The sequence below is a fragment of the Rhodococcus sp. P1Y genome (genome assembly GCF_003641205.1).
GTDB lineage: Bacteria > Actinomycetota > Actinomycetes > Mycobacteriales > Mycobacteriaceae > Rhodococcoides.
The window spans coordinates 5,073,701-5,131,371 of record NZ_CP032762.1 but is presented as its reverse complement, the minus strand read 5'-3'; the positions used below and the strand labels follow the sequence as shown (position 1 = coordinate 5,131,371).

42 protein-coding genes and 1 pseudogene (1 of these 43 cut by a window edge) are annotated in these 57,671 nt (G+C 63.7%); 24 read left to right on the top strand and 19 right to left on the bottom strand.

The annotated features are described in order from the left end of the window. Both D8W71_RS23590 and D8W71_RS23585 read right to left on the bottom strand, forming a co-directional pair. On the bottom strand, positions 1-1,115 hold the 5' portion of the coding sequence (locus tag D8W71_RS23590) for a molybdopterin-dependent oxidoreductase (RefSeq protein WP_121117088.1). Its footprint begins 367 nt before the window's first position; only the first 1,115 of its 1,482 coding nucleotides appear in the window; the start codon lies at positions 1,113-1,115; its stop codon lies beyond the left edge, outside the window. Positions 1,116-1,212: 97 nt separating this feature from the next. Continuing rightward, positions 1,213-2,514, bottom strand: a complete 1,302-nt coding sequence (locus D8W71_RS23585; protein ID WP_121117086.1) for a D-arabinono-1,4-lactone oxidase — start codon at positions 2,512-2,514, stop codon at positions 1,213-1,215. Positions 2,515-2,682: 168 nt separating this feature from the next. On the opposite strand from D8W71_RS23585, the gene D8W71_RS23580 reads away from it, so the two are divergent. Next, positions 2,683-3,873 carry an amino acid deaminase/aldolase gene (locus D8W71_RS23580; protein WP_442971992.1) on the top strand — a complete coding sequence of 397 codons (1,191 nt, stop codon included), beginning with the start codon at positions 2,683-2,685 and terminating at the stop codon, positions 3,871-3,873. Here the strand turns inward: D8W71_RS23580 and D8W71_RS23575 are convergent. After that, positions 3,843-7,268, bottom strand: a complete 3,426-nt coding sequence (locus D8W71_RS23575) for a TM0106 family RecB-like putative nuclease (RefSeq protein ID WP_121117084.1) — start codon at positions 7,266-7,268, stop codon at positions 3,843-3,845. The two genes, D8W71_RS23580 and D8W71_RS23575, sit on opposite strands and share 31 nt — an antisense overlap. A 56-nt stretch (positions 7,269-7,324) precedes the next feature. Between D8W71_RS23575 and D8W71_RS23570 the strand changes: the two genes are divergently transcribed. Beyond that, complete coding sequence (locus D8W71_RS23570) at positions 7,325-7,939, top strand: alpha/beta hydrolase (RefSeq protein WP_121117082.1); 615 nt, start codon at positions 7,325-7,327, stop codon at positions 7,937-7,939. Positions 7,940-8,039: 100 nt separating this feature from the next. Here D8W71_RS23570 and D8W71_RS23565 read toward each other — a convergent pair whose 3' ends face one another. Beyond that, positions 8,040-9,827, bottom strand: a complete 1,788-nt coding sequence (locus tag D8W71_RS23565; RefSeq protein WP_201265172.1) for an AMP-dependent synthetase/ligase — start codon at positions 9,825-9,827, stop codon at positions 8,040-8,042. Positions 9,828-10,157: 330 nt separating this feature from the next. Between D8W71_RS23565 and D8W71_RS23560 the strand changes: the two are divergent. The 5 genes and pseudogenes from D8W71_RS23560 to D8W71_RS23540 all read left to right on the top strand — a co-directional run bounded on the left by D8W71_RS23560 (position 10,158) and on the right by D8W71_RS23540 (position 17,281). Beyond that, positions 10,158-11,941 (top strand): annotated as a pseudogene (locus D8W71_RS23560) (DEAD/DEAH box helicase). A 144-nt stretch (positions 11,942-12,085) separates the two neighbouring features. Continuing rightward, positions 12,086-13,591 (top strand): carboxylesterase/lipase family protein, encoded by a 1,506-nt coding sequence (locus D8W71_RS23555; RefSeq protein WP_121117078.1) that lies wholly within the window; start codon positions 12,086-12,088, stop codon positions 13,589-13,591. A gap of 134 nt (positions 13,592-13,725) precedes the next feature. Further along, a complete protein-coding gene (locus D8W71_RS23550) occupies positions 13,726-14,220 on the top strand; it encodes a 2Fe-2S iron-sulfur cluster-binding protein (protein WP_121117076.1) in 495 nt (164 codons plus the stop codon). After that, entirely contained in the window at positions 14,217-15,212 is a 996-nt protein-coding gene (locus D8W71_RS23545; RefSeq protein WP_121117074.1) for an FAD binding domain-containing protein, read from the top strand. The genes D8W71_RS23550 and D8W71_RS23545 overlap by 4 nt, the downstream gene beginning before the upstream one ends. Then, positions 15,209-17,281 (top strand): xanthine dehydrogenase family protein molybdopterin-binding subunit, encoded by a 2,073-nt coding sequence (locus tag D8W71_RS23540; protein WP_121117072.1) that lies wholly within the window; start codon positions 15,209-15,211, stop codon positions 17,279-17,281. Before D8W71_RS23545 ends, D8W71_RS23540 begins: the two co-directional genes overlap by 4 nt. An 82-nt stretch (positions 17,282-17,363) precedes the next feature. Here D8W71_RS23540 and D8W71_RS23535 read toward each other — a convergent pair whose 3' ends face one another. From D8W71_RS23535 to D8W71_RS23520, 4 genes are read right to left on the bottom strand one after another with little or no spacing between them, the layout of a single operon-like run. Continuing rightward, positions 17,364-18,110 (bottom strand): amino acid ABC transporter ATP-binding protein, encoded by a 747-nt coding sequence (locus D8W71_RS23535; protein WP_121117070.1) that lies wholly within the window; start codon positions 18,108-18,110, stop codon positions 17,364-17,366. Beyond that, positions 18,107-19,612: an ABC transporter permease subunit gene (locus tag D8W71_RS23530; protein WP_121117068.1), complete on the bottom strand. Its 1,506-nt coding sequence runs from the start codon at positions 19,610-19,612 to the stop codon at positions 18,107-18,109. Before D8W71_RS23530 ends, D8W71_RS23535 begins: the two co-directional genes overlap by 4 nt. A gap of 30 nt (positions 19,613-19,642) precedes the next feature. After that, positions 19,643-20,125 carry a RidA family protein gene (locus tag D8W71_RS23525; protein ID WP_121117065.1) on the bottom strand — a complete coding sequence of 161 codons (483 nt, stop codon included), beginning with the start codon at positions 20,123-20,125 and terminating at the stop codon, positions 19,643-19,645. Position 20,126: 1 nt separating this feature from the next. After that, positions 20,127-20,693, bottom strand: coding sequence for a histidine phosphatase family protein (locus D8W71_RS23520; protein WP_121117063.1), 567 nt, complete (start codon positions 20,691-20,693; stop codon positions 20,127-20,129). Positions 20,694-20,786: 93 nt separating this feature from the next. On the opposite strand from D8W71_RS23520, the gene D8W71_RS23515 reads away from it, so the two are divergent. Together D8W71_RS23515 and D8W71_RS23510 are read left to right on the top strand one after the other, a co-directional pair. Then, positions 20,787-21,962, top strand: a complete 1,176-nt coding sequence (locus tag D8W71_RS23515) for an acyl-CoA dehydrogenase family protein (protein ID WP_121117061.1) — start codon at positions 20,787-20,789, stop codon at positions 21,960-21,962. 10 nt (positions 21,963-21,972) lie between these two features. Continuing rightward, entirely contained in the window at positions 21,973-23,070 is a 1,098-nt protein-coding gene (locus D8W71_RS23510; protein WP_121117059.1) for an acyl-CoA dehydrogenase family protein, read from the top strand. Positions 23,071-23,144: 74 nt separating this feature from the next. On the opposite strand, the gene D8W71_RS23505 is transcribed toward D8W71_RS23510, so the two are convergent. After that, positions 23,145-23,939, bottom strand: a complete 795-nt coding sequence (locus tag D8W71_RS23505) for an alpha/beta fold hydrolase (RefSeq protein WP_121117057.1) — start codon at positions 23,937-23,939, stop codon at positions 23,145-23,147. A 177-nt stretch (positions 23,940-24,116) separates the two neighbouring features. Between D8W71_RS23505 and D8W71_RS23500 the strand changes: the two genes are divergently transcribed. Continuing rightward, on the top strand, positions 24,117-25,022 hold the full coding sequence (locus D8W71_RS23500; RefSeq protein ID WP_121117055.1) for a phosphodiesterase: 906 nt from the start codon (positions 24,117-24,119) through the stop codon (positions 25,020-25,022). On the opposite strand, the gene D8W71_RS23495 is transcribed toward D8W71_RS23500, so the two are convergent. After that, the gene (locus D8W71_RS23495; protein ID WP_121117053.1) at positions 25,005-25,871 is read right to left on the bottom strand and encodes an alpha/beta fold hydrolase; all 867 of its coding nucleotides are present in this window, start codon (positions 25,869-25,871) and stop codon (positions 25,005-25,007) included. The two genes, D8W71_RS23500 and D8W71_RS23495, sit on opposite strands and share 18 nt — an antisense overlap. Before the next feature lie 50 nt (positions 25,872-25,921). Between D8W71_RS23495 and D8W71_RS23490 the strand changes: the two genes are divergently transcribed. Next, on the top strand, positions 25,922-26,299 hold the full coding sequence (locus D8W71_RS23490; protein WP_121117051.1) for a MerR family transcriptional regulator: 378 nt from the start codon (positions 25,922-25,924) through the stop codon (positions 26,297-26,299). Here the strand turns inward: D8W71_RS23490 and D8W71_RS23485 are convergent. From D8W71_RS23485 to D8W71_RS23470, 4 genes are all read right to left on the bottom strand, one after another. Then, positions 26,296-27,789, bottom strand: coding sequence for a stealth family protein (locus D8W71_RS23485; protein WP_442972064.1), 1,494 nt, complete (start codon positions 27,787-27,789; stop codon positions 26,296-26,298). The two genes, D8W71_RS23490 and D8W71_RS23485, sit on opposite strands and share 4 nt — an antisense overlap. Positions 27,790-27,941: 152 nt before the next feature. Further along, positions 27,942-28,286 (bottom strand): VanZ family protein, encoded by a 345-nt coding sequence (locus D8W71_RS23480; protein ID WP_121117049.1) that lies wholly within the window; start codon positions 28,284-28,286, stop codon positions 27,942-27,944. 17 nt (positions 28,287-28,303) lie between these two features. Then, positions 28,304-28,918 carry a class I SAM-dependent methyltransferase gene (locus D8W71_RS23475; protein ID WP_121117047.1) on the bottom strand — a complete coding sequence of 205 codons (615 nt, stop codon included), beginning with the start codon at positions 28,916-28,918 and terminating at the stop codon, positions 28,304-28,306. Positions 28,919-29,054: 136 nt separating this feature from the next. Next, positions 29,055-30,068 carry an NADPH:quinone reductase gene (locus D8W71_RS23470; RefSeq protein WP_121117045.1) on the bottom strand — a complete coding sequence of 338 codons (1,014 nt, stop codon included), beginning with the start codon at positions 30,066-30,068 and terminating at the stop codon, positions 29,055-29,057. Between the two features lie 130 nt (positions 30,069-30,198). Here D8W71_RS23470 and D8W71_RS23465 point away from each other — a divergent pair, with 130 nt between their 5' ends. After that, positions 30,199-30,705, top strand: coding sequence for a mycothiol transferase (locus tag D8W71_RS23465; protein WP_121117043.1), 507 nt, complete (start codon positions 30,199-30,201; stop codon positions 30,703-30,705). Positions 30,706-30,750: 45 nt separating this feature from the next. On the opposite strand, the gene D8W71_RS23460 is transcribed toward D8W71_RS23465, so the two are convergent. Next, entirely contained in the window at positions 30,751-31,245 is a 495-nt protein-coding gene (locus tag D8W71_RS23460; RefSeq protein ID WP_121117041.1) for an SRPBCC family protein, read from the bottom strand. A 6-nt stretch (positions 31,246-31,251) separates the two neighbouring features. Beyond that, the gene (locus D8W71_RS23455; protein ID WP_121117039.1) at positions 31,252-32,067 is read right to left on the bottom strand and encodes an SDR family NAD(P)-dependent oxidoreductase; all 816 of its coding nucleotides are present in this window, start codon (positions 32,065-32,067) and stop codon (positions 31,252-31,254) included. A gap of 97 nt (positions 32,068-32,164) precedes the next feature. On the opposite strand from D8W71_RS23455, the gene D8W71_RS23450 reads away from it, so the two are divergent. Next, positions 32,165-33,181, top strand: a complete 1,017-nt coding sequence (locus tag D8W71_RS23450) for an iron-siderophore ABC transporter substrate-binding protein (protein WP_121117037.1) — start codon at positions 32,165-32,167, stop codon at positions 33,179-33,181. Here D8W71_RS23450 and D8W71_RS23445 read toward each other — a convergent pair. Next, on the bottom strand, positions 33,178-33,666 hold the full coding sequence (locus tag D8W71_RS23445; RefSeq protein ID WP_121117035.1) for a GbsR/MarR family transcriptional regulator: 489 nt from the start codon (positions 33,664-33,666) through the stop codon (positions 33,178-33,180). The two genes, D8W71_RS23450 and D8W71_RS23445, sit on opposite strands and share 4 nt — an antisense overlap. A 36-nt stretch (positions 33,667-33,702) precedes the next feature. Further along, a complete protein-coding gene (locus tag D8W71_RS23440; protein ID WP_121117033.1) occupies positions 33,703-35,181 on the bottom strand; it encodes a cryptochrome/photolyase family protein in 1,479 nt (492 codons plus the stop codon). 95 nt (positions 35,182-35,276) lie between these two features. Here D8W71_RS23440 and D8W71_RS23435 point away from each other — a divergent pair, with 95 nt between their 5' ends. The 9 genes from D8W71_RS23435 to D8W71_RS23395 all read left to right on the top strand — a co-directional run bounded on the left by D8W71_RS23435 (position 35,277) and on the right by D8W71_RS23395 (position 45,113). Beyond that, complete coding sequence (locus D8W71_RS23435) at positions 35,277-36,179, top strand: ParA family protein (protein ID WP_121117030.1); 903 nt, start codon at positions 35,277-35,279, stop codon at positions 36,177-36,179. Between the two features lie 130 nt (positions 36,180-36,309). Further along, positions 36,310-37,983 carry an alkaline phosphatase D family protein gene (locus D8W71_RS23430; protein ID WP_121117028.1) on the top strand — a complete coding sequence of 558 codons (1,674 nt, stop codon included), beginning with the start codon at positions 36,310-36,312 and terminating at the stop codon, positions 37,981-37,983. Between the two features lie 45 nt (positions 37,984-38,028). Next, positions 38,029-38,871 (top strand): oxygen-dependent tRNA uridine(34) hydroxylase TrhO, encoded by an 843-nt coding sequence (trhO, locus tag D8W71_RS23425; RefSeq protein WP_121117026.1) that lies wholly within the window; start codon positions 38,029-38,031, stop codon positions 38,869-38,871. After that, on the top strand, positions 38,855-39,781 hold the full coding sequence (locus D8W71_RS23420) for a pseudouridine synthase (RefSeq protein WP_442971991.1): 927 nt from the start codon (positions 38,855-38,857) through the stop codon (positions 39,779-39,781). Before trhO ends, D8W71_RS23420 begins: the two co-directional genes overlap by 17 nt. A 60-nt stretch (positions 39,782-39,841) precedes the next feature. Continuing rightward, positions 39,842-40,237, top strand: a complete 396-nt coding sequence (locus D8W71_RS23415; RefSeq protein WP_121119822.1) for a hypothetical protein — start codon at positions 39,842-39,844, stop codon at positions 40,235-40,237. Next, complete coding sequence (locus tag D8W71_RS23410) at positions 40,230-41,720, top strand: sensor histidine kinase (RefSeq protein ID WP_121117022.1); 1,491 nt, start codon at positions 40,230-40,232, stop codon at positions 41,718-41,720. The genes D8W71_RS23415 and D8W71_RS23410 overlap by 8 nt, the downstream gene beginning before the upstream one ends. Continuing rightward, positions 41,717-42,376 (top strand): response regulator transcription factor, encoded by a 660-nt coding sequence (locus D8W71_RS23405; RefSeq protein ID WP_121117020.1) that lies wholly within the window; start codon positions 41,717-41,719, stop codon positions 42,374-42,376. Before D8W71_RS23410 ends, D8W71_RS23405 begins: the two co-directional genes overlap by 4 nt. Then, positions 42,373-43,872: an SLC13 family permease gene (locus tag D8W71_RS23400; protein WP_121117018.1), complete on the top strand. Its 1,500-nt coding sequence runs from the start codon at positions 42,373-42,375 to the stop codon at positions 43,870-43,872. Before D8W71_RS23405 ends, D8W71_RS23400 begins: the two co-directional genes overlap by 4 nt. Before the next feature lie 20 nt (positions 43,873-43,892). After that, the gene (locus tag D8W71_RS23395) at positions 43,893-45,113 is read left to right on the top strand and encodes a glycerate kinase family protein (protein WP_121119820.1); all 1,221 of its coding nucleotides are present in this window, start codon (positions 43,893-43,895) and stop codon (positions 45,111-45,113) included. Positions 45,114-45,478: 365 nt separating this feature from the next. On the opposite strand, the gene D8W71_RS23390 is transcribed toward D8W71_RS23395, so the two are convergent. Further along, positions 45,479-50,941: an ATP-binding protein gene (locus D8W71_RS23390; protein WP_121117016.1), complete on the bottom strand. Its 5,463-nt coding sequence runs from the start codon at positions 50,939-50,941 to the stop codon at positions 45,479-45,481. A gap of 694 nt (positions 50,942-51,635) precedes the next feature. On the opposite strand from D8W71_RS23390, the gene D8W71_RS23385 reads away from it, so the two are divergent. Together D8W71_RS23385 and D8W71_RS23380 are read left to right on the top strand one after the other, a co-directional pair. Beyond that, positions 51,636-56,300 (top strand): AAA domain-containing protein, encoded by a 4,665-nt coding sequence (locus D8W71_RS23385; RefSeq protein ID WP_121119818.1) that lies wholly within the window; start codon positions 51,636-51,638, stop codon positions 56,298-56,300. A gap of 122 nt (positions 56,301-56,422) precedes the next feature. Beyond that, complete coding sequence (locus D8W71_RS23380) at positions 56,423-57,619, top strand: metallophosphoesterase (protein WP_121117014.1); 1,197 nt, start codon at positions 56,423-56,425, stop codon at positions 57,617-57,619. Positions 57,620-57,671: the final 52 nt, after the last annotated feature.

Here is a 57,671-nt window from a genome sequence, read left to right as displayed (position 1 = left end):
CAGTACGCGGTGACCTTGTCGAAACGGGTGACCTCGAGATCGGTCACCCACTTGGTCGCCGACACGTAGCCGTAGAGACCGGGGACGACGAGCCGTGCGGGATAGCCGTGTTCGATGGGGAGAGGTTGGCCGTTCATGCCGACGGCGAGCAACGCATCCCGGCCGTCGAGCAGCACGTCGAGCGGTGTCCCCGCGGTGAACGCGTCGTGGCTGGACGACAGCACCATATCGGCGCCGTCCTGGACCCCTGCTTCCTCGAGCAAGTCCTTCAGCGGATAACCGATCCACGTCGCGTTGCCGACGAGATCACCACCGACGATGTTCGACACACAGGTGAGCGTCACGGTCCGTTCGACGGCTTGTCTGGACGCCAGATCCTCGAAGGTGATCTCGAGTTCCTTCTCGACCATTCCGTGGATGCGAAGTGACCAGGTGTCCGACTGAACCTGCGGCAGCACGAGAGCCGTGTCGATTCGGTAGAAGTCCTCGTTGGGCGTGATGTACGAGGCGAGTCCGTCGATGCGCAGATCCGCGCCCGCCGGAATCGGAGGCTGCGGCGTCGGCGTCGGCAGTCTGAAACCGAGTCGGTTGGCCGTGACGTCGCGTGCTTGGGAGATCAACCGTCCAGCAGTTCCGGCGGCAACTGCGACGACGCCCGCGGCGACGGCGAGGCCGAGGAAATTTCGGCGGGTCATGCCCTCGGTTGCGGGTTCCTGGGTACGGATCAATGCATGCAGCACCACGATTCCAACGGCCACGCCGACGATCGTCGGCAGCGCAGCGAGTGGGGTGGCGGTCGATCGGGTGACGGCGGCGAGGACGCCGACGGCTCCCAGGACACCGAACAGAATCGCGCCGAGGGGACGGCGAAGCAGGCCAGCACCCGCGGCGATCAGTGCGATCACGAGCGCCATCCCGACGAACAGTGCCGCCTTGTCGCTGGTCCCGAACGTGTCGATCGCCCATTCGCGGACCGCCTCGGGGGTGCCGTCGACGACGGCGGATCCGACGGCGTAGAACGGCGACGAGTTCGAACCGAACGGGACAGCGACGAGTTCTCCGACGCCGAGGATCACTCCGGCTGCGAGGATCCCGGAAAGGGCGCGTTTGAACATCACTCCAAGATAGGCGCACGTCCAAAGTAGTGGCTCGAAGAAGTGCCCCGGGGGGCACTCAGCCGTGCCACTGCTGACGGGCCCGGGACCGAAAACCTTATGTCAGCACGGTGGTCAGGTAGTCGTTCTCGAACTTCCGTTCAGGATCGAGAGCGTCTCGAACATCACAGAAGTCGCCGAAATGCTCGTACGTTTCGGCGAACTCCGTGGACGTCAGGGAATGCAGTTTGCCCCAGTGCGGCCGCCCGCCGACGCTACGGGCGATGGCTTCCACGGCGTCGAAGTACTCCCGGTGGTCGCGTCGGTGGTATTGGTGCACAGCGATATAGGCGCTTGCGCGCCCGTAGGCGGTCGAGAGCCAGATGTCGTCGGCCGCCGCGAAACGAACTTCGACGGGGAAGGCAACCGCGAAACCCGAGGGCTCGAGCCAGCGTTCCACCTCGCGCAGTACGTACGTGATGGACTCGGCCGGGACCGCGTATTCCATCTCCCGGAACTTCACGGAGCGCGAGGACGCGAACACGCGGTAGCTACGATCGGTGAACTCGCGCGCCGACAGTGCACGTGCCGAGAATGCGTTGACCCGCGGAATGGCACGAGGAAATTTGGTGACCGCACGGTTCACCACCTCGAACGCGGTGTTGGACAGCAGCTCGTCGTCGACGTATGCGCGCACACGACCCAGCGGGGCAAGTGGACTGTCCGCCGGCAGCCGAGTGTTGGTCTTCGTCAGGACGCGATCGGTGTGCGGAAACCAGTAGAACTCGAAATGGTCGACGGACTCCACCGTCTCCGCCGCCGAGTCAAGCGTCTCGCTCAACGTCGCCGGAGCCTCGAGCGCGTGCAGCGCGAACGCAGGGACGCAGAGCAGGCTCACCCGAGTGATCACGCCCAGCGCGCCGAGCCCGACGCGAGCGGAGTCGAAGATCCTGGGTTCGTTCTCTCGCGAACACGTCACGACCGAGCCGTCGGCAGTCACGATCTCGAGTGCATGAACCTGCGCTGCAATTCCGCCGAAACGAGCGCCCGTGCCGTGAGTTCCGGTGGAGATCGCCCCCGCGATCGACTGTTCGTCGATGTCGCCGAGGTTGGTCATCGCGAGTCCGAGATCCCACAGCGCCGCAGTCAGCTCACGCAGGCGTGTACCGGCCAATACCGTGACCACCGCGGACCCGTCGGGAGCGGATACCACCGACTCGATGCCGTGGAGATGATCGAGGCTCACCTGGATCCCGTCGGTTACGGCGATCGAGGTGAACGAATGGCCCGCACCGACGCACTTGAGCCGCGCAGCACGCGTCACCAGGTCACGAAGCTCGTCGATGGATCGAGGTGCGGATCTCGCCTGTGGATACGCGATCTGATTTCCCGCCCAGTTGGTCCACCGAGTCCCTGTCATCGGTCAACTATGAATGTGGGCCGCAGATACGGTCAATTTTTCGGGCGCAGGAACTCCCGTCGATGCCGCTTCGACGGGAAAGCCGTCGAGATCTGAAGGATGCGGCGTCAGATGATTGACTTGGACTTCCAGCCCCGACTGACGAAGCCCGAAGGAAGTATCTCTGACGTGACTGCTCTGAGCCGCATCTCGGCTGCAACCGCGCACCTGGAACCGCCCTTCCTCGCTGTCGATGCCGACACTCTCATGAAGAATTCCGCAGATCTCGTGCGTCGAGGTGGCGGGCTGCCCGTGCGAGTGGCCAGCAAATCCGTGCGCGCGCGAGGAGTGCTCGAGCGGGTCCTCGGTGCCGATCTCAGTGCCGCCCACGGGTTTCGTGGGATCATGGCATACTCCCCGCACGAAGCGATCTGGCTTGCCGGCCTCGGCTGCGAGGACGTTCTGATGGGCTATCCGACGGTCGATCGCGCTGCACTCGCCACTATCACCCAGGACCGCGTCCTGTCGGGCCGCATCACCCTTATGGTCGATGACCCCGCTCAACTCGATCGAATCCGTAACGCGTCCGGTTCCGATCGGGTTAGACCGCGAATCTGCATCGACGTCGACGCCTCCCTGCGTCTCGGGCCTCTGCACGTCGGCGTCCGCCGGTCACCCTTGCGGGACCCGGCACAGGTCGCGCACCTTGCGCGTACGGCGAAGGACCGAGGATTCCGCGTGGTGGGTCTGATGTTCTACGAGGCCCAGATCGCCGGTGTTCCGGACTCCGGCTTCGCCGTCGAACTGATGAAGAAGTTGTCGGCGCGGGACTTGAAGGACAGGCGAGGTGCCGTGATCGACGCGGTCACCGACGCGGTCGGGCCACTCGAATTGGTGAACAGCGGCGGAACCGGCTCGCTCGAAATCAGCTCTGCGGACAAGAAAGTCACCGAACTGACGGCAGGGTCGGGGTTGTTCACACCGAGCCTGTTCGACAGATACAAGGCCTTCGATGCCGACCCGGCGCTGTACTTCGCGCTCCCGGTGGTGCGAACGCCGACGGCGGGGATTGCCACCGTCTTCGGAGGCGGGTACATCGCGTCGGGTCCGACCTCGAAGTCGAGAGCGCCGTCGCCCGTAGCGATGTCGAGTGCCGTGCGGGGCGTCGTGCAAGGAGGCCTGAAGCTACTGCGCAACGAAGGTGCCGGGGAAGTTCAAACGCCCGTCGTCGCCGATGCTGCGATAGGAGATCGCATCTGGTTCCGGCACGCGAAGGCGGGGGAGATCTGCGAGCGATTCGACACCCTGCACATCGTCGAGGTGGACGGCAGTGTCACGCCGGTACCCACCTACCGGGGCGAGGGCAAGGCTTTCGGCTGACCGATCGACATGAAGGCTCCCAGCATTTCCAGACCGTCCGGAGTCGACGGAAGGTACTGCGTCAGCGTGGCCGACTGCACGATAATTGCGGCCCACTGTCCACGAGAGAGCGCCACATTCAGGCGGTTTCGCGACAAGAGGAAGCTCGCGCCGCGAGGCGAGTCGCCGAGATTGGACGTCGTCATCGACAGTATTGCCACCGGCGCCTGCCGGCCCTGGAACTTGTCGACCGTGCCGACGAGTACGTCGCCGAGGCCCGCACCGTCCAGCGTGTCGCGAATCAGGTGTACCTGCGAGTTGTAGGGGGCGACGACGATGAAGTCGCTCGGCCCGAGAGCTCGGGTGCCGCCGTGTGTGTCGGGGTCGGTCCACGGTAGTCCGAGAATCTTCTGAATCTGCCGACATACCTCTTCGGCTTCTTCGGGTGACTCGGTCGTGTTGTCGTGATGTTCGACGCTCACCGTGTGCACGCCAGGCTGCATACCGTCGAGAGAGCGTGCAAGAGTGGCTTTTTCGTTCGAGAACAGTTTGCCCTCGTACGACAGCGTCGACACCGGCGCGCACAGTGCCGGATGCATACGCCACGTGCGGCTGAGGAAATATCCGCGGTCAGCCGGGAGTGCGCCGTGCCCCGCTGCCAGCCACCCCAACGCCGACCCGTCGACAGGTTCCGGGTGTGTGCCTTGGCTGACCTGTGGCAGCTGTTGTGGGTCGCCGAGAAGCATCAGGTTTCGAGCCGAGCCTGCGACCGCGATGGTGTTGGCCAGCGAGAATTGACCGGCTTCGTCGATGACCAGAAGGTCGAGAGAGCCGGGTACGACGCGCGTCTCGTGCGAAAAATCCCACGCCGTGCCGCCGATAACGCAACCGGCAGTCGCGTCGGCGACGAATCCCGGGTAGTCGGAGTCCGAGATTTCGGTGATGGCTGTGGTGGGCTGGCTCAGCTTCTTCTTGGCGACGAGTTCGACGGGTACGCCCGCGTGTGTGATCCCTTCGAGCAGATTCTCGACGACCGAATGCGACTGAGCCACAACCCCGATGCGCCACCCGTGATTCTGGATCAAGCGGGTGATGACCGCCGCGGCCGTGTAGGTCTTGCCGGTCCCGGGAGGACCCTGTACTGCGAGATACGAGTTGTCGAGGTCGAGTAGGGCGGAGGTGATTGCGCCGATGTAGTCGTCACCGGATACCGATGGAAGCGGTGTGCCTGAGCGGGTTCTCGGTACCGACCGAGAAGTGAGGTCGGCCACTGCGGTGCGCGGCAACTTCGGAAGCGTCGTCGACACCTCTTCGCATGCACGGACGATCGCGGCCTCCATGGCCTTGGTGGCGATTGGGCTCGCGGGCACAACCGCCATGGGTAGTTGCTCGTACTGCGCGGCGCCCGCCGGGAGCTTCTCCTCGATCACGACGTAGTCGTCACCGACGTCGACGACATCGCCCTTCGAGCTGGCCCGGTAACTCGGGTGCGGTTGGTCGAGGCCGTCCGGCGCAGGCACGTCGTAGAGCAGTGCAACGGACTTGTCGACGCCACCTGTTCCGGTCAAGCGGATGCGTCGGCGTAGCAACTTCTGCCGTGGTGTTGTCTTCGCCCACGCGCTCTCGGCGATCCCGCTGTCGACCTTCAGGACGTCCGCGGCGTCGGGCCACTCATCGACCGGGCTCTGAAGTCGGTCGAAGTGCGCCCACCAGAACGGCTTTCGCTCACGGCGATGGTAGCCGATGGATCCGGCGTAGAGGGCGACCGCGAACTGTGTATCGGTTCGTCCGGACGTCGGTCCGAGTCCGACGGTGTCGCGTAGGGATTCTTCGAGTTCGGTGACCTGCTCTGCGTTCTCGGGGTCGAAATCCGCAGGTGGGCGAGGTGCGATTCCTGCGTCCGATGCCCGCTCCAGCAGCCAGTTACGTAGCTCGATCGTCGATTCGCAGTCGTAACGGTTGTATTCGGCAATCTCCGTAAGCAGAGCATCGGCTTCGTCGGTACGACCCTCGTCGCGCAGATCGCACCAATTGGCGTACTCGGCAATAGAGGCCGCTGCGTTGGTGACGCCGCCGTCGCGGGCCGACGGCATGTACAAGGGCTCCAGCTTCTTGATGCTGTAGGAGCGCTCGCCGATTCGAAGAGAGCCTCGGACAACGGGATACAGGTCGACGAGGACATTGTGGCGCAGCAGGTCGTCGACGATCTCCTCGCCGATTCCGTAGCGGCCCGCGAGTCGCAACAATGCCGTCTTCTCGTAGGCGGCGTAGTGATAGACGTGCATGCCGGGGAATTCACGGCGCCGCGCGGTCACGTAATTCAAGAACGCATCCAGTGCTTCCCGTTCCTGGGCGCGATCGTGCGCCCAGAACGGCCGAAATGTCCCGTCGGTTTCGAGGACCCCGAAGAGGTATTCGAGTCCCCACTCCGACGACGCCGGCTCGGCCCACAACGGGTCGCCTTCGAAGTCGAAGAAGATGTCGCCGACATTTGGCTCGGGGATGGACCCGAGGGCTTCGGCGTCGAAGATCTCGTACTCTGTTCTTCCGCTGTTTCTTTGGGCGACTTGAAGGGTCGCCTGCGATCGCAGGTTCCCGAGAATGCGGGCCGAGACGCCGTCGACGACGCCCTGGGATGTAGCGAGATCGACGGTCGTCGTGATGCCCGATGCGTGGAGATGTGCGCGCTGGCCGCCGCTGAGTCCCGCGACCAGCAACAGGTCGTCGCGGACCACGACCTGCTCGTCGCACGCGTCGCACCTCCCACACTTGGTGTAGCGCGGGTCGGCCCAGTCGACGGGTTCGTCGTCGGCGACGTGCTCGTCGAGTATGGCTTCGAGGTGGGCGCGCTGGGTGCGGTAGACCGGAAGCAGATCTTTGGACGCGTGTTCGGTGGTGCTTCCGTCGCCCAGCATCAGATGCAGATGATCGGCGACCTCGATGCCATTGTTGCCCAGTGCGTCCGCGTACGCGGCCAACTGAAGCAGCGCCGGAACGCGCGCGTGCCTCGACAGCTTGGTGTCGTAGACGGAGTAACCGGAGCCGTCCTTGACGAGAAAGTCGCAGAACCCGAGGAATCGTCCGTCGAAGAACGTCGCCTGATAGAGAACGTCGTACCCCCACAGCGCGGTTTCGATGGTGGCGGCGTTGGCGTCGGCGAGGCCGAGTTCGGTGCGTTCGGGTCTTGGCATGATCGAGACGCCCGATCCGAACCGCTTCTGGAATGCCTCGAGTTGGCGTCGTTCGTGCGCGAGGCCGAGGGCCGACGTGCGTTCGAGCATGGGGTCGGGCTCGGCGCGGACCGCATCGATTCGGCCGAGTTTCGCGTCGAGAGTGCGCAGCATGGCGTACTCGCACGCTGCGGCGGCCGAGAGGTCGCTTGCGCTGTACACGACACGGTCGCCCAAGAGGAACACGCGCCCAACTGTAGGTGAATGCAGCGACAGAACTAGGAAGCAGGCAAAATAGTCGAATGCCGTTCTTCGAAGGAGCCACCGGAGCCGTCCACTATCGTTCGTGGACGACAGCACATCCACACCTGGTCCTGGTGTTTCTTCACGGCCTCGGCCAGAACAGCGGGCACTATCACCGCTTCGCGCGGGTCATGAACAGCGAAGGCATCGACGTGTGGGCAATCGACCATGTCGGCCACGGACTTACCGAAGGCGATCTGTCGGACGCGTCACAGATCGATGGTCTCGCCGACAACGCACTGCAACTCACCGAGATCGCGCATTCCGAACGCTCCGGAATCCCGATGGCACTGATGGGGCACTCGTTGGGGGCGGCCACGGCCATTGCTGCCCTCGATAAGAACCCTTCTGGTTTCACCTCGGCGGTGCTGACCGGCACCCCGCGGTCGACCACCGGCAAGGCCTCGGACTTGAGTGTGTCCTCGGTGCCGCTGCTCGCGCTGCACGGCATCGACGATCGAATGGCTCCGATCGACGCAGTTCGGTCGTGGATCCCCAACGTGCCTGGAGCTACGCTGCGTGAATTCGAGGACGCCGGACACGATCTACTGCACGAGAAGGTGCATCGCACTGTGTCCCTCGAGGCCGCGGAATTTCTTCTCGCGCACGCCTAGCTCTGACTCGGCCTGTGCGTGACTCGGCCTGTGCCGAGATCGAGGTTGTGTACCGATCCGGGTGGATTCCGATACACAACCTCGATCTCGGCAGAGTCGATCAGCTGTAGATCGCCTCGATCTCAGCGCCACGCTCGGAGTGGATGACGTTGCGCTTGAGCTTCATCGTCGGCGTGAGTTCCCCGGTTTCGACGGTGAAGTCGAGCTCGAGGATGGAGTACTTCTTGATCTGCTCCGCGTTGGAGACCTTCTTGTTGGCATCGGCGACAGCCTTGTCGATCTCCGCGACGAGATCGGCGTTCTTCTTCAGGTCGTCGAAGGAGATGTCCTCGGCGATGCCGTGACGCTCCTTCCAGCCGGGGAGGGCTTCGGGGTCGAGGGTGATGAGCGCGCCGATGAACGGCTTCGCATCTCCGACGACGAGCGTCTGGCTGATGAGTGCGTGAGACCTCAGTGCGTCTTCGAGTACCGCAGGAGCGACGTTCTTGCCACCCGCCGTGACGATGATTTCCTTCTTGCGGCCGGTGATCGAGACGTAGCCGTCCTGGTCGATGGCGCCGAGATCGCCGGTGTGGAACCAGCCGTCGACGATGGATTCGGCGGTTGCCTTGTCGTTGTGCCAGTAGCCACCGAACACGACCGGTCCCTTGAGCAGAAGTTCACCGTCTTCGGCGATCTTTGCGGCGTGGCCGTTGATCGGCTTTCCGACGCTGCCGATGCGCTGTTCGGCTGTGGTGTTGACCGTGATCGCTGCGCTGGTCTCGGTCAGACCGTAGCCCTCGTACACAGGGATTCCGACGCCGCGGAAGAAGTGTCCGAGGCGTGCACCGAGAGGAGCGCCGCCCGAGACAGCGCGATCGCAGTTGCCGCCGAGTGCAGCGCGGAGCTTGGAGTAGACGAGCTTGTCGAAGACGGTGTGCTTGAGATTGAGCACGAGGCCTGCGCCGCCCTTGTCCTGCGCTTCGCTCCACTCGATGGCGGTAGCGGCGGCCTTGTCGAAGATGCTGCCCTTGCCGCCGTCGTGCGCTTTCTGCTTGGCGGAGTTGTAGACCTTCTCGAACACCCGGGGGACGGAGAGGATGAAGTCCGGCTTGAACGATGCGAACTGGTCCAGCAGCGTCGTGACGTCCGAGGTGTGCCCGATGGTGGCCTTCGACTCGAACGCCCCGAACGAGACGGCGCGAGCGAACACGTGCGCCATCGGCAGGAACATCAGCGTGCGGTTGCCCTCCTTCATCGAGTCGTGGAGAGCAAGCTTGGTGGCTTGAACCTCGGCGTAGAAGTTGGAGTGCGTGAGCTGAACACCCTTGGGTCGTCCGGTGGTGCCGGAGGTGTAGATCAACGTCGCGGGGGAGGCCGCGGTGACCTGATGGCGCCGTGTGTGCAGATCTTCGTCGCTGACGCCCGCGCCTCGGGTGGTGAGCTCGTCGATGGCACCGGCGTCGATCTGCAGGACCTCCCGCAGATCTGCGGCGCCCCGCGTGACCTCTTCGAGGGCCGACGCGTGAGCGGGAGTCTCGAGAACGAGCAATTTGGTCGCCGAATCCTCGAGGATCCATTGCGCCTGGTCAGCGGAGGACGTCTCGTAGATCGCGACGGTGACGCCGCCTGCCGTCCAGATCGCGTAGTCGAGGACGACCCACTCGTAGCGAGTGGCGGACAGAATGGCGACGCGGTCGCCCAGTTCGACGCCCGAGGCGATGAGGCCCTTGGCGACGGCCGCAACCTCTTTCGCGAACGTGGACGCCAAGACGTCCGTCCACGTGCCGTTCACGAGACGCTGGAAGGGGACCAGGTTCGGAGCTTCCTTCTCGTACCGGAAGACGGTATCGGCCATCGAAGCGTCGTCGGGAATGGTGAATGATGCCGGCACAGAATATTCGCGCACTGTAGAACCCCTCCGGGAAAATGACGTAATAGGTGTGCATTTCATCACATCGCGGGTCGTCTCGCACTACCGGGGGTTGTCCGGTTTGCGAATTTTCGACCTGTTCCGCGGAGTTGTGTGTAACTCGGAGTGCACCATAACTGGTGCTGTCGAAAGTCGACGAGGGCAACCGCCTTCGAATCCGGGCAAGTCGGGCTCGGTCGACGGCCGAGCTGTTATACCGCCCGTGTTGCTCTGGATGAAATCTCGGCACTCTTGTCGTGCAGCACACGTGACAGGGACTAAACTCGGCTGTATATGAGCACAACAGAGCCGAATCAGGATGCCGCCGTGACGACCGACGAGACCATTTCGCACGGGTCGGCACCGTCGTCCGATGCGACCCCTCCATCCGAGGAGGCCCCGCAGATCACGTTCGCCGACCTCGGGATCGACGAGCGAGTCCTACAGGCGTTGCGTGACGTCGGCTACGAAAGTCCGTCGCCCATCCAGGCGGCGACGATCCCGCCACTGATGAACGGCAACGACGTAGTCGGTCTGGCGCAGACCGGTACCGGTAAGACTGCCGCGTTCGCAGTACCGATCCTGTCGCGTCTCGACGTGTCGAGGCGCGTGCCTCAGGCTCTCGTGCTCGCGCCGACCCGCGAGCTCGCGCTGCAGGTCGCCGAGGCGTTCGGTAAGTACGCCTCCCACATTCCGGGTCTGCACATCCTGCCCATTTACGGTGGTCAGGCGTACGGCATTCAGCTCTCCGGGCTGCGCAAGGGTGCCCAGATCATCGTCGGTACACCGGGTCGCGTCATCGACCACTTGGAAAAAGGCACACTCGATCTGTCCGGGCTCGAGTACTTGGTGCTCGACGAGGCCGACGAGATGCTCAAGATGGGATTCCAGGAGGACGTCGAGCGCATCCTCGCGGACACGCCCGAGTACAAGCAGGTCGCTCTGTTCTCGGCCACCATGCCGCCCGCGATCCGCAAGATCTCCAAGCAGTATCTGCACGACCCCGTCGAGATCACGGTCAAGACCAAGACCTCGACCGCACCGAACATCACGCAGCGATACGTGCAGGTCGCGCACCAGCGCAAGCTCGAAGCGCTGACACGAATCTTCGAGGTCGAAGAGTTCGAAGCGATGATCATGTTCGTCCGCACCAAGCAGGCAACCGAGGAACTCGCCGAGAAATTGCGGGCACGAGGGTTCTCGGCGGCCGCCATCAACGGCGACATCGTCCAGGCGCAGCGCGAGCGGACCATCGGCCAGCTCAAGAACGGTCAGATCGACGTTTTGGTCGCCACCGACGTCGCGGCTCGTGGTCTGGACGTCGACCGCATCTCGCACGTCATCAACTACGACATCCCGCACGACACGGAGTCGTACGTGCACCGGATCGGCCGTACCGGCCGCGCCGGACGTGCAGGTCAGGCGCTGTTGTTCGTGGCACCGCGGGAGCGTCACCTACTCAAAGCCATCGAACGTGCGACGCGTCAGCCGATCACCGAGATGCAGCTTCCGAGCGTCGACGACGTCAATGCTCAGCGCGTGACCAAGTTCGGCGACTCGATCACAGCGAGCCTCGAGAGTGAGAATCTCGCGCTGTTCCGCAGGCTCATCGAGGATTACGAGCGCGATCACGATGTACCGATCGCCGACATCGCGGCTGCTCTTGCCGTGCAGTCGCGCGACGGCGAAGCCTTCTGCTCAAGCCCGAGCCGCCTGCCCCGCCGCGCGCACCTCGTGAGCCCCGTGAACCACGGCCCCCCCGCTCGTTCGACCAGGATGCTGCAGATTCGCACCACCGCAAGACTGGCCAGGAGATGGCGACGTATCGCATCGCCGTCGGGAAGCGTCACAACGTTGCGCCCGGTGCGATCGTCGGCGCCATCGCAAACGAAGGTGGTCTGCGGCGAAGCGACTTCGGGCATATCAGCATCCGTCCCGATCACTCGTTGGTCGAACTTCCGGCCGATCTCGCGGATGAGACGGTGGAAGCACTGCGGCGCACCCGAATCAGTGGCGTGCTCATCCAGCTGACGCCGGACTCCGGCCCTCCCGGGGGCCGTGGCGGACCACGCGGAGGCGGCAAGTTCAAGGGCAAGCCGCGCCGTAGCTGATTCGTCTCACGGGTTTTCACAACACAATTGTCGAATTACAACGGCAATTGTTGTTGTGGGCGAAGACTGGTGTTGCAAACGGGCTGTCCGCCCGTCGTCGGCATAACCGCCCGCCCGAAGTTCGGTGCGAGGCATGATTGCATTGTGATAGCGAAGACCCGGTACGGGCAGGTCGACGGCACCATCATCGACGGTGTGGCGGTATGGAAGGGCGTTCCGTACGCAGCTCCGCCCGTGGGGGATCTCCGGCTGAGGGCGCCGCAGGACCCGATGCCGTGGTCGGGCATTCGGGACGCAACCGAGTTCGGACACATCGCACCGCAGACCGAGCATGGGCCGCTCCCGATCGATCCCGGTCTGACGATCGACGAAGACTGCTTGACCCTCAACGTGTGGGCGCCGGTTCAGGACCGGAACGGCCGAGGTGGGACGGTCGCCGCGGATCTACCGGTGATGGTGTGGATTCACGGCGGTGCCTACTACCTGGGTTCTTCGGCACAGAAGGTCTACGACGGGCGAAAGCTGGTCACCGACGGCCAGGTGGTCTTGGTGACGGTGAATTACCGGCTCGGCGCGCTGGGTTTCCTGGACTTCTCGTCCTTCGGAGATTTCGATTCCAATCTGGGGTTGCGTGATCAGATCGCAGCGCTCGAATGGGTGCGTGACAATATCGCCGAGTTCGGTGGAGACCCGTCGAGGGTCACCCTGTTCGGAGAATCGGCCGGCGGCGGATCCGTGACGACGCTCATGGTGTCGCCTCGCGCCGAGGGGCTCTTTCATCGAGTGATCGCCGAGAGTTCGCCTGCCACTTCGGTGTACGGGTCCGAGCGCGCACGGAGTATTGCCGAACGTTTCCTCGAACTCGTCGGGACCGAGGCGTCGGGACTGCGGGGTCTCGGCATCGGCGAGATCGTCAGCGCAACGGGAGAATTGGTACAGGAGATTCCGTCGAAGGTTCCGGGGACGTTGGCGCTCGCACCCGTCGTCGACCGGGACGTCGTGCCGCACTACCCGGTGGCTGCATTTCGATCGGGCTACCAGCACGCGGTGCCGTTGTTGATCGGGACCAACCATGACGAGTCCTCGATGTTCAAGCTGATGAAGTCGCCGCTGATGCCGATCACACCGGACAAGGTGCACGAGATGTTCCAGGCGATTGCAGCCGATCATCCCGATCTGCGTGCCGACGAAGAAGCGGAGGTGAGCGCGGCGTACTCGGAGCATTCGAAGAAGAGGTCGGCACTCGAGATCTCCCGCGACGCGGCCTTCCGAATGCCGACGCTGTGGATTGCGGAGGCGCACAGCCGTCGGGCAAAGACATTTCTGTACCGCTTCGATCAGGCGACACCGTTCCTGAAGATCACCAGGCTCGGTGCAATGCACGGTACCGAGGTGCCGTACGTCTTCGGCAACTTCGGCGTCGTGCCCAAGGATCCGACCTTCAAGCTGGGCGGACACAAGACGGCAGCCCAGGTGAGCGCCCGTGTCCGGCAGCGATGGGTCGACTTTGCGTACGGGCGAGATCCGTGGGCGCCGTACGAGGAGGACTCCCGAACGACGTTGCTGATCGACAAGCACGACAGCGAGGCCCTCGATCCGGACTGCGAACTCCGCCGCGCCTGGGGTGAGGAGATTCTTGGGTTCACCTGACCCTCAGTGGCACGGTTGAGTGCCCTAGGTGGCACTCAACCGCGCCACTCGAGAGCGCAGGTTAGCCTGGCCTTTGTTGTGGGCCAAGGTGTTTGAGCGTTTGACCGCCTGATCGCCCGGGTAACCGCGTCCGCATGAGCAGAGTGACCCTGAGGGTGAACGGCACCGAACATGAGCTCGACTGCGACGTACGCACCACGCTGCTGGACGCATTGCGCGAACACCTCGACCTGATCGGCGCGAAGAAGGGCTGTGATCACGGCCAGTGCGGAGCGTGCACGGTTCTCGTCGACGGGCGACGCATCAACAGCTGTCTTGCCCTCGCCGTCGGCTATCAAGGCCGCGATATCGTCACCGTCGAGGGTCTCGCGGATGGTGACACGCTGCACCCTGTCCAGCAGGCATTCATCGACAACGACGCCTTCCAGTGCGGCTACTGTACGTCCGGCCAGATCTGCTCGGCCGTGGCTGTCATCGAAGAAGCCAAGCAGGGATGGCCGAGCGCGGTCACCGAGGACGACCACCCACGGTTGACGCGCGAAGAAGTACGCGAACGCATGAGCGGAAACTTGTGCCGCTGCGGCGCCTACGCGAACATCGTGCCCGCGGTGATGGAGGCAAGCGAATGAAGATGTTCGCCTACGACGTGGCAACCGACGTCGACGACGCTGTCAGCCGACTCGTCGCGGATCCGGATTCCGCGCTTCTAGGGGGCGGCACCAACCTCGTCGACCTCATGAAACTGGGGGCGGCGCAGCCGTCGACGCTCATCGACGTGACCAGGTTGCCACTCGGCGAGATCGACATTCTCACCGACGGATCGCTGCGTGTCGGGGCGGGGGTCAGCAACAGCGATCTCGCTGTGCATCCCGTGGTCCGTGCTCGCTATCCGGTGCTTTCACAGGCAGTGCTGGCCGGCGCCTCCGGGCAGTTGCGCAACATGGCGACCGTCGGTGGCAATCTGTTCCAGCGCACACGATGCGTCTACTTCATGGACATGAGCAAGCCGTGCAACAAACGTGACCCTGGGTCGGGTTGCCCCGCTATCGAGGGTGAACATCGAAATCTCGCGATTCTGGGTGCCTCCGAGCACTGTGTCGCGACGCATCCGTCGGACATGGCAGTTGCTTTGACGGCACTCGATGCCGTCGTCGACATCACCGGTCCCCGCGGATCACACAAGATGCCGATCGGGGATCTGTACAGGCTTCCTGGCGACGATCCCGATCTCGATACCAACATCGGCCACGACGAGATCGTCACAGGCATCGAAATTCCCGCACTTCCTCGCGGCTCGGTGTCGACTTACCGCAAGGTTCGTGACCGCGCGTCGTACGCGTTTGCCCTTGCATCCGTTGCCGCAGTGATCAATGTGGAGGACGGGCAGGTCACCGAAGCCCGTATTGCGCTGGGCGGCGTCGCTCACAAACCGTGGCGCGCAATCACCGCCGAGGGCGATCTCTTGGGGAGGTCCGTCGATCACGGGGCCTTCCGAGAAGCGATCGATCTGGAACTTCGTGGAGCTAGACCGCTGCGAGACAACGGTTTCAAGATTCCACTCGTCAGAAACCTGGTGACGGAGACGCTGACGGAGCTGGCAGAGCGGAGAACGGAACAATGAGCACAGCGTCCATCGGGCAGTCTATTGCGCGAACCGAGAGCGTCGCGAAAGTGACCGGCGCCGCGCGCTACGCCGTCGAGCAGCGTTCCAACGTAACGCCAGGTTACTGCTGGTACGTCCCGGCCACGATCCCTGCAGGTCGAGTTGTCGACGTGCAGGCCGACGATTCCGTCACGCTCCTGTGGCACGGCAATGCCGAAAAACTCGGAGAGGTCGAGGACACCGAACTCGCTGTCCTGCAATCGGATCGAGTGTCCTACCGTGGCCAGATCGTCGCAGCCGTCGTAGCCGATTCACTCGAAGAGGCACGCGAGGCGGCGGCAAGGGTGCGGGTGACCTACGCAGACCGGAAGAGTCCCGACAACGACCTGACGTCGGATCATTCGTCCCTGTACGCGCCGGAGACCGTCAACGCTGGGTTCCCGACGGATGTGACCGTCGGCGATCCGGATTCGGCACTGCAGTCGGCCGCACACACCGTCGACCGGTGGTACTCGACGGCGCCCATGCACAACAGTCCCATGGAACCGCATGCAACCACCGCCCAATGGACCGATGGCGTTCTGACGGTGTGGGATTCGACCCAAGCACCGTCGGGCGTCCAGGGAGACCTCGCAACGCTGTTCGATCTCGATCCGTCATCGGTCCGCGTCGTCGCCGAGAACGTGGGTGGCGGTTTCGGCGCAAAGGGGAGCACGAGGCCGAACGCGGTGTTGGCGGCGATGGCTGCACGTGCGACCGGACGCACGATCAAGCTCGCCCTGCCCCGCCAGGCATTGTTCGACGTAGTCGGCTATCGAACACCGACGATCAACCACGTCCAGCTCGGAGCCGACGCGCAGGGCAGACTGACTGCACTGACACACGACACGTTTCAGCAGACCTCGCAGATCTTCGAGTTCTGCGAGCAGACCGCGGAATCCTCGCGGCACATCTACGCCTCGCCCAACCGCCGAACGACCCACCGACTGGCACCGCTCGACGTCGCGACTCCTCGTTGGATGCGTGCACCGGGTGAGGCGCCGGGAATGTTCGCGGTGGAGACAGCTATCGACGAATTGTCGTACGCAGTCGGTGTCGACCCGATCGAACTTCGAATTCGCAACGAGCCGGACATGGATCCGGCCAGCGGCAACCCCTTCTCCTCTCGTAGCGTCGTCGAATGTCTGCGTGAAGGTGCGGCCAAGTTCGGGTGGGCCGACCGCGATCCCCGACCGGGCCACCGAAGGGACGGGCGCAAGCTCATCGGGACAGGCGTCGCGACGGCCAGCTATCCGGTTCTGATCAGCCCATCTTCGGCGTCGGCGACGCTGTCCGAGGACGGCACCATCACTGTGTCCGTCGCGGCCACCGACATCGGTACCGGCGCGCGAACGGTGTTGCGTCAGATCGCAGCCGACGCGCTTGCCGTGCCCGCCGACAGGGTGGAACTGAAGCTCGGCGACAGTGCCCTCCCGAAGGCTCCGGGCGCAGGCGGGTCGTCGGGAACGTCGTCGTGGGGATGGGCGGTGACGAAGGCGTGCCGCGCACTCGTGGACAAGGTCGGGAGCATCGACGACGCGGCTGGGCCTGCTGAGGTCACCGTCGAGACCTCCGAAGAAATCGATGCGCAGAAAGAGTTCGCGCGCATGGCATTCGGTGCCCAGTTCGCCGAGGTGGAAGTCGACATCGACACCGGCGAGGTGCGTGTCCGACGCATGCTCGGAGTCTTCGGTATCGGACGCGTCATGAATCCGAGGCTCGCCCGGTCGCAGCTGATCGGCGGGATGACCTTCGGCCTCGGAATGGCGTTGATGGAAGCGGGAAACACCGATCTCGAATTCGGCGGCTTCTCCAACCACGACCTTGCCGAGTATCACGTGCCGGTGTGCGCGGACATACCCGTGAACATCGAGGCAACCTGGGTCGAGGAGCACGACGACCAGCTCAGTCCCATGGGCGGCAAGGGGATCGGCGAAATCGGTACCGTCGGCTCACCCGCCGCCATCGGCAACGCCGTCTACCACGCGACGGGTGTGCGGGTACGCGACCTCCCCATCACCCTGGACAAGGTTCTGCCGCACCTCTAGCCGCCGTTTCGTGCCAGCCGAGCCGCTTCGCGCAGTGGCATGGTTGAGTGCCTCGGAGGGCACCTAACCACGCCACTGGCGCCTAGGCGAGAATCCGCTGCAAAAACTGACGGGTCCGCGGCTCGGACGGGTTCTTGAGCACCTCGGCAGGTGCGCCGCGCTCGACGACGACGCCGCCCTCGATGAACAGGACCTCGTCGGCCACCTGCTCTGCGAACCGTATTTCGTGGGTCACGATCACCATCGTCCAGCCCTCAGCGGCAAGGCCTTTGATGACGGCGAGAACCTCGCCGACCAGTTCGGGGTCCAACGCCGAGGTCGGCTCGTCGAACAACATCAGCTTCGGGTGCAGTGCCAGCGCCCGGGCGATCCCGACGCGCTGCTGCTGACCGCCGGACAGTTGGAACGGATACTGGTCCGCCTTGACGTCGAGGCCGACCTCGTCGAGCAGTCGGTGGGCCTCTTCGGTGGCGTCGTCCTTCGAGCGCTTCTGGACGATCACCGGTCCTTCGATGACGTTCTGCAGCACTGTCTTGTGCGGGAAGAGGTTGTGCTGCTGAAACACCATGCCGCTCTGAGCGCGGAAAGCTCGAAGCTGCGCCGGCGTGACCTTCGACGAGAAGTCGACGGTGACTTCGCCGATCCTGATCACTCCGGCGTCTGCGGGATCCAGCGCGTTGAGCGCGCGCAGTACCGTCGTCTTACCGGACCCCGACGGGCCGATGATGACGGTGACCGTCCCAGACGGAACCGAGAACGACACATCCTTCAGGACCTCGATGGGGCCGAAGGATTTCTTCAGGGACTTCACTTCGAGGAGGTCGGTCATTTCGCCACATACCTGTCGAGTCGGACTTCGAGTTTGCCTTGGAAGAACGAGAGAATCATGCAGATGACCCAGTAGTAGAGGGCCGCGACGCTGTAGAGAGCGAAGAAGTCGAAGGTCGGCGCCGCTGCGAGCTGCGCGACGCGCAGGAGCTCGGTGACCAGGATGGTCGACGCCAGCGACGTGTCCTTGACGAGAGAGATCAACGTGTTCGACAACGGCGGGACCGCTGTGCGCAACGCCTGCGGAAGGATGATGCGCTGCAACGTCGTTCGATACCCCATGCCGATGGTCTGCGACGCCTCCCACTGTCCCTTGGGCACGCTCAGGATCGCGGCACGGATGACCTCTGCCGCGTAGCCTCCGACGTTCAACGAGAAGGCGACGACCGCGGCCGGGAACGGATCGATCACCACCCCGAACTGGGGGAGTGCGTAGAAGACGATGAACAACTGGAGCAGCAGTGGAGTGCCGCGGATGATCGACACATAGAAGCGGGCTATCCCGGACAGCCATCGCTTCGACGAAATTCGGGCGAGCGCAACCCCGAGTGCGATGACCAGTCCGATGACGAAGCTGATCGCTGTCAGCGGGATCGTCATCGTGATGGTGGCCTTCAACATCGGCCACAGGTTGTCGAGGATCAGGTCGAGCTTCGACTGCCCCTGTGCTGCTTCCCCATCCGAGGTGGGGGCGACGGTGTCCGCTGTGGGTGCGGCGACGGCCGAGCCGAAGTACTTCTCGGAGATCTGCGCGAGAGTGCCGTCGGCCTGGAGTGTGTCGATGGCGTCGTCGATCTCGTCCATCAGTCCGCTGTCCTTGCGGGCCGCGAACGCCTGGTAGCTCGTGTCTCCCGTTTGCGCTGCGATTTTCACGCCGGTGTCGCCGGTCTCCTTCAGGTATTCGGCGATGGCGAGGCTGTCGTTGACGGTGGCGTCGACGCGGCCGTCCTTGACGAGGGTGACCGCCTGGACGAAGCCTTCGACGGCCTCGACGTTCGCGCCGGCGTCGGCCGCGACTTCGGCCCAGTTGCTCGTCGACGATTGTGCAGTGGTCTTTCCGGCAAGATCGGCGACGGACGAGATGGAGTTGTCGTCGGCCGCGGTGAGTATCTCTCCTTCGGAGACGGTGTACGGCTTGGACAGGTCGTACGCACTCTGGCGTGCCGGATTGATCGTCACCTGGTTCGCGATCAGGTCGAACCGCTCCGACTCCAGCCCCGCGAAGATGGAATCGAACGGCGTCTGAACGAACTCGACGCTCACACCGAGTTCACCGGCAACGGCATTGACGATGTCGATGTCGTATCCGGTGAGCTGGCCGTCCCCACCCTGGAAGCTGAAGGGGCTGTACGTCCCCTCGGTGCCCACGACCAGGACGCCGTCGTCCTTGATCTGGTCGACGAGCGGCCCGGACGAGGACCCACAACCGGCGATGGCCAACAGTGCGAACATCGCAGCAAGCAGAGCGAGCGCTTTACGGTGCACTTCGAGGTGACCTTCCATGAGGGACACGAAAAATCGTATCGACGAAACCTACCCGTCGATCTCGATCTCCGCTGAGACAACAACGGAGTTGTTCATCGGCAGGGCCGCGGCGCCGAGTGCCGTGCGAGCATGCGCGCCGATCTCGGGTCCGAACACCTGCAGGATCAGGTCGGAGAATCCGTTGATCGCGGTGGTCGTCTGGGTGAAGCCGTGATCGGCGTTGACCGAACCCGTCACGGTGAGCCAGGCGCTGATCCGGTCGAGGTCGCCGATGGCTCTGCTGACACTGCCGAGCACGGCCAGAGCAGTGTCGCGCGCTGCATCCGTGGCAGCATCGAGCGAGATTTCCGACGGCACTGCGCCGAACGGGCCGGCGAGCGAGCCGTCCGGCAACTGCGGGGAATGGCCCGAGACGTACACCCGGTTTCCGCGTACGCGAACCCATTCGAAGGAGAACTCGAAACCTTCCGGTGGCTGCGCTTCCGACGGAAGGGTGAAGCCGAGTTCCTCCAAACGGCGTTCGATCTGCATGTCACCACATCCTTCTCGTCGGGACACCGTTGATGGTTTCGACGGTCCATTCGGTCCCGTCGTGTGCGAGCGTCGATACTCCCGCGTTGAGAATCCTGGGCGACGGCACGCCGCGGATGGCGTCGAAGATCCCGCGGATTATGCCGCCGTGCGCGACGACGATGATCGAGGAATCAGGATGTGAGGCCGCAATCCGATCGATGGCTCGCACTCCTCGGACGATCATGTCCCGACGTGGTTCGAGTCCGGGATAACGGCCGTGTGGCCAGTGAGAGTAGGCGTCGTAATCGGTGAATCCCTCTGCCGCCCCGAAATGGCGCTCGGCGAGATCGGGGTAGGTGGCGCTGCGCGAAATACCGAGCTGCTCACCGATGATGTCTGCTGTTTCGGCGGCCCGTGAGAGCGGCGACGAGACCAACAGATCCCAGGGTCGCCCCTCCAGTTGGTAGACGGCCTCGCGAGCCTGCGCCCGGCCGGTCGCGTTGAGCGGAATGTCCGAGCTGCCCTGCAAGCGGCCATGAAGATTCCAGTCGGTTTCTCCGTGCCGAACCAGTGCCAGAAAAGTCATAGTGGGGAGAAGATTATCGCAGTTAACCAGGGAGTACCGTCGAGTAGGACACAGCGGTAAGAACAAGTTGGTCGATACCGGAGGGACCTTTTCATGAATCTTGCTTTGACAGAGGAGGAAGCTGCATTTCGTGACGAATTGCGGACGTTCTTCACCACCGAGATTCCCGCGGAGATCCGCGAGAAGAACAGGGTGGGAATCGAACTGAGCCGTGAAGACATGGTCACGACTATGCAAATTCTCAACGCCAACGGCCTTGCCGTCCCGAACTGGCCCGTCGAGTTCGGTGGCAAGGACTGGACTCCGGTTCAGCGGCACATCTGGCTCGACGAGATGCAGTTGGCGTCGGTGCCGGAGCCTCTGGCATTCAACGCGTCGATGGTCGGGCCGGTCATCGCCACGTTCGGCGCTCAGGAGCAGAAGGAGAAGTTCCTCCCGAAGACGGCCAACCTCGACATCTGGTGGTGTCAGGGGTTCTCGGAGCCGGAAGCAGGGTCCGACCTCGCGTCGCTGCGCACCACAGCTCTGCGTGACGGCGACGACTACATCGTCAACGGACAGAAGACCTGGACCACGCTGGGGCAGTACGCAGACTGGATCTTCGCGCTGGTGCGGACCAACCCCGATGCGCCGAAGAAGCAGGCAGGTATCTCGTTCCTGCTGATCGATCTGGACACGCCGGGAATCACGGTGCGCCCGATCAAGCTGATCGACGGCAGCGTCGAGGTCAACGAGGTGTTCTTCGACAACGTTCGGGTGCCAGCCGAAAACCTTGTGGGCGAGGAGAATCAGGGCTGGAGTTACGCCAAGTTCCTGCTGGGAAACGAGCGTACCGGCGTTGCGCGTGTAGGGCACACCAAAGTGCGGCTCGAACGAGCGAAAGAATATGCGGCCGCAACAAAGGTCGGAGGCGGCACGCTGCTCGAGGATCCGCTGTTCGCTGCGAAGTTCGCCGAACTCGAAAACGAGGTTCTGGCACTGGAGTTGACGCAGCTTCGGCTGGTGTCGAGCTCGGCGGACGGCAAGCCGAATCCGGCGTCGTCGATCCTGAAACTGCGTGGTTCGGAGCTGCAGCAGTCCGCGACCGAGTTGCTGATGGACGTGGCCGGACCCGACTCTTTGCCCTACGAGGCAGGCGAGAGCATCGAGAGCCCAGGCTGGGCGCAGCGCTCGGTACCGACGTACCTCAACTACCGCAAGGTCTCGATCTACGGCGGTTCGAACGAAGTGCAGCGTCAGATCATCGCGTCGACGATTCTCGGATTGTGAGGGCAGAGCAATGGATTTCGAACTGAACGAGGAACAGAAACTTCTCCGCGACACCACGCGTGAAGTGCTCTCCCGCGCGTACGACACCGAGAAGCGGAACAAGATCGTCGCCGAGGAGCCTGGCTGGTCGGCCGACGTCTGGAAGCAGTTGGCCGAGGTCGGTCTTCTCGGCCTGAGTTTCTCCGAGGACGACGGCGGCCTCGGTGCCGGTCCCGTCGAGATCATGGCGGTCTTGACCGAGGTCGGACGACGCCTCGCTCCGGAACCGATTCTCGACGCCGTCCTGATTCCCGGCGGGTTGATCTCCGAGGTCGGATCTGCCGATCAGCGTAAGAGGATTCTGCCCGGTGTCGCCGAAGGATCGACGTTGCTCGCGTTCGCGCACAACGAGACCGGAAGCCGATGGCCGGATATCGATGTGAAGGTCGCAGCCACCGAGGACGGTGGGTCGTGGGCACTCAGCGGCGTCAAGAACCCTGTTCCGCACGGCGGAAGTGCGGACATTCTCGTCGTCAGTGCTGCTCTTCCCGGCGGCGGCGTCGGACTCTTCCTGGTCGACGGCGACGCGACCGGTCTCGAGCGCAAGGCCTACCAGACGCACGACGGAGGGCGCGCCGCGCAGATCTCGCTTACCGACGTGGCGGCCGAACCGCTGGGCGACGGTGTGGATGCGTCGGCAGCCATCACTTCCGCTGAGGTCAGGGCTCAGGCAGCGTTGTCGGCCGAGGCAGTTGGTGCTATGGAGGAGGCGCTGCGGCTGACGACGGATTACCTGAAGCAGCGCAAGCAGTTCGGCGTTCCGCTGGCGAAGTTTCAGGCACTGACCTTCCGTGCCGCGGACATGTACGTTCTGCTCGAACTGGCACGGAGCATGGCCTTGTATTCGACGATGAATCTGGCCGACGACGTCGTCGATCAGAAAGTCGCGTCACGTGCGAAGCTGCAGATTTCCCGGTCGTCGCGCAAGATCGGTCAGGAAGCGATACAGCTGCACGGCGGCATCGGCGTCACTGCTGAATATCCTGTCGGGCACTATGTTTCCCGCCTGGTTGCCATCGAGCACACGCTCGGTGGCGTCGAAGAGCATCTGCGGATTCTCTCCAAGTAGACCTGCGCCCAGTGGTGCGGTCAGGGCCCCTCCGGAGCACCTAACCGCACCACTGGGGCGCCTGGGTGATGCCTCTAGGAGGCCTTCACGACGAGGTCTACCACGGCACCCGGGTTCGAGACGAGAACAGCGTGTGAGCCCGGTACCTCGGTGATCTGCGCACCGGCGCGCTCGGCCATGAACTTCTCCGACGCAGGCGGGATGATCTGATCCTGCTGCGGGATCAGCGCGTAGCTCGGGGTGCCCGCCCACGACGGCGGCTCGCTCGGCTCGATCAGCGCAGTGGCGGCGATCGACTTCTGACTCGCGATCATCTTCGCAGCCTGCTCGTCGCTGACGTCCGGTGCGAAGTACTGCTTGAACAGCGCAGGTGCGATGTAGCCGTCGACGTTCTTTCCGAGGATGTTCGTGGAATCGTCGACGATCCCCAGTCCGAGAACTGGCGGCAGCAACGACGTCAGTCCGAAGCGGATCGGGTCGAGTGCAAGCGCTGCGGGCTCGCCTGCCGTCGGTACGAACGCCGCGACGTACACGAGCGATTCGACATTGTCGGCGTGGACATTCGTGATGACGGTTCCGCCGTACGAATGCCCTACGAGCACGACGGGGCCGTCGATGTCCTCGACGACCTTCTCGACTGCCGCCGAATCGTAGCCGGGTCCGCGAAGCGGATTTTCCGGGGTGACGACGGTGTAGCCGCGTGCGCGGAGGCCTGCGGCGACTCCGTCCCAGCTGGAGGTGTCGGCGAACGCGCCGTGCACCAGCACGACCGTCGGGAGATCCTGGGCGGATGCTGTTCCTGCTCCGAACGTAAGGCTTGCGGCAACCGCGGCTGCTGCTGCCGCTGCTTTCGATCGTGTGAACTTCATGCGTTCCTCTCGGTGGGAGTGATCCCAATCTAAGCCACCGTCGCGTGCGTCAGGAATTTGCTTCGTGTTGGTGTGGCGTGCCCGAGGCATTACTCTCAGGCAGCTTGGCTAGGGTGGGATAAGAGGGACCACGCAATCTGCGTGCCCACGTGAAAGCCGATCGGAAGCGAGTTACCGATGAAGGCTCGGACGGCAGAGCACCCACGCCCCAATCACTGCCTGCTGCATTTGAGTGACACCCACCTCGTCGAGGGGGGAAATCTCTACGGCGGCGTGGACAGTACGGCGACTCTGCAGAGGCTGCTCGGGGATGTCCAAGCGTCGGGAGTTCGTCCGGATGCTCTCGTGTTCACCGGGGATCTCACCGATCGCGGCGAAGCAGGTGCGTACGACAGGCTCCGCGCTCTGGTCGAGCCTGTCGCCGAAGCCCTCGACGCGCGCATCATCTGGGCAATGGGCAACCACGACGATCGAGCGAATTTTCGCAGTCGCCTTCTGGATCAGCAGCCGAGCACCGGCACGGTCGACCGCGTTCACGATCTCGACGGACTCCGAGTGATCACCCTGGACTCGACGGTGCCCGGCAAGCATCACGGCGAGTTGCTGCGCGACCAATTGGACTGGCTTGCAGGAGTTCTCGCCACTCCAGCTGAGTTCGGAACGATACTGGCAATGCATCATCCGCCGGTTCCGACTGTGCTCGATCTTGCTGTTCTCGTCGAACTGCTCGATCAGAAAGCCCTGGCCGACGTAGTCCGCGGCACCGATGTCCGTTCGATCATCGCCGGTCACCTGCACTATTCGACCACCGCGACATTCGCCGGAATCCCGGTGTCCGTTGCGTCCGCCACCTGCTACACGCAGGACCTCAACGTCGAACCGGGCGCGATCCGGGGCAGGGACGGAGCCCAGGCGTTCAATCTGGTCCACGTCTACGACGACACCGTCGTGCACTCGGTGGTGCCTATCGGCTCCTACGACACGGTCGGGGAGTACGTGCACGCTGATGAGGTCGCGCGTCGCCTCGAGCGTGCGGGCGTCAGAATCGCCGACAGCACCCGGCACTCACGCGTCAGCCTCTGACGTCTCGACCAACCATTCCTCCAGTTCTCGGTGGACTACGCCAGGCGCTTCGATGGGCGCAAGGTGGCCCACTCCTGCCACCGTCACAATTTCGGCGTGTCCGGGTAGAAGATCCTGTACGACGGTCGCTCGTGACGCCGGGATCCAAGGATCCTCCTCGCCCCAGCCGATTCTGACCCGGCATCGCACCGTGCCCAGTCGTTCCTCGATCGGACGTGTGTGTTCCGGATGCAGCGACGCGATCTGACGATAGAAGGCGCTCTGCTCCTCGTCCCCGATCCAGGGTGCGCTCAATATCTCGACCTGTGCGCCGGTCAGTCGGTTGTGAGCTGCCCCGGCTATGTAGGTTTCGACCAGCGCGGTGTGCAGGGGTGTCGGCAATTTCGCGAACACCTCGGTGTGGCAGGCGACGAGTTGAAAGAACGGAGATCCCCACGGTTCGACGATCACCGGGTCCCAGAGGTACAGACTCGTGTACTCGTCGTTGTCGAGCAGATGGGAGCCGAGGGCGACTGCCGCACCGATGTCGTGAGCGATGACATGGGGCCGTTGCAGCCCCCAATGCTCGATCAGTCGGGTGCAGCGGGCGATCTGGGCGAGGAGATCGACCGGCACGGACTCGTTCTTCGTGGAGCGTCCGTATCCCGGCATGTCCCACAGGAACACTCTGTGGGACATGCCCAGATGCCGTGCTGCTGTTGCCCACACTTCGGCGGACCACGGAGTGCCGTGGCAGAAGACGACGTCGGCAACGGGCGTCGTCCGCGGTTCGATGGTGTAGGTCGCGATGTCGGCGCCGTCTATCGAGACGTAGACCGGCGAGGGTAGCGAACTCAGGTGTTCGGACATGCCGATACGGTAAAACCTCAGGTCGACCTGAGGTCAAGAATACTGAGCGTATGAAGATCGGCGAGGTATCGAATGTGCTCGGAACGGAAGTGCATGTCTTGCGGCACTGGGACGACATGGGTGTCGTGAGTCCCCAGCGGACTTCGACGGGGCAGCGAGAGTACAGCGAGGAGAACCTCACGCGCCTCCGCATCGTCCTGGCATGCCGGCGGGTGGGGATCAGTCTGCCGGATATTCGGTCGATCCTGCACAGAAGCGAACCCGGCAGGACAGCCGTGATCGAGCGCCGAATACAGGCCATTCGCACTCAACGAGCCCACCTGGACAGTTCGGAACAGTTCTTACTGCACGTGATCTCCTGCAGACACGACCTGCTCACGCGGTGTGTTCAGTGCACGGAGTACGCGGTGAGCGAGGCCGGCCACTAACTTTCCCAGGGCGCCACGATCGGGAAGTACCGGTCGAGGAACTCGGTGACGCGGCGGGTGCGAACCTCGAGATCGACCTCGGGGAAACTGCCGTCGTTGAGGCAGAAGAAATCGACGGCCCGTTTCGGGAGCATGCTCTCCATCAGGTGCAACCCGGCGTGCGCGGTGGTGTCGATGTAGGTGACTTTCGCGTCGCGCTGTACGACGGCTCGGCCGCTCATCAGGGCGTAGTAGTGGTACAGCGAGTTCGTCACCGAGATGTTGGTGCTCGCGCGGAAAACGCTTGCCGCGGTGGAGGCGAACTCGTCGGGAAATTCGTTCTCCATCTCCTGCAGCACACTCTTGCGCAGCGGTGTTGCCGCGTGTTCGAGGTGGCGAGTGGTCATGAGACCGAATCGATCCTGCAACAGGCGACGGTTCACCCGAGCCGCGTTCTCGAAACCGCTGCGGTCGGCGTCGTTGTAACCCAATCCGATTCGGGTCGTCGCCTCGATGAACATGCTGATCCCGCCGGGGGAGAAGAACATCTGCGGACCGACCGGCCTACCGAAGAACATGTCGTCGTTCGAGTAGAGGAAGTGCTCCGACAAGCCGGGGATGTGGTGCAGTTGAGCTTCGACGGCCTGTGAATTGTGTGTCGGCAGAACCGATGTGTCGACGAAGAAGGTTTCGCTCGGCACGAAGGTGACACGCGGGTCATCGGCGAGCCACGCGGGACGGTCGGAATCGGTGGCGACGAAAATCCGGCGAATCCACGGCGCATACATGTGGATCGAGCGCAGCGCGTACTTCAGTTCGTCGATCTGCCGGAAACGCGCGGCCGATGCGTCACCCTCTCCGACGACGTAGTTCTGCATACGCCGAGCACGTTGTGCCTGAAATTCTGCCGACGAACCGTCGACCCAGGAGAACACGATGTCGACGTCGAAATTGATATCCGACGCGTGGTCGGCGAACATGTTCTCGATCGTCGGCCAGGTCTTGCCGAATCGTTCGACGGTTCCGCGGACTGCCTCGTCGGGCTTGATTGTGCGTCGGGTGAGCGAATTCTCCACCGGTAGGTAAATTTCCGATGGGGAGAACGCCCAGAACTCCAGCTGCACTGCCGTGGACGCGCCGTAGTTCAGTCCGCTCTTCGGCTCGGCGCGCGGACGATACAGGCGGAAGATGCGGGCCTCCGACGTGTCGGCGGGCAGGCCGTCGGCAAGCAGAACCGCTTTGCCGCGCTTGACGTCGACCGTCTTGCAATAGAACGGCTCGGAGACGCACGCGGCTATCAGTGCAGCTTTGGTCGATTCGCGTGAGTTTTCGTCGAGCGCAATGACCGGCCGTTCGTCATTGCCGCGTACCAGGAGATAGGCGATGTGTGCTTTGTCGAGCGCGTCCCGAACGAACAGCAGGTCCTCGACCATCGCCTGGTGCGGCGTTGTAGAAGTGATCCGAAGGGCGAATCGTCCCCCGAACGGAATGACGTCGGTGCGGTCCGTCAGACGCGCCGTCGAGCCGGCGGACGCGCCCAGAACGGGGTCGTCGGAATCCTGCTCGGGAGGTACGAGGTAGATATCGTGCGGGGCGGACGTCGAGGTGATGGTGACCCTTCCGGAGGCGGCTGTGCGAGCCGAGGACCCCCGGAGCATTGTGCTCAGTGTATAGCTGACCGGGCAGGGACGAAGCGCACGGCGACCAGCAGGCCCGCAATGACCCCGAACACGTCGAACAAGGCATCGAGTGCGGAGCCACTGCGGCCCAGCGGCAACACTGCCTGCAGGACTTCGGACAGGATCGCGAAACCCACCGTCCAGGTCAGGGTCTTCATGACGCCGATCGCGGCAAATCGTGAGCTGTACGCCAGCGCAGCGAAGAGGGAGAAGTGAATGATCTTGTCGCTGTGCTCGAATCCGCTCGGCACTCCCGACGCCGGGGTGAACAGGATGATCAGGGCCGCGAAACCCGAGATCGCGAGCGGAACGTAATACTTCAGCGGCATTCGGCCCAGCTTAGGTTCTAGCGGCGTCGAAGCAGCACGACGGTGTCCTTGCGCTCGGCCGGAGTGCCGTCCGGGTCCGCGGATTCGCGGGCCCGATCCTCGGCCACCACGACTGTCCAGTCATCGCCGTCGAACAGCGACGTGATCGCGTCGACGTCGAAGAGCAGTTGAGCGTGTTTGTGCTGCGATGCGAGGTGGTCGTGTGGGCTGTGACCGACGATGAGCAGATGTCCGCCGGTGGCGACGGCGGCTCCGAACCGCGTGAAGGCCGGTCCCGTCTGGTGCGGCGGAAGCTGAAAGAAGTGCGCAGTCACCAGGTCGTAAGTGTTCTCCGGTTCCCACTCCAGGAGGTCACGGTGAAGCCATTCGATATCGCGGCCACCTTGATGTGCGCGTGCACGCTCGATCGCGACCTCGGAGATGTCGGCTCCTGTAGTTCTCCAGCCGTTGTCGGCCAGCCACCGGGCGTCGCCGCCTTCGCCGCTGCCGATGTCGAGGGCTGTCCCCGGAGTGAGCTTCGATACCTCGGCCACGAGAACGGGATTCGCATTGCCGCTCCAGCGCTGGTCCTGCTCGGTGTACAGGTTGTCCCAGAACGGTTGGTCGAATACTGGCTCGTCGTGTGTGTGCATGCTTCCAGAATGCCGGGTGGCGCAGTATCGCGCAAGATTGTTTGCCAAAGCAGCAAAGTGCGGCTCCGCCGCCCGTGCGTGCGTAATGACACTCGGCGGTAACTACGCACGCACGGGCGGCGGAGCCGCACGCAGCTCAGATGTCGATCAGAACCTTTCCGACGAACCCGTTCTCGACGGCGTCGTGGGCAGCAGCGGAATCTGCCAACGGGAATCGCTGCAGCGGCAGCCCGGCGTCCTCGCCGACATTCAATACTCCAGCCGCAGCTGCGTTGGACACGTCCTGCTCGGCTGCTTTCAATGCCGCCTCGCCGACGGTGTAGAGCAGGATGAACTGGTATCGCGTGTTCAGGACCATGTTCGGCCGGACATCGAGGGTGATCGTGTCGCCGCCGTTGTTGGCGTACACGGCAATCGACGCGCGGGTCGAGGTCACTGCCGCATTCAGTTCGGCGTTCTGCGCTGGAGCCACCTCGACGACGAGGTCGACGCCGTTCGGCGCGACTGCGCGAATCTCGGCCACGGCGTCACCGGTCTTGTAGTTCACGACGTGATGCGCACCGGCGGCCGTCGCAAGTGCGGCTTTCTCGGGGCCGCTGACGGTGGTGATCACGGTCGCCCCTGCCCACCGAGCCAGCTGTATCGCCGCATGTCCGACGGCTCCAGCGCCACCGGCCACGAGGACCGTCTTGCCTTCCAACGACGAAGGAGCCAAATGTGTCGGTCCGTCCTCGGACACGGTCAGTGCGCGGTGAGCTGTCATTGCGGGTACACCGAGGGAGGCGCCGACGTCGAAGCTGACGTTCTCGGGAAGTCGGACGACCCGGGTGGCGGGCACCACCGTGTACTCCTGTGCGGTGCCGGTGGGCCGCTGGTGCTGGGAGAGGTAGAGCCAGACTCGGTCGCCGACGGCGAGGCCTTCGACACCCGGACCTGCCGCGTCGATGATGCCGGCGCCGTCCTGGTTGGGGACCACCTCGTCGAAAGCCAGCTCGCCAGTGGCGCCGGTTCGGTTCTTCCAATCCGTCGGGTTCACGCCCGAGACCACGACCTTGACGCGGACCTCGCCCGGTCCGGGCTCGGGGACCTCGCGTTCCACGAGGTTCAGTACCGAGGAGTCACCGTTGCGGGAGTATGCGATTGCCTTCATGGTGGGTTCAACAGGGGTCCGGGTGGTGAAAATTCCGAGTGTGGGTACCCCGCAGGTGCACGCGTAGTTACCTTCGAAGGTAACTACGCACTCACGGGCGGCGGAGCCGCGAGAATGAAGGGACCACTACGTGAATCACGCTGCAGTGCTGGCCGATGCTTTCGGACGCATCAAGGAGGTCGTGCACGACACCCTCGACGACATCCCTGCCCCGGCGTTGACGTACCGGGTCGATTCGGACGCCAACACGATCGCATGGTTGATCTGGCATTTGACGAGGGTTCAGGACGACCACGTCGCCGGTGTCGCGGGCAGCGAACAGATATGGACCGCGGACGGATGGAACGAGCGGTTCGCTCTGCCGTTCGACGACGGTGCGATCGGCTACGGCCAGTCTTCGAGCGACGTCGCGGCGGTCACCACCGGAGCGGATCTGTTGCGTGACTACCACGACGCCGTGTATGCCAAAACCGTTGCCTACGTGAACTCGTTGAGCGCCGACGATCTGGATCGGGTGGTCGACGAAAACTGGGAGCCCCCGGTCACGCTCGGCGTTCGCCTTGTCTCGGTGGTCTCCGACGACCTACAGCACGCAGGTCAGGCGGCCTACGTTCGAGGAGTGTTCGACAGGGCCTGAGCGCAAGCGGACAAGCCCGCCGCCGACGACGCGGCGCGAACGTGCTCAGGCGTAGTGCTTGCGTAGATTGTCGAGGGTCTTGGCGATGTTGCGACGCTGGAACTGCGGGAACGTCTTACCGCTCGTGACGATCTTGTCGAACACCAATGACACTGCGTCCGGCCACTTCCGGCGGTCGTCGGTCCAGGTCTCGGTCACCCGGGTACCTTCCGGAACCGTCTCGAAGTCGTAGCGCCACGTCGCGTTCGCGCCCTTGATCCGAGGCGACTTCACGCCGATTGCGAATACTCGGAATTCGAAAGCCTTGCCTGGATCGGCCACCGTCACCGTCGACCGGGTGACCCACTGTGCGCGGCCACGCTTGTTTCTTCCATCGAATTCCATTCCGACATAAGTGGTCTCGCGAGGATTGGTCACGTGGGCGCCGAGATTCTCGGGACTCCAGGTTCCCATCCGTGTCGGGTCGCTGATGGCGTCGTACAGCTCGCGGGCAGAGGCGTTCACGACGACGCTGTCGGAGACGGTGAATTCGCGGGTCATGTCCAGCTACCTCTTTTTCAGTCCGGGATGGATGCGAGCAAGCATGGGCACCATCAGGGTTCGCGGGGTGATGGCGGCGAAGATCGATCCCACGCGGTTGGCCACACCCGGGATCGCGACCATCTGGCCCTTTGCCATGCCGTCGACCGCGGTCTTCGCGACGACGTCGGCCGTGACCCACATCATCGGCGGCAGTGCCTTTTCGGCATCGCCCTTCGCGAAGCCGGCTGCCTCGCCGAAGCCGGTATCGACCGGGCCGGGGCACAGGGCGGTCGCGCTGACACCAGTGCCCTTCAGCTCGCCGACGAGACTCTGGGTGTAGGACAGCACGAAGGCCTTGCACGCGCCGTAGCCGGCCTGCCCGGGGAGTGGCTGAAAAGCCGCGGTCGACGCAACGTTCAACACCGCTCCGCGTCGACGGGCAGTCATGCCCGGCAGGAATCGGCTGCACAGGTCGGCAACGGAGGCGACGTCCACCTCGATCATGTTGAGCTCGGCGTCCGGATCGGATGCGGCTACGGGACCTAGCGTCGAGAGTCCGGCGTTGTTGACGAGGATGTCCGGTGTCAGACCCAGCGCCTCGACGCGACCGAGTAGCTCGGCTCGGTCGGATCTGACCGAGAGATCCGCGGGCAGTACTTCGGCGCGCACACCGAGTGCCGTCAATTCGTCTGCCAACGACGCCAGCTTGTCGGCCCGTCTGGCGACCAGGGTTACCCCATGGCCGCGCCTCGCCAGTTCGCGCGCAATGGCGTCGCCGATTCCGGACGACGCTCCGGTCACGACTGCTGTTCGATCGGGTGCTGGTCTGGGAAGACTCATGCGCTCCACCGTAGCGTCCCCGAAGTTTCACCGTATTTGAAATTTCAGGGAAGGTAAGCCTATTCTTCATTCGATCAGACCCTAGGAAAGGCTTTCGATGCAACTCGCTTCTCGCCGGCGCACCGCGGTGCTGTCCGGATTCCTGGCTGCCACGCTGGTGATCGGCGGTTGTAGTTCGTCGACCGAGGGCGTATCGACGGAGTCGACCGGCGGCGATTTCGAGACCGTGACGATCGATTCGGCTCTGGGGCAAGCAGTCATCACCGAGAAACCAGAGCGCATCGTGACACTCGGCATGGGTTCGGCCGAGACGGCGATCGCGCTGGGGACCGTTCCCGTCGCTGTCGAAGAATACCCCTGGGGCAGTGACGATTCGGGGTACCTCCCCTGGATCGACGAGGCGCTCGACGACGATCACCTGCCCCAACAGTTCACTGGCGGCACCGAGCTGAGCGTCGAAGCGGTACTCGCGCTCGACCCGGATCTCATTCTCGCGCCGTGGTCCGGCATCACTCAACAGCAGTTCGACTCACTGAACGCGTTCGCGCCCGTTGTCGCCTACGAGGAACAGCCCTGGACCATCACCTGGGAAGACCAGATCTCCGTGATCGGCAAGGCGATGGGCGAAGAGCAGAAGGCCGCCGACGAGATCGACAAGATCAAGAGCCGGTTCGCCGACGCCACCGCCGCGCATCCCGAGTACAAGGACCTCACCTTCTCCTACATCTACAACACCGGTCCCGGCACGCTCGGCGTCTTCCTTGCCGAAGAGCAGCGCGTCGCGATGGTGCGGGCCCTCGGCCTGCAGGTCGACCCCGTCGTCTACACGCTCGACGAGACCGAGGGCACCGACTCGTCGGTCATCGGGCTCGAGAACGCAAACCTGCTGAACGATTCGGACCTGATCTTCACGTTCTATTCCGATTCCCAAAACCGCAGTGACACAGAGGCTCAGCCCGCGTACAACCAGATCCCGGCGATTGCGCGCGGATCGGTGGTTGCTCCGACCGAGCAGCCGTTCGTCACCGGTTCCTCGATCATCAACCCGCTGACCGTGCCGTGGGCGCTCGAGCGGTACGTCCCGATGATCGACGACGCCGTCGGCAAGCTCTAGGACCGGTCGCGCTCTTCCTTGAACCGATTCCACTCGCTGCGCAGCATGCGGTTGTCGATGATCCACCCCATGTAGTCCCTCATGTTGAGCACACGGAGGTACGCGGGCCCCGACGGGTCGGCGTACTTCAACGCCGCCGTTGCGAGCGCTCTTTGATTCTCCAGGTACGCGTGCTCGTTCTCCAGGAACCCGCCCCACACGTCGGAATCCATGACGTAGTAGTGCACGCGGTCGCGGGGGCGGCGAACCTGCTGGACGAATCCACGTGCGATGAGCCGCCGGATGTAGTTGGAGATCGACCCTCTGCTGGTACCGAGCGCTTGGGCCAACTCAGCGGCGCTGACTCCTGGGGACTCGTTGATCAGCAGGTATCCGACGATCCGGCCCTCGATGCGTGACGCGCCGCCGGACTGCCAGTAGTCGGCGAATCGGTCGATGAACCACTCGGGGAATGCTTCCGGTGTCCGTGGCCCCGCCTCGACCATGAAAGTCCCCTTCGCCGTCCTGCTGTCTTGCGAAAATTAGAACACGTCGCGCTGGGCCTCCTGCTCCAGTACCTGGTCGAGGTCGGAGAGGCGGTTCATCGACGACACCTGCCGGGCGGTTCGGTGGTTGTGCGCCAGGCGATCTCGATGGCGATGCACGAAGGCCCAATACCCTGCTGTGAACGGGCAGGCATCCGTTCCGAGTCGCTTCTTCGGGTTGTACTCGCACCCGCCGCAGTGGTCGGTCATGCGGTTCAGATACGCCCCGCCCGAGGCGTACGGCTTCGTCGCGATCAATCCGCCGTCGGCATGTTGGCTCATCCCGATCACGTTGACCGGCATTACCCAGGCGAAACCGTCGACGAACGCTGTGGAGAACCACTCCGTCAATGCTTTGGGGTCGTATCCGCGTTGCAGCGCGAAATTTCCCAGGATCATCAGTCGCGGAATGTGGTGCACCCAGCCACGTTCACGTAACTCGGTCAAGGTGTGCGACAGACATGCCGCGATCGGCTCTTCGCCGTCGAGGTCGGTGAACCACTTCGGCAGTGGCACATGGGCTTCCAGCTCGTTCCGGTTCACGTAGTCCGGTCCGAAGTGCCAGTACAGATGCCAGACGTATTCTCGCCACCCGAGTATCTGCCGGACGAACCCCTCGACCGACGCAAGTGAGGCATCACCGTCGCGCCAGGCTTTTTCGGCTGCCTCGGCGACATCCAACGGCTGCAACAATCCCAGATTGAGCGGAACCGACAGCAGCGAATGCGCCATCGTCCAATCCTCGGTCATGACTGCGTCCTCGTACTTGCCGAAGTCCTGCAGCCGGTAGGAGACGAAGTGATCCAGAGCCTTTCGTGCTTCGTCGGCCGTCACTGCGAACAGTCTGGGTCCGTCGTTGCCGACGGTGTCCAGGTTCATCGAATCCAGATCGGCACGGACCTCGTCGTCGATCGTGTCCTCTGTGGGCCACCAGGGTGGATCGACGCCGAGTGTCAGTTGCTTCTTCGGCGGGGGCTCGCGGTTCTCCTCGTCCAGGTTCCACTTGCCGTCGACAGGATCGTCGCCCGACATCAGGATCTCGAAACGTCGGCGTTGATCGCGGTAGAACGTTTCCATCCGGAACTGGTGGCGATTGCCAGCCCACTCGTCGAAGTCCGCGCGGCTCAGCGCGAACATCGGCGTCGGAAGGACGTCCTCGACGAGACCCTCGTCGAACAACCGATTCACGAACTTCTCGGCCCCGTGCGAAGTCGGCTCGAAGACCACGACCGGCCGGCCGAACTGCTCCAACGCTTCTCGGTACGTGTCGGTCTGCAGATAGGTAGCGCGGTCACCCAACTCGTCCGCGAGGTGCCGCATGCCCGAGAGCACCAGATGCAGCTTCTGGCGGTGGAACGGTTTGCTACGAAGAACGCGCGCACTCTCGACGAGGAGGACGTCGCGTTCGACGTGCTCGGGCGTCGAATGAAAGTGCGGGCCCAACTGATCACCGAACAGCCATAGCGGGGAGCTCATACCTCCGAGTGTGCTCGGATCGATACATCAGCAAACCAGGCGCAGCTGCGGTAGAACTAGGCCCACCACGAAAGGTAGACGACCAGGGAGTGCAGATGGCGACTGTAATCGCCACGATCAACCTCAAGGGCGGCGTCGGGAAGTCGACGACGACGGCGGCACTGGCCGAGTTCATGTCGGCCGAGTTCGGGTATCGAGTGCTGCTCGTGGATCTCGATCCGCAGACCAACCTGACGACGATGATGATCGGCGAACAGCGGTGGCAGGAGGTCAACGACGCGAACTTGACTCTCGACGCCCTCTTCGCGAGTGCCCTGGATGCGAACCTTCCGGAATTCGACGTGGTGAAAGCGCTTCAGCGCGACGCCTCGCCACTCGAGTCGGTGCGCGGCGTCGACCTGATCGCGTCGTCGTTGGACCTCATGGAGACCCAGGAGGAGATGAATGCGTGGCAGTACGAAGCGCCTGGGTCTCTCGAGCCGCTCCTGGTTCTCCGCGCGGCCCTCGCTGGACTGCAATCCTCGTACGATTTCGTCCTGCTCGATTGCGCGCCCAATCTCGGCATCGTCACCGCCAACGGACTGATGATGGCCGACGCCTATGTTGTTCCCGCGATCCCTGACGTGCTGTCGACCTATGGGATCCCGCAGCTGCAGCGTCGAGTGCAGCGATTCACCGATCGGACCGGTCATGCATTGACTCCGCTCGGGCTGATCATCACCAAGTACCGCTCCAGCTCGACTCTGCACCGAACCACCATCGAGCGCCTGCAGCGGCAGGTGTTCGAGTACGAATCGCTGCCGGCGGACGAACGCGACACCCGGCCGCGTCCGCCGACGGTCATTCCGCATTGGATCCCCGAGTCCAATCAGATCGCTCAGTCGGCCGAGTACCTGGACTTCGGCACCCTCCGTCAGAAGTACGGCAACCACGGCCAGTTCGACGCACTACGGAACATGACCGAACACGTCGTATCGAACGTCGGGGTGTACCTCTGAGGTGTGAAGCCCTGAGGTCTTCACTTCCCTCGTCGCCGAGGTTCGTACGCCTTCGGTCGGTTGAGTGAATTTTCGACCCCGGTGGCCAGCCCGACTTGACCGCGGCACGAAGTTCGCATGGACTGGCGGAGTGGGAGTACGAGAAGGATTGTCCAGACGCGGGTTTCTGAGGTCGTCGACGACCGCGATCGCCGCTGTCGGGGCGGCGTCGGCGATGCCGGCTCTCGCACACGCGCAGAGTGATCAACCGGGGCCTTTTCAGCACGGAGTCGCGTCCGGTGATCCGACGCCGGAGGCGGTCATTCTTTGGACGCGAATTACCCCGGTTCCCGACGCCACTCCCGGTTCCGGACTGGGCCCCGCCACGTCCGTCCGTTGGCGGGTGGCCACCGACCCCGAGCTCACCGCATTGGTTCGTAGCGGGTCTTCGGTGACCGACGCGGCGTCCGACCACACCGTCAAGGTCGACGTCGACGGTCTGTCCCCGGCGACGACCTACTACTACAGCTTCGAGGTTCTCGACGGCGACAGCTCCGGCGCTCAGTCGGTAGTGGGTACCACCAGAACAGCTCCCGCGAACGACGCCGACGTCCAGCGCATCAGGTTCGGCGTCGTCTCCTGCTCGAACTGGGAGTCCGGATATTTCGGTGCGTATCGGCACCTGTCCACTCGGACGGATCTGGATGCAATCATCCACCTGGGCGACTACATCTACGAGTACGAAACCGGTGGCTTCGCCGGCAAGAACGGTGTGGTTCGCCAGCACGAGCCTGTGCACGAGATCGTCAGTCTCGCGGACTATCGGATCCGCCACGGCCAGTACAAATCGGACCCTGATCTGAAGGCCGCTCACCTCGGCGTGCCGTGGATCTGCACATGGGACGACCACGAGAGCGCCAACGACGCGTACGACGGTGGTGCCCAGAATCACCAGCCCGAGACCGAAGGACCGTGGAACGTCCGAAAGGCCAACTCGGTGCAGGCGTACTACGAGTGGATGCCGGTCCGAGCGGCAGGCAGCGCGCAGAACCGCCACCTGTACCGGCGTCTGCGGTTCGGGAACCTGCTCGAACTGTCGATGCTCGACCTGAGGACGTACCGGTCTCAGCAGGTGTTGCCGTTCCAGGGAGCCGACGTGGACTCGCCGAACCGCACGATCACCGGAGCCGACCAGATGCAGTGGTTGACCGACGGACTCGTGTCCTCGCCGACCACGTGGAAAATCGTCGGGAACCCGGTGATGATCACGCCGGTGCTGTTGCCTCCGCTCGAAAGCGAGGCATCCCGAGCACTGACGAGTCTGATCGGCGTTCCCGAGGGCGGTCTGCCCTACAACGCCGATCCGTGGGACGGGTACACCGCCGACCGCAAGAAGCTCCTGGGTGCTATCGCGGACAACGGTGTGACCAACACCGTGTTCATCACCGGTGACATTCACTCCGCCTGGGCATGCGACGTGCCGCAGGACGCAGCGCGGTACTTCGAGACCGGCGGGGTTGCGACGGAATTGGTCGTCACGTCGGTGTCCTCGGCCAACATCGACGACCTGACCCAGACGCCTCCACACACACTCGGTCGCGTAGCCGAAGCCGCCCTGACCACGCTGAACAGGCACATCCGATACGTCGATCTGGACAGCCACGGGTTCGGGGTGTTCGACGTGACTCCGTCCGGAGTGCAGATGGACCACTGGTTCCTCGACGCAAAGGAAGACCCGTTGACGGGCGTGTACTGGGGCGCAGGGTTCAGCGTTCCCGCGGGCGTCGCGCGGGTGGATGCAGCCCCGCTCCCCGTGCGCGCATAGTTACGTTCGTCTGTCACTACGCACTCACGAGGCATACTTGACACCATGGCTGTACCGAAAATTGTGCTGTTCTACGTGTTCACTCCGCTGCCGGATCCCGAGGCCATCCGGCTCTGGCAGCAGACTCTTGCCGCGTCCAACAACCTGAACGGACGCATCCTGATTTCCGAACACGGGATCAACGCGACGGTCGGCGGCGAGCTGGAGAACGTCAAGAAGTACGTCCGAGGCACTCGTGGCTACGCGCCCTTCAAGAATGCCGACATCAAGTGGTCGGAGGGGCTCGGCGACGATTTCCCGCGCCTGTCCGTGAAGGTCCGCTCCGAAATCGTCACATTCGGCGCACCCGAGGAACTGAAGGTCGACGACGGCGGAGTGGTCGGCGGGGGAGTGCATCTCAGCCCGCAGCAGGTGCACGAGTTGGTGGATTCGCGGGGCGAGGACGTCGTGTTCTTCGATGGCCGCAACGCGTTCGAAGCGCAGATCGGCAAGTTCAAGAACGCCGTCGTGCCCGATGTGGATACGACGAAAGACTTTGTAGCACAGCTTGATTCCGGACAGTTCGACCATCTCAAGATGAGCCCAGTTGTCACCTACTGCACGGGTGGCGTTCGCTGCGAGGTGTTGTCCTCCTTGATGAAGGCGCGTGGGTTCGAGGAGGTGTACCAGCTCGACGGCGGTATCGTGCGCTATGGCGAGACCTTCGGCGACGACGCGCTGTGGGAGGGATCGCTGTACGTATTCGACAAACGCATGAAAATCGACTTCTCCGACCACACCTCGGTGATCGGCAGGTGCACGGTGTGTACCAATCCGACCTCTCGCTATCAGGACTTCGACGACGACGATGGTCGCGGTCTCCGGCTCGTGTGTGTGGATTGTGCCTGAACCACACGACAACCGGGTCGTTCCGCAGGCTCCACTCCTGCCCTACAGGAATGGGTTGGCGCCGCTGCGGATTCGGCTACCACACGGTGACTCGGCGCCTACGGTTCTGGCATGGCTGGAGCGTGAGCACCCAGACGACCCGTGGGCGGCGTCGATGGTCGCCCGGGAGGTCGTCGACGAGAAGGGGCGTCCGTGGAACCCGGAGTCTGCTTATGCGCCAGGTCGATTCGTGCACTTCTACCGTGAGCCTGCGCCCGAGGTGCACGTCCCTTTCGAACTCGACATCCTGTACGACGCCGACGGCCTCGTCGTCGTCGACAAACCCCATTTCCTCGCGACGATTCCGCGCGGCATGCACGTCACCGAGACCGCGACCGTGCGGTTGCGCCGCCTCCTCGACTGCCCCGACATCACCCCGGCCCACCGTCTCGACCGCGCTACCGCAGGTGTACTGATCTTCACTCGCCCCAAGGAGTTACGACGGCCGTATCAGGAATTGTTCAGCGAGCGTGAGGTTCTCAAGGAGTACGAAGCCGTTGCCGGTTTCGACCCATCGCTCGAGTTCCCACGCGTCGTCCGTAGCCGGATCTTGAAAGACCACGGCGTGATGGTTGCGCGCGAAGAGCCTGGTGAACCGAACAGTGAAACGCGGATCGAGCTGATCTCCAATGCGGGGTCGTGGGCCAGATATCGATTGTTTCCGCATACCGGACGAACGCATCAATTGCGAATCCACCTGTCATCCTTGGGTATTCCTATCAAAGGGGACCCGTACTATCCTGTCTACACCAGGACGCCGGCAGACGATTTCGACACTCCGCTGCAGTTACTGGCTCGCGCAATCGAGTTCGACGACCCGATCACCGGTGAGCGTCGTAGATTCGAAAGCCGTCGCACTCTCGCTGGTTGATGAAGAAACCTTCATCTGTATCTCATGGGTACGTCATGGATGCCCGGCATAGTTGCTCTCATGCACTCCTCCCGACCGCTCGCCGTCGCGGCAGTCCTCGCGGCCGTCGTGTTCGTGGTGGTGGCCAGTTTCGTGCTCACACGGTCGCCGGACCCGGAGCTCGATCCGACGCCTGTCGTCGTGAGCGTCGTACCCACCACGACGACATCCACCCCGACAACACCGGCCACGACAACATCCGCACCCGCACCCACCACGCAGGCTCCGCCGCCTTCACCTGCGGTACCAGCGCCTGTTCCTCAGGCCCCACCAGTTCCACAGGTTCCCGCGCCTGCCCCTGCGGTTCCGTACGACGACGACTTCGACGACCTCGACGACGGTGACGACAACGGCGGGGACGACAACGGCGGGGACGACAACGGCGGGGACGACAACGGCGGGGACGACGATGACTGACGCGTCGCTGGTTGCGCGCCGCGGCTCTTCGCTGCCCGCGCGATGGAAGATCACCGCCTGGATCATGCTGACGACCCTGCTGTTGCTGCTGGTTGTCTTGGTCACCGCCCGCAACCTTCTGTTGCGCGACGTCGACGTGCGGGCCAACGACGACATCACGCAAGAGGCCGACGAGTTTCGCACCTTCGCGGCGGAAGGCGTCGACCCGACGACGACGCGTCCGTTCGTCTCCGTCGAGAGACTGCTGGAGGTGTACTTGGCACGCCAGTCGCCCAGTCTCGGCGAGGTGATGATCGGCGTCGTGGGCGATACCGTCGTCGGAGAACCGCGCGGTGACGTTCCACCTGCCTTGGCCGAGGACCCGGCACTACTTCGCTCGACGATCGGTACGGCGCAGCCGGCCGGTGTGGTCGAAACGAGTTCTGGCCAGATGCGATGGGGCCGAGTCGATGTCAATGACATCGGAGGAACCGGCGGAACCCTGTTCGTGGCCGTGTTCACTCAGTCGGGTCGTGAACTGGTGAACCGCACGATGCGGACGATGGCCACTGTCGGCGTCGTCGGCCTGATTCTGACCACGGGTGTCGCCTACCTGGTTGCAGGCCGAATCCTGGCGCCGGTACGGACCGTCCGAACTGTCGCTGCCGAAATTGGGGAGACCGATCTGACCGCTCGCGTGCCCGTCCACGGACGCGATGACATCGCAGACCTGGCGGAGACGTTCAACGCCATGCTCGACAGGTTGGAAAGCGCTTACACGACGCAGCGCCAGTTCGTAGACGATGCAGGACACGAACTTCGCACGCCGATCACGATCGTCCGCGGACACCTAGAGTTGATGTCGGACAACCCCGAAGAGCGTCGCAAGACGCTTGCCCTCGTCGACAGCGAACTGGGCCGCATGGGCCGGATCGTGAGCGATCTGCTGATGCTCGCCAAGGCGGAACAACCGGACTTCGTCGTGCGCAAACCAGTCGACGTCGCGCAGTTGGTTCTCGACATCGAATCCAAGGTGCAGACCATCGGCGACCGTCAGTGGCTGTTGATGGAAGTCGCCGAAGGCACGTGCCCACTCGACGCGCAGCGTGTCACTCAGGCCATGGTCCAGCTGTCGGCCAACGCGGTCGGGCACACCGAGGCCGGCTCTCGAATTCGCCTCGGGTCACGGTTCGACGGCAGCGGAGAGAATCGGATCTTCTCGCTGTGGATCACCGACGATGGCCCCGGGGTGAGACCTGAGGACGCTCCGCTGATCTTCGAACGATTTCAACGAGGTTCACCCGCTGATCGCACCTCACCGACCCAGCGGTCGGGCGCTGGTCTCGGTCTCGCGATCGTCCGCGCGATCGCCGACGCGCACGGTGGTTCCGCCTGGGTTCGAAGCGTGCACGGGGAGGGAGCGACGTTCGGACTCGATCTTCCTGCCCCTGCCGCACTCGCAGAAATCTTGTACGACGACACCGCCACGAAGGAGATCTCATGAGTCGCATACTCATCGCCGAGGACGACGTTCACATTGCGTCGTTCGTGAGTAAGGGACTCCGCGCTGCCGGGTACAGCACCGAGCATGTGACGGACGGCGAGACCGCCCTGATGATGGCGCGCGAAGGCGGTTTCGACATGGTCGTCCTCGACATCGGATTGCCGTCCATGGACGGATTCACCGTTCTGCGACAACTACGCGGCGAAGGCGTCACGACGCCCGTGGTCGTGCTCACTGCGCGCGACAGCGTCAGCGATACCGTCGCAGGCCTCGAAGGTGGGGCGAACGATTACATGACGAAGCCGTTTCAGTTCGCCGAACTGCTTGCGCGACTGAGACTCCGCCTTCAGGACGACTCGTCAGGGCCCTCCGACTCATCGTTGTCTCTGCGTGATCTGCGTCTTGACTTGCGATCCCGGAGGGTGCAGGTGGGGGATCGGACCGTGGACTTGACAGCACGGGAGTTTGCCCTGCTGGAGGTCTTCCTCCGCCACGCCGATCAAGTGTTGTCACGCGAACAGATCCTCGGCCAGGTGTGGGGTTACGACTTCGATCCGGCATCCAATGTCGTCGATGTCTACGTCCGCGCGCTGCGCAGCAAAATCGGTGCCGATCGCGTCGAAACCGTCCGAGGAATGGGATACCGATTGCGATGACGGAGACCAGGTTTGCGACCACGCCTCCCGTCAGGATGCGCCCGACGTCGGCGAGGAAGCTGCGCACGCAGTTCCCGCGTCCGACACCTACCGTCGCGCTGAGCGGTGCCGTGCTACTGATGCTGTGCATCGGCGTGCTGATGGCTGGAGTCTCGGGTGATCTGTCGTTCGACGGAACCGCCACCGTGCTGGTGTTCCTGATTGCGGTATGGGCGTGGATCTTCGCGCCGATCGACGACACCTACGTGGCTCTCGGCGCCGCGCTCGCCTTGGTCCTTCTCGGACCGGTGGACACGGAGACGTTCACCTCGACTCTCGGGGACACCGTCATCTGGCTTCTGGTCGGATCGTTCGTGATCGCGGCCGCGGTGACAGCGAGCGGTCTGTCCGCGCGGGTGGCTGCCCGGACGCTGTCCGTTGCGAGAACCCCGCGGCAACTGGTCCACCTCGTGACCCTCGTGCTTCTGGTGACTACATTTGCCATCCCGGCGACGTCCGGTCGAGCCGCGCTGGCACTGCCGGTGTTTCTTGCGTTGGCTGCGGCGCTGCGACGCCGGCCGAAACTGGTACTCACACTCGCGCTCGTGTTTCCGGCCGTCATTCTGTTCTCGGCGATCGGCTCTTTGCTCGGCGCTGGTGCGCATTTGATCACCAGCGAGATACTCAGAACTGCAACGGGATCGGGATTCGGATTCTTGCAGTGGATGCTGCTCGGGCTCCCGTTGGCGCTGGTGTGGTCCCATGTCGCCGCAGAAATTGCGCTGTCCATCTTCACCGACCGCCCCGAACGACGCACTCCACTCAATATCCGCCGCGAGGTGTTCGCGACAGGATCGGGCCCGTTGACCCCACCGCAACGCCGCATGGTCGTACTGCTGGTGGTAGTGATTCTATTGTGGTGCAGCGAGCCGCTGCACGGCATCGATCCGGCGATCGTCGCGATGATCGGCGCGCTGTTGGCGGCCGCTCCGAAGATGGGTGCAACGACGCTACCTGCAGCAGTCAAGACCATCCCGTGGACGTTGTTGCTGTTCATGGCTGCGACCTTGTGCCTAGGTGTCGCGCTCACCACCAGCGGAGCCGCACAGTGGTTCGCGGATCTGGTTTTCGGTCCGATCAGCGCCATCGGGGATTCGGCGGCAACGACATTCGTCGTCGCGGTGATACTGCTCTCGCTGGTCTCGCACCTACTCGTGCAGTCCAGATCCGCACGGTCGGCGGTGCTGGTGCCTATTGTCGTCGCCATGGCCCCTGCGGTCGGAATCGATCCGGCTGCAGCGGCATTCGCGTCCACTGCGGCGGCCGGATTCTGTCTCACCCTCACCAGCTCGGCGAAACCGGTAGCCATGTTCGCAGCATCGGAGACCGTGCCGGGTTATTCCAACACGCACTTGCTTCGTCTGTCCGCTGCCCTCGCGCCGGTGTCGATCGCACTCGTACTGGTGTGCTCGCTGTGGGTCTGGCCCGCACTCGGCCTGTCGTTGTACTCGTCCTGAAACTCGTCCTAGGAGAAATCATGTCGGTCCGTGTACCGCAACGAATCCTCGTTGCACCCAGTGGTTTCAAGGAGAGCCTGTGCGCAGAACAAGTTGCATCCGCGATTGCCGCCGGGGTCAGACGCGCACTGCCCGGTGTCCGCGTGGACACCGCCCCCATTGCCGACGGCGGTGAAGGTACGGCTCGCACCCTGGCAGCAGCCACCCGCGGGACCCTCCACGACGCCACCGTCGTCGGTCCAGTCGGTTCTCCGGTGCGTGCCCAGTGGGCGCGTCTCGGTGGATCGGCCCGCGGAGTAGCAGTCGTCGAGATGGCTGCTGCTGCAGGACTGTCTCTCGTGCCGTCGGACATGCGTGACCCAGGGGCGACCACCACCTACGGTGTCGGACAGCTCATGGCCGCTGCACTGGACTCCGGCGCCGACCAGATTCTCGTCGGATGCGGCGACTCCGGTACCTGTGACGGCGGCGCAGGCGCGCTGCAGGCCCTCGGTGCGCGCATCCTCGACGAATGCGGCAACGAAATCGGTCATGGAGGCAGGGAGCTGCGCAGGGCAGTATCTCTGGACCTCACAAATATGCATCCACGTCTCGCCGAGGTCGAGGTGGTTCTCGCATGCAATCCCCACAACGTCCTGTGCGGGCCCGGAGGAGTTGCGCGAGTGTTCGGCCCGCAGAAGGGAGCCACTCCCGCTCAGGTGGAAGAACTAGCCAACGCGCTGGACAACTGGGCCGCAATTCTGGAACGGGATGGACTCGTGATGGACGACGTCCGATTCGGCACGGGCACCGGAGCGTCCGGCGGCCTCGGTGCAGGTTTGGCCGCAGGCGTCGGGGCTGCGCTCCGATCCAGATTCGACGCCTTGCTCGACTCCGGGCTGTCCGGAATCGACCTGGACCGGCGAATTCGTAAGGCCGACTTGGTGATCACGGCAGAAGGATCGATCGACTTCCAGACGCCGAAGGGAAAGGTTCCGGCCGAGGTTGCGCGACGGTGCCAGCGACTCGGTGTGCCGCTCATCGCCCTGGCCGGCTCGCTTGGCCAGGGCGCTCCCGGGGTGCACGACGTCGGGATCGCGGCAATAGCGTCGATTATCACGGTGCCGATGCCACTGTCCGAAGCCGTTGCGAACGGTGAGGCGTTGCTGATCGACGCCGCGGAGCGAACGATGAGAATGATTTTGCTCGGCGGTGCAGTCTCGGCGAGGTCGAGCGCCAAGCGGCGCAAGGGTGCAGCCTGATCATCCGGCTGACCTTTTGCCTCGCCGAACCTTCCCCGGGTGACCGAACGAGTCGTTCGCTCCGTCCAAGACCCGCTCGCACACGTTCCGATCACCCGAGCACGTTGCAACCAGTGCGGTTGACTGGAACGTGTGCGGCTATGCAGTTGGAGACCGAAACAGACATTCGATCACTCTGAGTGACCGAAACAGACATTCGCGCACTCTGAGTGACCGAAACAGACATTCGCTCACTCTGAGTGACCGAAACAGACATTCGCTCACGAACCCCGGACCCACGAACCCCGGACCCACGTACCCCGGACCTCGGAAACGCCTGCACCCCCTGACCGTGAGTGGTCAAGGGGTGCAGTGACGCATCGAGATCAGCTCTGAGCGCGCGCGATTCCTCGTTCGACGGCTGCGATGATCTGCGGCCGTAGCTCGGCGGCGGGGACGATGTGGTCCACCGACCCAACCTGCTGAGCGCGTTGGATGTTGTGGATGGCCTCGAATTCTTGCGCAACCTCACCGAGCTTGGCGTTGCGGACATCTGCTCTGGCCGTTGCCAATTCGACGCGCAAATGCGCGCGATCCGCATCGGTGTCTGCCGCGGTGAGCTTGGCTTCGAGTTCCTTCACAGCCGGATCTGCTGCGGTACGGGCATTGACGTCGCGGGTGAACACGACCGCAGCTGCCGGTGCACCGCCGAGGACGGAGGCGAAGGAACCTTCCACGGCGAGTACTTCCATATTGTCGTTGAGTGCTCCGGAGAACACCACGAATGCGCCGCCGTGGTAGCGGGATACGACGCAGAACACGATCGGGCCGTCGAAGTTGACGATCGCGCGACCGATTTCGGCACCGTACTCGAGCTGGATGTTGCGCAGTGACTCGGGCGAGCCGTCGAAGCCGGACAGGTTGGCGAGCACCACGATCGGACGCGAGCCGCTGGCAGCATTGATCGCTCGAGCGGTCTTCTTCGACGAACTCGGGAACAACGTGCCGGACGTCCACTGATCCGGTCCGTCCGCTGGGAACCAGCCCTTACGCGGGATGGCGCGTGATTCGATGCCGATGACGCTGACCGGGATTCCTGCGAGGTGAGCGTCGAAGACGACCGAGGTGTCGGCGTCGGCCATGTCGGCCCACCGCTCGAGGACCGAATGGTCCTGGTCGACGACGGCACGCATCACGGTGCGAATGTCGAACGGTTTCTTGCGATCTGGGTTCGTCACGCTCGAGAAGATGTCACCGACGGTGGTGAAGTCGCTCGAGGGGTGCACGTGCGGGTAGCTCTGCACGTCACGGGTGATCGGGTCGGCGGTGATCGCACGACGCGGGAAGCGCTCACCGGGAGCGGCGTAGGCGTGCTCGTAGTGCGCGAACAGAACGTCGACGGCAGCGCGCAGGTTCGGTGCCCAGTACTGCGCCTGTCCGTTCGGTCCCATGACGCGGTCGTAGCCACCGATGCCGAAGTTGTCCTCGGCAGAGACGCCACCGGAGTAGTCCAGGGACTGCTTGCCGGTGAGCACCATTGCGCTGTCCGGTGTCATCACGAGGATGCCCTTGGTATGGGCGAGCATCGTGGCTTCGGCGTTCCAGTACGGCTGCGCGCCGACGTTGATGCCTGCGACGACGATGTTGATCTCACCGCCGCCCTGGGTGAAGGTGATGATTCGGCGCAACCCGCGAGATACCCAGTCCATGTTCTCGGTGCCCGTGGACATCGAAATGGTGGCACCCGAGGACAGTGCGAACCATTCCACCGGTGCGCCCAATTGCTCGGCGAGATCGATGGCCGCGACGATGCGCGAGCATTCGGCTTCGGCGACGGTGCCGAGCGCCTTGGTCGGGTCACCGAACAGCGCGACGCGGGTGATGCCCTCGGGATAACGCTCGCTCGGTGTGGTGACGAGACCGGTGATGATGCCGGCCTTGTTGTGTCCGTAGGGCCGGTCGACCGGCGAGAGGACACCCGACGCGTCGAAGTCGTATTCGGTGAACGAGCCATTGGATCCGGTGAGCAGTGGAATCAGCTCGTAGGGGTAGACCGTTCCGCGTGCTTGCGAGCGTTGGACCTTCTGGGTGTACTCGTCGAGCGGGCGCATCGGTTCGGTCGGCTTCGCGGTGACCTTCGCAACGACGCCTGCGCCCGAGCGATAGGAGAAGCGAACGGCGACGTCGCGAGGGGCCGAGCCCGGTCCGTTCTTCAGGCGGGCGATCAACGTGATCTCTTCGAGGCCCGCACCGATCGTGGACGGTGCGATGTGGCGCGCGATTGTCGCGAGTCGGTCCTCCGGCACGTCGAGTACCGGCCACACGTACAGCGTGACTCGGTTGGCGTCGAGCCGCTTCTTTCCGCGTCCAGCTTGGGTGCGCCGGATACCGTCGAGGCAGGCAGCGACGGTCCGCTCGATCTCGGGAACGGCGACGACCTCGCCGTTCTCGTCGAGTTGGGTTGTGACGCCGCGGATCTCGGCGAGGGCCATCAAACGCTCGTCCGACGGGTTGTTCTTCGCCTTCAACTGGAACAGGTACGTGCCTGCGGTTGCAGGCAAGCGCTTGCCGTCGAAGTTCTTCAGGCGCCACAGGTCGAGGCGCTGTCCCGTCAACGGATGCATGTCCCGGATGACGATGTCTTCGGCCAGTGGACCTTGGCCGTCCGGTGCCCGGCGGAACGTCACGTTGCGAACGTCGCTGCCACAGATAGTGATCGTGATACGACGCCAGTTGCGGGTATGGGGGTGCTTGCTCAACACCGCGTACACGACCTCGCTGATTTCGTCTCCGTCGGACGGTGCATCCGGCCACGCGAGGTACAGGTCGACGGCCAGGTGCTCGGGCGAGGGTCCTGCGATGTCGTCGATCGCACTCAACGTCGTCGACAGGTCGGCGAAGGTGGTAGCGGTGGAGACCAGCTGGAGCCGCTCGCCGGACAGGTCGAAGTTGCCCGTGACGAAGTGCTTACCCTCACGGTCGAACGCCTTGACGTCCTCCAGGGTGCGGATCTCGTAGAACTGGCGAGTGATGACCTCGAGAAGCGCGCCTGGATCGGCGATCCTCGTGGCCAGCAAGTCGATCAGGGGCTCGGGCGTCGAGACCAGAGCATCGATGCGGGCAGCGTAGTCGGGTGCATCGGGGTTCTCGGCGAGATACTGCAGGCTGCCTCGGACGCCGTCGTAGACCTGATCGCGTGCACGGCGAATCTGGGGAGCATCGAACAGATGGAACCGGAGGTTGCGTGCGACGTCGCCGATCACCGGGTACCGCGCCTGTGTGGCGACGATCAGACGCTCGAGCACCTCACCGATATCCGATGAAGGCTGCGCAGAGGAGTCTGTGAGCCAATGATCGAGAAGCGACGCGATGACCGGTACCTGATTCTCGATGCGCTGCAGCGCGAGGAAGACGCGGTAGACCGCCTCTTCGAGTTCGGGTGTACGTCCCTCGGTGGCATCGGCGTCGTAGTGACGAAGAGCACGAGAGAGCTTGGTGCGGAACGATTCCGGAAGACCCTGAATGTCGGCGTCGAGCGAGTGCAGGAACGAGTGGAAGTGCTCGCGGGGCGAATGGACTCGTTCGTCGTTGTTTTCCTCGTCCATCGTCGGACGGTTACGGGATAGCTCGCAGATGTCTGCGAAGGTGTTGAGCAACGCCAATTCTGCGTCGATCACCGCGTGATCGTCGCGAGGGACTGCGCTGCGCAGTTCGTCGTAGCCGGAGAGCAGTGCCCGTGCTCTCGTGGCGTTGACATCGAAACCTGTTATCAGCGCCGACAATTCGCCTAGACGCGACAGTGCCTGACTGCTCGCGGAGGCGCCGACGGCGGTCGGGACGGTCCTGAACTCGACGCGTGCGGTCTGCGAGGATGCCTTCTGCTCGCCGGCCTGATCGACACGAAGCAGTGCGGCACCGGAATCGACCTGACCGTTGACCGAGGCCAGCACTTCGCGCACGGTACCCGCGTACGGGGAGCGAACAGCGGTCTCCATTTTCATGGACTCGAGTACGACGAGGGTCTGGCCGGCTTCGACCTCGTCGCCGACGGCAACGGGGACGGCGACGACAACGGCAGGCGCCGGGGCACGGACGAGTCCGGCTTCGTCCTGGCTGATCTGGTGGCTGATTCCGTCGACCTCGACGAGGAAGTGTGCTGCGCCTGCGACGGTGACGACGGAGAAACGTCGATCCCCGAGGACCAGACGGCTCTCGTACTGCCCGAGCCGCTCGACGTCGACCTGCAGATCACCGCTGTCTCCGTCGACCTGGTAACGGTGCGGTCCGATCTGACCGACACCGAGTTTGTATGCCTGACCCTGGTAGCTCAGCTCGACGGTGCGTCCGACAGTGTGGCTCGCGCGGGGCCGACCACCACGAGCGGACGACAGGAACGCCGCACGCTCGCGTGCTTCCTCGGCGTCGTAGGCGTCGATCGCTGCGGCGATGATCGCGACGTCGGCGTAGACGGTCGGTCCGGTAGCGGTACCGGCGTCGATGCGGTCGAGCCAACCGGTGTCGGCGGAGGCCGAGATGACTTCCTCTTTGTCGAGGAGGCTGAGCAGGAACGATTTGGTGGTGGTGCCGCCGTCGATGACGACGGTCGTCTCGCGTAGCGCGTTGCGCAGTCGGGCGAAAGCCTCGCTTCGGTCGCGACCCCACGCGATGACCTTGGCGACCATCGAGTCGTAGTCCGGCGGAATGACGTCGCCCTGAGCGATGCCGGTGTCGACTCGTATGCCGGATCCGAGGGGGAACTTGAGTAGTTCGACGCTGCCCGGTGCCGGGGCGAAGCCGTTGTCGGCATCCTCCGCATTCAGGCGTGCCTCGACGGCGTGGCCGAACTCGGTGGGGCACTCGCCCTCCAGTCGGTCACCGTCGGCGACGAGGATCTGCAGTTTGACCAGGTCGATACCGGTGGTGAACTCGGTGATGGGGTGCTCGACCTGCAGTCGGGTGTTGACTTCGAGGAAGGTGAAGATCTTCTGCTCGGGCTGGTAGAGGTATTCGACCGTGCCTGCACCCGCGTAGCCCGCAGCACGAACCAGTTCTGCGGAGACCGAACGCAGGTGGTCGGCCTGTTCCTTGGTCAGCAGCGGCGAGCTCGACTCTTCGATGACCTTCTGGTTACGGCGCTGGATCGAGCAGTCGCGCACACCCGGCGCCCACACATTTCCGTGGTTGTCGGCGATGACCTGGACCTCGACGTGGCGGGCGTCGGTGACGAGCCGTTCGATGAACACGACCGGGTCGCCGAAGGAACGCTCGGCTTCGCCTTGGGTGCGTTCGAGTGCAATTTCGAGTTCGTCCTCGTGGAAGACCTTGCGGATACCGCGTCCGCCACCGCCGCTACGAGCCTTGATGATCAGCGGGTATCCGATGGCCTGGGCATGCCTGCGCGCGTCCGCGCGAGTTTCGACCGGTCCACCGGACCACGGTGCGACTGGAACACCGACCTTCTCGGCGAGGAGTTTGGCTTCGACCTTGTCGCCGAGCAGACGCATCGCGCTCGCGGACGGACCGATGAACGTGATGTTCAGGCGCGCGACGATGTCGGCGAATGCGGGATCCTCGGCAACGAATCCCCAACCGACCCACACTGCATCCGCCCCGGACTCGACCAGTGCAGCTTCGAGCACGCTGTAGTCGAGATAGGCCGAGCCGGACTCGGGCTTGCGCAGCGTGACGGCGTCGTCGGCCTGACGGACGAACATCGCCCGTCGTTCGGCCTCGGTGTGCAGGGCGACCGTCCGGATGCCGTAGTCGTGCTCGGCGTTCAGTTCCTTCACGGCCCTGATCAGGCGTACGGCCGCTTCGCCTCTGTTGACTACTGCAATCCGCTTGAACAACGTGTCTCTCTTCGTCTCGGGTGAAAGTGCGCATGCCGGGCAGGTCGTATGCGCCCGTCGGGGTTGATATCAGATATTTGGCTTGCTCGTGGCCGAATCGAGTCATCTGTTGCGACCGATCGACGCGATGGCCTATGTGAGCGTCGACTTATTCTAGCCGCTCACAGTCGCTTTGCCGTGTCAACGGCGCAGTCTGCACGTGTGACTGATATCGCGTTGTTCAAAGATGAACTAACGCAGGGGTTTTCACGGCTAATCCGTGGAACCGCTGTGAAATTTCACGAAAGGGTTGACGGCATACTGGCGAGTAGCGTTGGTGGAAGCCGTTTTTCGCGACTCTTCGCAGCCTCTACTTACCGGCGGGTACGTTACCGGCTGGTACTGGACTGGGATGTGAGGCGAATGCGCGCCGTCGGCGTACACCCCGCGGCCGTCGAGGCGTAGGCCGGGAGCGACCTGTGATGTGTGCGCGAAAGTCCGACGACGGATTGTGAGATAGCACCAGGGAACAATCTTCGAGTCCGGACCCAATCTCCAAGATGGTCTGTACGACTAGTCTGACCGGTGAGTAACAAACGTTCTCCCTGTTCGAGATGACCGTTCGAGTAGTTCAGAGGTAGTGGCAGTGTCGACTTCATCGGTACCAGCTCGTGACCACGTGGGCGGTCTCGGCTCGCAGAACGTCGAGGGCAGAGTGCTGCGGCTCCTCCAGTTCCTTCGAGAGGTCGTCACCGCGCGCACCGAACCGACCCTCGATTGCAACGATCACCTGCGGATTCAGTGGATCGATGACGAATCGGGCGTGGCGCACTTCGATCGCGGCGCTCGTCCCGGCGCGGTCGTGTTCAGGGCGGGGCGCGTGAAGGTCGACGAACCTCCTGAGCTGCCCGAATTGCTGCATGGACTCGTCGATCCTGCGATGGTCGCCGACAGCCGCTATCGTGCGCTCGACCTGAAGGAGCCGACCGAGTCGGGCGGGGATCCCGAGGACTCCGACGTCGATTTCGACGTGCGCAGGGCCTACGAGATCCGTCAGGCGTTCGCGGCCTACTCGGGCACGTGGCGCAAGTGGGCGGAAGCCGATCGAAAGCTCAGGCCGCAGGCGTCGCTGTACGAATCACTGCAGCTGATGATGCAGGAGCTGACCTCGAGGCCGGAATCGGTGGAAGTCGTCGTAGCGTCTGGATTGCTCGGTCTCGCCGGCTCGGAAACGACTGGACCAGTGCGAACGCACCTGCTGACCCAGAGCGCCACGATCGAACGCGATGTGCGGACCGGTGACCTGGTAGTTCGATTCGCCGCTCAATCCCTTCCCCGTTTGGAAGATTCGCGGCTGCTGGCCGGATTCGACAGTTTCGACGGTTCGCGCTCGGTGGCCCTCCAACAATCGCTGACGGAGCGCTTGACGTCGCCAGTCGCGCCCGCCGTAGCGTCGTTTTTCGGTGAATGGGCCAGAACTGCCCTTGGGGTAGAAGTCGACGTTCCCGACGGCCTCGACCGGCCTTCGAGTTTCGTCGTAGCCGCGGAGCCGACTCTGTCGTTCGCACCCGCCCTGGTCATGCGTACGCGCGATTCGTATGCGCTGCTCGAATACTACGAGCAGATGATCGCGGATCTCGGAGCCGACGGCGCGTCCGTTCCTCTCGGGCTGGCACAACTGGTCGAGCCCATCGAGCCGGCCGATCGGTTGGCCTGGTTGAAACGATCCGGTGCCGCGGACTCGAGTGAGCTCGCCGAGGATCCGATGTTTCCCCTTCCCGCCAATGCCGAACAATCGCAGATCGTGCACCGGCTCGGCCGAGACAGTGGTGTCGTGGTCGAGGGGCCTCCGGGTACCGGTAAGACGCACACCATTGCGAACTTGGTGTCTTCGCTCCTCGCCAGAGGGCAGCGAGTCCTGGTCACCAGTGAGAAGTCGCAGGCTCTCCGCGTGTTGCGAGACAAGCTTCCGCCGGAGCTTCAGGAGCTGTGCGTCTCGATCACCGACCTGTCCAAGGGCGGATCCGAGGAACTCAGTCGAAGTGTCGCGAGAATCGCCGACCGCAAGGCTGCGTACAACGATATCGACGACGCAGAGAAGATCGAGTCGCTGAGAGTACGCAGGACCGAGGCTGTCGCGAAGCGCGCAGCTCTGCTCGACGCCATCGCTGAGCTTCGGACGTCGGAAACCGTTGTACATCCCTATGTTTCGGACGGATTCGACGGCACTGCCGCAGCAGTCGTACGTAAGGTCGTAGCGCTGGAAGAGGCACACGAGTGGCTGCCGGGCCCCCTCTTCGGCGAGCGACCGCCGTTGAGTGGCACCGAGGTCGATCACCTTCGAAGGCTCATCGCGACAGCGCCGAAAGGACGCGAGGTGCGTACCCGTCAGGCGCTTCCCGCGCTCGACACGATGCTGCCGAACTCGGCCGAGCTGCGATCACTGTGCGAGCGTGCGAGCGCAACGGTGTCGACCAATTCCGAGCAGTCGACCCAGCTGGTCGAATTCCTGGGCGGAGTCGATCCTGCCGCTGCATTCGATATTCGGCGCCTGTGTGAAGAGTTGGACGCTCGGGTGCGCGAGGTGCAGGAACTGGACCCTGTGTACCTTCGGCTGACCGATTCGGTCCTGTCGGGCGAAGCCGCCCACCTGTGGTCGAGGGTGAGCGGAATCGTCTCCACGGTCGAGGTTGCTGCACAGTCCGATCGGTTCGTCGGGGCGCACGAAGTCGAGTGCTCGTCGACATCGAACGCAGCTCTGCGGGCCCTGGAATCCTTCGCGGTTGCCCTCGAGTCGGGACTCGAATGGAGGGGCCGCTTCCGCAAATCGGAACAGCAGAAGGCCGTCGAACAGCTCGAAATCGTTGCGATGGTCGACCGGACACCGGCCGCATCGGCTGCAGCGGTACGCCTGGTGACCGAGCATGTTCGTGCGCTCGACATAGTGCGTACCGCCGCCGTGCTGCTCGGTGATCTCGGCATCGCAGTTTCGGTAGATGGTTCGCGCTCGCACCAGGTCAACGACCTGCAGTCGGTGACGAGCAAGCTCGTCCGCGTGGCGGGTGCATTGCACGCACGTGACGCGCTGGTGGACCGACTCTACGCGGTGTCTCCGTCTGCGCCGTGGATCCGAAGTCTCGACGACGCAATGCAATTCGCAGGCGCGGCCGGGGCGATCGCGACGCGTATCGACGCGGATGTGGCACGCGGTGACCTGGAGAAGGTCCTCTACTCCGTTGCCGTGCAGGTCGACAGCGGACCCTCGCCGGAGGGCAATGCGTTGGTCGCTGCGCTCAGTGCCGCAGACGCGGATGCCGTTGCCGAGGCCTGCGAGAGCTACCAGCAAGCCTGCCAGGAGCAGAAGGATCAGCTGGATCAGGACGAGTTGTCGGCGCGGCTCGCCGAATCCGCCCCCGCGCTTCACGAACTGGTGGTCGACACTGCGGGGGATCCGGAGTGGGACGAACTGAGTTGGCAGATGTCCAAGGCGTGGGCTTGGCGTTCGGCTCGCGAGTGGGTGAGTCAGCAGCACCAGCCCGGCCTCGAGCACCGGCTCGAGGCCGAATTGAACGCTGCTGACGCGGACCTCGCGTTTCTGACTGCGAAGCTCGGTGCCGCGATGGCGTGGCGCGACTGCCTGGAACGAATGACGGCGGTGGAAGTGCGCGCCTTGCAGACGTATCGCGAACATATCTCTGCCATCGGCGGCGGTGCAGGCAAGTACGCCGAAACATTTCGCAGTGCTGCACGTTCGGCCATGCGCGATGCGCAGAGCGCGGTGCCTGCCTGGGTGATGCCCCTTCAGCAGGTGCTGGCCTCGGTCCCTCCGGTCGCGGACAGCTTCGACGTAGTGATCGTCGACGAGGCGAGCCAGGCCGACATCAGTAGCTTGTTCCTTCTGTATCTCGCGCCCCGCGTGATCGTCGTCGGCGACGATCGGCAGTGCGCACCGGCCGATGTTCCCCAGGCGGGCACGTTGGAGGACGTGTTCACCAGGCTCGATATGTATCTGCCCGATCTTCCCGAGCACGTTCGCGCAACGCTCACGCCTCGCTCGAGCCTGTTCTCCATGCTTCGCACAAGATTCGGTCAGGTCGTTCGACTACGCGAGCACTTCCGGTCGATGCCCGAGATCATCAACTGGTCCAGCCAGCAATTCTACGGCGACTCGCCCCTGGTGCCCGTACGCCAATTCGGCGCGGATCGACTACCGCCCCTGCGGCATACGTTCGTCCCCGACGCCACCGTGTCCGGCAAAGGTGCGTCGCTGGTCAACCGTGCCGAGGCATCGGCGATCGTCGGCCAGATCGTCAAGTGCCTCGCCGACCCTCAGTACGACGGCAAGACATTCGGGGTCGTCGTTCTGCAGGGAACTTCGCAGGTGGACGAGATCCGGAACGAACTGATCAAGCGCATCGGGATCGACCAATGGGAAGACCGCCGACTGCGCGTCGGAACGCCGCCGGATTTCCAGGGCGACGAGCGCAACGTCGTGCTTCTGTCGATGGTGGTGTCGCCGAGTCAGCCGTTCGTCGCATTGACGGCCAACCAATTCAAACGGCGCTTCAACGTGGCCGCTTCGAGGGCCCAGGATCAACTGTGGCTGTTCCATTCGGTGACCGTCGACAGGCTCAAGCGCTCCGATCTCCGAAATTCGCTACTCGGGTACATGACATCGGTGTCGCCCGCTCCCGCGGCACCCGCTCCGGTCGGAGTGGGCGTCGAAGTGAGGCGTGAGGAGTTCGCGACTCTGTTCGAGCAGCAGATTTTCGTAGATCTCCGCAATCGTGGCTATCACGTCAATCCCGGAGTCGAGATCAACAATCGCAGAATCGATCTGGTGGTCACCGGACAGACATCGAGATTGGCAGTGGAATGCGACGGGGACACCACGCTTGCCAGTCCGGAGCGGATGGTCGCCGACCTCATGCGGGAGCAGGAGCTCAAACGCTGCGGGTGGACGTTCTGGCGCGTCCGAGAGTCGGAGTACTACCTCGACCCGGAAGCCGCGATGAGCAGTTTGTGGTCCACGCTGTCGACGGCCGGTATCGAACCCGATTCGTTCACTGTCGAACCCGGGCCGTTTCGGCCGGAGGAGTGGACTCCGGTCGACCTGGATCCAACGCACTACGAGGCGGCATCCGAGGTGGCGTCGCCGGGTTCGGCTGTTGCGCGGACCGCAGCCGCGCCCGAAGACCCGTCGTCGAACGGTTGGCTCGGCTCGACGCAGCCGCGCGGCACGCTGGACCCGACACCGCCGGAGACGGAGGTTCCCACCGAGATGTGGACGATGCCGCCCGATGCAGACGGCGGATCGATCGTGTCGAAAGAATTGCCGGTCAATGGGTTTCACAACAAGGGTTCTGGCCGCGGGCGTTGACGCGGCCATCGGGTCGGTCGGCGCAACGGGTTCGTCGGTGCATCGGTGTAGAGGTTTCGCCGTCCGCGTATCTTGGTGTTGCCGCCTGTCCGGCGACGTCGATCGCTCGAAGAGGTCCGTTCATGTCAGAAACACGCTCGACTGAGGTCGACGACGCCCAGAGCCCACCTCGGGTGGGCCGTCGACTCGTCATCACGACCGTGGTTGCGCTGGTCGTCGTGCTCCTGTTCGGGGTTCCACTGTGGACCGTGTTCTTCGCCGGTTCGAACTGGCCACCCGGCGTGCGAATTGCCGGATGCATTCTGGTGATCGCGGCAGCTGTCACTCTGCCCTCGGCGATGTTCGCCGGTCACGCCAGGGGGAGCGACCGGGCAGCCCGAATCGCGGACTCTTTCCTCGGGGCCGTGTGGGTCTTCTTCGTGTGGAGCGCGATAGGTGCGGTACTCGGACTTCTATTGGGATTCTTCGGCTTCGAAGACCCGCTTCGGTCGCGGACCATCGCCGCCGCAGTGGTCGTCCTGGTTGTCGGGTTGCTGATGTGGGGTCACTACGAGGCAATGAAGGTCCCTCGTGTTGTCCAGAAGAATGTCTACTTGCCGCGCCTCGGCCAGGATCTGGACGGCCTGCGCGTGGTGATGATCACCGACACCCACTACGGGCCGATCGACCGAGCCGGGTGGTCGGCGAAGGTCGTGGCACGGGTCAACGAGCTCGATGCCGATGTTGCGTGCCACATCGGTGATCTCGCCGACGGATCAGTCGACAAGCGTCGCAATCAAGTCGAACCGTTGCGCGGCGTTCAGGCCAGATACGCGAAGGTCTACGTCACCGGAAATCACGAATATTTCGGTGAAGCGCAGGCGTGGTTGGATCACATGGAGTCGATCGGATGGACCGCGTTGCACAACAAACACATTGCGGTTCGACGCGGCAGCGACGCCATGATCTTCGCTGGAGTGGACGACCGCACTGCCGCTGGTTCCTCGGCCGACGGACACGGGGCGGATCTGGACCGTGCCCTGGCAGACGCAGATCCGGGCCTGCCGGTGTTTCTTCTTGCGCACCAACCGAAACAAATCGACGACGCAATTCGGCGCGGCGTCGATCTGCAAGTATCGGGGCATACCCACGGCGGTCAGATCTGGCCGTTCGAGTATCTCGTCCGGTTGGATCAGCCGACGGTGCACGGTCTGAGCGCGCATGGTGATCGCACGCAGCTCTACACCTCACGCGGAACAGGATTCTGGGGCCCACCGTTCCGGATTTTCGCGCCGAGCGAGATCACCGTGCTGACCCTCCGTGCGTCGACTGGACGCTGAGCAGGCGCGTAGATAATTTCGAGAGCGATTCCCGTCGTGACCCGACCGCTGC

What these genes read in the sequence shown, in the direction of transcription:
- D8W71_RS23550 (WP_121117076.1), top strand. Translation starts at nt 13,726, where the DNA reads ATGAGCAGAGTGACCCTGAGGGTGAACGGCACCGAACATGAGCTCGAC.
- D8W71_RS23510 (WP_121117059.1), top strand. Translation starts at nt 21,973, where the DNA reads ATGGATTTCGAACTGAACGAGGAACAGAAACTTCTCCGCGACACCACG.
- D8W71_RS23505 (WP_121117057.1), bottom strand. Translation starts at nt 23,939, where the DNA reads ATGAAGTTCACACGATCGAAAGCAGCGGCAGCAGCAGCCGCGGTTGCC.
- D8W71_RS23460 (WP_121117041.1), bottom strand. Translation starts at nt 31,245, where the DNA reads ATGACCCGCGAATTCACCGTCTCCGACAGCGTCGTCGTGAACGCCTCT.
- D8W71_RS23500 (WP_121117055.1), top strand. Translation starts at nt 24,117, where the DNA reads ATGAAGGCTCGGACGGCAGAGCACCCACGCCCCAATCACTGCCTGCTG.
- D8W71_RS23380 (WP_121117014.1), top strand. Translation starts at nt 56,423, where the DNA reads ATGTCAGAAACACGCTCGACTGAGGTCGACGACGCCCAGAGCCCACCT.
- D8W71_RS23570 (WP_121117082.1), top strand. Translation starts at nt 7,325, where the DNA reads ATGCCGTTCTTCGAAGGAGCCACCGGAGCCGTCCACTATCGTTCGTGG.
- D8W71_RS23445 (WP_121117035.1), bottom strand. Translation starts at nt 33,666, where the DNA reads ATGGTCGAGGCGGGGCCACGGACACCGGAAGCATTCCCCGAGTGGTTC.
- D8W71_RS23515 (WP_121117061.1), top strand. Translation starts at nt 20,787, where the DNA reads ATGAATCTTGCTTTGACAGAGGAGGAAGCTGCATTTCGTGACGAATTG.
- D8W71_RS23415 (WP_121119822.1), top strand. Translation starts at nt 39,842, where the DNA reads ATGCACTCCTCCCGACCGCTCGCCGTCGCGGCAGTCCTCGCGGCCGTC.
- D8W71_RS23540 (WP_121117072.1), top strand. Translation starts at nt 15,209, where the DNA reads ATGAGCACAGCGTCCATCGGGCAGTCTATTGCGCGAACCGAGAGCGTC.
- D8W71_RS23530 (WP_121117068.1), bottom strand. Translation starts at nt 19,612, where the DNA reads ATGGAAGGTCACCTCGAAGTGCACCGTAAAGCGCTCGCTCTGCTTGCT.
- D8W71_RS23410 (WP_121117022.1), top strand. Translation starts at nt 40,230, where the DNA reads ATGACTGACGCGTCGCTGGTTGCGCGCCGCGGCTCTTCGCTGCCCGCG.
- D8W71_RS23475 (WP_121117047.1), bottom strand. Translation starts at nt 28,918, where the DNA reads ATGCACACACACGACGAGCCAGTATTCGACCAACCGTTCTGGGACAAC.
- D8W71_RS23495 (WP_121117053.1), bottom strand. Translation starts at nt 25,871, where the DNA reads ATGTCCGAACACCTGAGTTCGCTACCCTCGCCGGTCTACGTCTCGATA.
- D8W71_RS23470 (WP_121117045.1), bottom strand. Translation starts at nt 30,068, where the DNA reads ATGAAGGCAATCGCATACTCCCGCAACGGTGACTCCTCGGTACTGAAC.
- D8W71_RS23405 (WP_121117020.1), top strand. Translation starts at nt 41,717, where the DNA reads ATGAGTCGCATACTCATCGCCGAGGACGACGTTCACATTGCGTCGTTC.
- D8W71_RS23520 (WP_121117063.1), bottom strand. Translation starts at nt 20,693, where the DNA reads ATGACTTTTCTGGCACTGGTTCGGCACGGAGAAACCGACTGGAATCTT.
- D8W71_RS23435 (WP_121117030.1), top strand. Translation starts at nt 35,277, where the DNA reads ATGGCGACTGTAATCGCCACGATCAACCTCAAGGGCGGCGTCGGGAAG.
- trhO (WP_121117026.1), top strand. Translation starts at nt 38,029, where the DNA reads ATGGCTGTACCGAAAATTGTGCTGTTCTACGTGTTCACTCCGCTGCCG.
- D8W71_RS23450 (WP_121117037.1), top strand. Translation starts at nt 32,165, where the DNA reads ATGCAACTCGCTTCTCGCCGGCGCACCGCGGTGCTGTCCGGATTCCTG.
- D8W71_RS23455 (WP_121117039.1), bottom strand. Translation starts at nt 32,067, where the DNA reads ATGAGTCTTCCCAGACCAGCACCCGATCGAACAGCAGTCGTGACCGGA.
- D8W71_RS23490 (WP_121117051.1), top strand. Translation starts at nt 25,922, where the DNA reads ATGAAGATCGGCGAGGTATCGAATGTGCTCGGAACGGAAGTGCATGTC.
- D8W71_RS23480 (WP_121117049.1), bottom strand. Translation starts at nt 28,286, where the DNA reads ATGCCGCTGAAGTATTACGTTCCGCTCGCGATCTCGGGTTTCGCGGCC.
- D8W71_RS23525 (WP_121117065.1), bottom strand. Translation starts at nt 20,125, where the DNA reads ATGCAGATCGAACGCCGTTTGGAGGAACTCGGCTTCACCCTTCCGTCG.
- D8W71_RS23585 (WP_121117086.1), bottom strand. Translation starts at nt 2,514, where the DNA reads ATGACAGGGACTCGGTGGACCAACTGGGCGGGAAATCAGATCGCGTAT.
- D8W71_RS23535 (WP_121117070.1), bottom strand. Translation starts at nt 18,110, where the DNA reads ATGACCGACCTCCTCGAAGTGAAGTCCCTGAAGAAATCCTTCGGCCCC.
- D8W71_RS23440 (WP_121117033.1), bottom strand. Translation starts at nt 35,181, where the DNA reads ATGAGCTCCCCGCTATGGCTGTTCGGTGATCAGTTGGGCCCGCACTTT.
- D8W71_RS23400 (WP_121117018.1), top strand. Translation starts at nt 42,373, where the DNA reads ATGACGGAGACCAGGTTTGCGACCACGCCTCCCGTCAGGATGCGCCCG.
- D8W71_RS23545 (WP_121117074.1), top strand. Translation starts at nt 14,217, where the DNA reads ATGAAGATGTTCGCCTACGACGTGGCAACCGACGTCGACGACGCTGTC.
- D8W71_RS23395 (WP_121119820.1), top strand. Translation starts at nt 43,893, where the DNA reads ATGTCGGTCCGTGTACCGCAACGAATCCTCGTTGCACCCAGTGGTTTC.